The sequence below is a fragment of the Dyella koreensis genome (genome assembly GCF_044904565.1).
Taxonomy (GTDB): domain Bacteria; phylum Pseudomonadota; class Gammaproteobacteria; order Xanthomonadales; family Rhodanobacteraceae; genus Dyella_D; species Dyella_D koreensis.
On record NZ_JADIKD010000011.1, the window covers coordinates 576,715 to 633,555 of the forward strand.

Genomic DNA, 56,841 nt, shown 5'->3' on the forward strand with positions numbered 1-56,841 from the left:
CTGGATCGCATACAGCAGATCGCGGTCGGCCATCGCGGTCGGGCAGGCGGCCACATAGTCGCGCGGATCCTTCAGGGCGACATGCGGCAGCTCGCACGGTTTGACCACCGCTCCCACCACCCGCACCGTCGCCGGACGCGCGGGATAAGCCAGCGCATCGCCATCGTCGATCGGCAGATTGTCGGCATCGCTTGCCGCCAACGCCGCAGGATCCAGCGTATGCACAATGCGCCGGCCAGTCACCGGCATGGCCTTCAGCCAATCGCGCAAGTTGCCGCTGAGCGTCGCCAGTGCCGGGTTGCCTGCGCGCAAGGCCTGATCGCGCACCGCACCGAGTTCGTACAACAGGCCAGCCTGCAATCGTCGCTGCGGCAATACCAAGGTCTGCTGCGACCAGAGCGCGCCGAGCATGTAGGCATCCGGATTCACCTGCGCTGAAGTAGCGGCATCCACCAGGCGCGGCGATGCACCCAGTACCTGCACACCTGGATGACCGACTTCGCCACTGACCCGGATGGAGGTCGCTGCCTGCGCAACACTGCACGACACGAGCAGCCCGGCACACAGCATAAGCATGCGTACCGGCCTCATGTTTGCGGCCCTCGATAAGGACGCAACTGAATCATCTCCAGCGCCTGTCCGGGCGCCGCATACTGCCGGCTCTTCCAGATAAAGCCATCGGCCGGATCGACCCAATATCGGTTCACCACATCGAAGCCGATCTCCGCCGCATGCAGATGCTCATCGAAGCGGCGCAGATGATGTACGGTGCCGAGAATATCGACGTCTTCCATGGCCATCGGCTGCAACTTCGCCTGCACATGGATGCCGTAGTGATAGTCCGGCGACCAATCCATCACACGCTGATAGGCGACCGGTGCCTGCACATGCTGCAAGCCGCTCGCAAACGGATCGCCTTCCTCCAACAACGCATCCAGGTTCCGCGTCAGACCCAGCGTCTTCACCAGCACGCCGTGCTTGAGGAACACTGCTTGCCCATCCGGTCCGTACCAACCGAGCAGATCGCCCTGCGCACTGGCCAGCAGCAGAATCGCTTCGCCACCCGGCGCGGAAACCTGCAACTGGTAGTACGGCTCAGCCGCGACCGACTCCGCCGTGGGACGCACGCTGGTGCCGCCATGCACCGCCTGCTTCACCGTCTCCAGACTGCCCATGGATACGTCGGTGCACGCGCTCATCAGGCACAGCACACCCGTCACGACCGCGAGGCGGTACAGGCCCCGCCGCGGCGTCAGCATCATGCACATAGGCATCAATTATTGAGGTTGCTCTTAGCCGAGGCCGCGTTGCTGATCAGCCCCGACAAAGGCAACAGCTGCGAGAGGAAACGGTTCCAGCGCGTCACACCGGCCGGCCCGACAAAGACCACGTCACCGGGATGCACCGGGAATTGCGAAGCCAGCGCGAACGCTGTCGGCGATTGCGCGCTCAGCTGATAGATCGTCGCCGGCGTCTTCTCCATATCTTCCACGCCGCGGATCACGTATACCGCATTGCCCTTCGCCGTCACCTCGTTGAGTCCGCCAACGCGACCCAAGGCTTGCGACAGCATCATGTCGCCCGTCTTGAACGGCACTGCCGCCGGGCGCGTGACTTCGCCCAGTACATAGACTTCCTTGCGATCGCCGTAGGGCAGATAGATCTGATCGCCTGCCTTGAGCCAGATCTCGCCAAGACCATGCGCACGACTCAGCGCTTCGAGATCGAGGTGATAGTCATGACCGTCGCGTGTCAGCACCAGGCCGGAGAGATCCGCCTGATCCGCATTGACCTGTGCCGCGCCGATCGCCTGCTCCAGGCTCATCGGTGTCACCGTCACCGGCAGCGGATCGGTTTTCACAAACGCGCCGCGCAACGTGATGCGCTGATTGCCGTAGCTGATCACGCTCATATCCACCTGCGGCTGCTCCACGTAGGTGGCCAGCCTTCGCGTCAACTCAGCGCGCAGTTCTTCCACCGTCATGCCAGCGGCCTTGAGCAGCCCCACGTAGGGATAGAACAGCGTGCCGTCCGCACGCACCAGACGTCCATTCGCGCTCGGCTGCTGCTGCGAGCCAGCGGGCGAGGTCAGTTCGGGATGCTCCCACACTGTGATGTAGAGCGAGTCACCCACACCGATGCGATACGGCTCGGGCTTGAAGGTGGCCAGCTCAGTCGGCACTGTCGCCGGCGTGGTGGTGCTCTTGTCCATCGCCAGCAACTTCGGCGTGATCGGCACCAGTTGATAGCGTGCGCCGTCCAGCGAGCCCTGGCGCGTCAGATCCATGGAACTCAGATGCTGCCCGGGCGCCCATATGCAGGCATGCAATGCCAGCGCAGCACATGCGATTACCAACGCCTGCCGTTTGTTCATCAGTCGAGCCCTTCGAGATGCGCTAACGCCGCTACGCGGCGATTGGATCGTCGGCCCCCTACCGATGACATAAGTGTTACCAAGCCTGCGCGCCAAACTGCGGCAAGCCCATTCGCGTCCACCGGAACACGGTGGACGCTATCTACCGATCAAACCCTTGATCGAACGATCAGTGCGTCCCGGTCGTACCGCCGGTGCCACCTGTACCACCGGTGCCGCCCGTACCGCCGGTACCGGCCACGGCTGCCGCTGCGGCGGCGCCAGGACCCGGATGCGAGGCCTTCATGCTGCCGTGCGCAGCGGCCTTGGCACGGGCAGGCGTAGTGATCTGCGCAGGCGCCGCCGGCTTAGCCTGCTGCTTTTCGATAAGTTGATTCACTGTGGTCGGCTGTTGCGGAGCAGTCTGTGCGAATGCCGAACCCGTGATAGCCAATGCAAGTGTGGTGGCGATAAAAATCTTCATGAGCTTCCTCTTGATCATCGCGTGGAAGTGAGAGACGCCAAACGAGAAACGCCCCGGACTGTAGCGTCACTTGAGAGCGCATGACTGAACCAATACCAACCTGAGTGCGGAGGATTCCACAAGACATTCACTCAGATCGCTTAGAGTTCTCCTTCGCTGTGGAAAGACTTCCATACGCAGTAGTTCATTCGACGCATCAGGACTGTGATGTTGCGCAACCTTTTCAGGTCAGCGCCATCTCCTCCGATCCAACCGGGCACTGTCACACCCTCTTCGCAGAAGTCGGCGACGATGCGTGTCTCGCGCCCGGTTTATTCGATGCCCGCCATCGTCAGGATTGACTCGAGGAAGCGACGAAATGCACGACACAAGAACGATGATTGCCTGCGCCGCGGCACTCTTCACAACGGCCGTCGCGATCGTCGTCCTGCGCCGCCTGGCGGCGCCTCTGGGCCTGCTCGACCGCCCCGACGCACGCAAGCAGCACATCGGCAGCGTGCCGCTTGTAGGCGGCCTGGCGATCTTCTGCGGCGTGGTGATCGGCGCCTGGTGGTATGGCGACTCCACCCCGTTCAACCGCATCCTGCTGACCACTACCGCCGCACTCACCATCATGGGTGCGCTGGACGATCGGCAAGGTCTGAGCGTGCGCGCACGCCTGCTGATACAGACCGCCGCCATACTGGTGATGATTGGCAGTACAGACGTCTATATCCGTACGCTCGGCATCATCAACGGCGTTCAGATTCAGCTGGGTCCCATCGGGATCCCGCTCACCCTGATCGCCGTGATCGGACTGCTCAACGCATTCAACATGATGGACGGCATCGACGGCCTCGCCGGCAGCATGGGCCTGGTCAGCATCGGCACCATCTTCATGTTTCATCATCAGGAGATCTCGCCGGGCGTGACCATACTCATCGCCATGCTCGCGGCCGGCATGTTGCCCTATCTCGCTGCCAACCTCGGCTTCTTTGGCAGAAAAATTTTCATGGGCGATGCCGGCAGCATGGCGCTGGGCTACTTGCTGGGATGGACGCTGATCCAGCTCAGCCAGAGCGGAAGCTCTGACCTGCAACCAGTCGACGTGCTGTGGTGCGTGGCTTTGCCCGCGCTCGACACGCTCGCCGTGATGTATCGCCGCATGCGCAATCGCCAGTCGCCATTCAAGCCTGATCGCGGGCACATCCATCACATGCTGCTGCAGCTCGGCTTGAGCCCACGCATCACCTTGCTGGTACTGGTGATCGCCGCGATATGCCTGGCCTTCGTCGGCAACATCGTGCACCAGTACGGCCAGGGCGTAAGCCTGGCGATGTTCTGCTTCGTACTGGTTACCTACATCCTGTTCGCCACCCGGCGCTGGCCGATCATCACCGGCCAGGCAGTACAGCAACGCGGCCAATAGATCGGGAGACATGCCGAGCTATTTCTTCAACCTCAGCCATCCTGTCGCGCAGGCACTGCTGCTCGCAGGTGCGGGGTTGCTATGCGTCATGGCCCGCCGTTACCGCACGGGCCTGTGTGTGATCGCACTGGTACCGGTATGGCTCACACTTTGCGCCACGCCGGCGTTCGCCACTGCGCTGCAGCGGACGCTGACGAACCAGTATCCGGCACAGACCGCGTCGACCTATCCTTCGGCCGATGCCATCGTCATCCTCGGTGGCGAACGCGATCCACCGCAGACGCGCTGGGACGACGAAGATGCCGACATCGCCGCCAGCCGCGTCGGTTTCGGCTACCTCCTGTTCAAGGCGAAACGCGCGCCCCTTGTTTTGCTATCCGGTGGCGAAGGCGACGCCCTTCGCATGGCGGGCATGCTCGAACAGCAGGGCGTGTCTGCGGATGCACTTCACGTCGAAAGTGAAAGCCGCACGACCTACGAGAACGCGCGCAACTCGGCCACCATCCTGCAGCAGCGTGGGATGCATCGCATTCTATTGGTAACCTCGGCGGCGCACATGCCACGCGCTGTCGCCAGTTTTGAAAAGCAGGGGCTTGATGTGATTCCTGCGCCCGCCATGACGCCGCTTTCGAAGCATCCTGTGCGCGATCTGTGGGCGCCGCGGCGTGCCGTGTTGTGGAATGCGTCGCAGGCGATGCATGAGTACATCGGGCTTTGGGTGTATCGCTTGCGCGGCTGGGCCTGAGGCTTCTGCTCCCCGCGAGGGAGGGCTAGAGTGAGGGATCCGCCCTTGCAACACTCCCTCCTACTTCGTCATTTCGGCGCAGGCCGGAATCCAGTAGTGGTGCGCTTCGATTGTCGCGTCTGCGTGCCCGGGCTCGCCTGCCGCGGGCTTCCGAACCGCTGCCGCGGTCCGGGTCACTTTCTCTTTGTTGGCCCAAAGAGAAAGTAACCAAAGAGAAATGGCCTAAGAGCAGGCGGTGGGCTTTTAGCTGCGCATCTTCCAGTGCCAGACATCCGGATGGCTTCGTTTCTTGCTCTGCTCTTCTCTGGAACTGATTGGCGTCGTCAGAGCCATGCGCACCTTTCTCCTCCCCCTGCTCGCAGGGGGAGGCTGGGAGGGGTAAGCCCTTGGAACAACCTCTCCCGAAACGCTTTCTCAAGTACTCACCCCTCCCCAACCCTCCCCTGCGAGCAGGGGAGGGGGCAGGAGCAAACCCGACGTCTGACACTGGAAGATGCGTGGCTACGAAGCACACCGCGCTCTTCTAGACCATTTCTCTTTGGTTACTTTCTCTTTGGTCAGCAAAGAGAAAGTAACTCGTGCGCCGGCAGGCGTCCGACATGCCCGCTGCATAAGCGGCCAGAGCGCGATAACCCAGCGATTGTCGCGACCACAAACAACAACCCTCAGGACGCCCCCACCTTCCCCTGAAACTCAATCGTCGCCCCATTCGCAACTCTCGGAATGCCAGCATCGACCTGGTTGTTGTACTCGAACGAGCGCTCATCGAGCATCATCTGCCCTTTGCTGATGCGCAGATTCTTGCCTGTGCTGAGGAAGGCCATGGGTATTGCCTTGCCGGATGCCAGACGGCTGCTTCGCCGCACGGTGTTGCCGGAGATGACCACGGTATCGATGTGCCGCGCGCTATCCGCCGACTCATCCTCGGAGAAGTTGATGCAGGTTCCAAAGATGTCGAGGAAGGTGTTGCCCGCACAGACCAGGCCGCTGACACCCAGCACGCCGATCGCGCCCATCTGCGGCCGTATCCCGATAAAGGTATTGCCGGTGATTACCGCATTCACCGCATTGCGACTGGTTGCCGAAGCAATCGCGCCAAGGCGAATCGCATCGCCACCAGGCCCCGCCCCGGGCGGTGAGCGCTCGAACGTGCAGCCCATCACCCGCGCACCACTCAGGCCCTTCAGCCCAACATCCACCCGCACCGAATTCAGGAAATGGCAATTCACCACCGTCAGGTTGTCCGCCATATCCGTCGCGGTCTTCTGCCGGGTCGAACTGTCGATGCCCCAGAAGCAGTTCTTGAACTGACAGTTCGCCACCAGCCAGTCATGAATGTTCGATCCGGTCTGATGACCGTTGAAGAAGGTGATGCCGGCGGTATTCACCGTGTCGATATCGATAAAGCTGCAGCCGCGTATCACCACATTGCGGTACACGCTCCAGTTGTGGTCCGGCTCGAAATCGATACCGCCCACCGAGCGCGACAGCTTGGCGTTACCGATATTACGGAACACACAGCTCTCGACCGTCAGCCCATCGCAATCGATCACCGACAATCCATTGCGGTTGTCCTTCACCGCGCCGTCGAACAGGCAGTTGCGCACCGTGACCCGCTCGTTATGCCGTTCCGTCTGCGACAGCGTTCCAGACCCCACATACATACCGTCGCCACGAAACCCGTAAAACGTCACTTTCTCCACGGTGAGATCGGACGTGGCATTCACCGCCAGCAGGTAGAAGTACTGCGAGTACGCAAACTCCCCCACCCGCCCATTGAGCTTGAAATCATGCAGATGGATGCCGCGCATATTGTCGGCCACATTCTTGCTGCCGCCATCCTTCACATACGTCGCCAGCATGAATTCACACGCCAGCGAGTCATCGAAGGCACGCAACTCACTCCCCTGCCCCTCCCCATACAACTCCAGACCCGACTTCAAATTAATCTGCTTGACCGGATAAACCCCAGCCGGAATAAACACCCGGCTCGACGTATCGATCGCCTTCTGAATCCCCGCCGTGCAGTCATAACGACTCTTGCCGGCACGAATCGCCGCACGCTCAGTCTCCGGAAGGAAATCGAGCACATTCGCCTGCTTGCTGGAACCTGGCATGAGAGAACCTCGGACAGTGGACGGAACACGCCTATGCAATGACACACATCAAACCGATCCCCTGAACCATCGAGTCTATCCATGCCCGAAGCGAGCGCTTTAATCGCGAGTGAATCAAGAACCTGCGCGCAAGAAACAACGCATATCGACGAGACGTGCAGCAGCGCAGTCGAGCGATCGGTCCGCAACAAAACATCTCGACGTCTGGCACTGGAAGATGCGCAGCTACAAAGCACACCGCCGGCTCTCAGGCCATTTCTCTTTGGTTACTTTCTCTCTAGGCCCCCTCGGGGGGTTGGGCCAGCAAAGAGAAAGTAACTCGGGCGCCGGCAGGCGTCCGAAATGCCCGCTGCATAAGCGGCCAGAGCACGCAGACGCAACAATCGAAGCGCGCCACTACTGGATTCCGGCCTACGCCGGAATGACGCAGTAGGTGAACGAATCGCAAGAGCCGGGCCTTCAGCCCAGCCCCCTCCCCGAAGGCGACGAAGAAACAACACCCCCCACACGCACCCCATCAACCTTCAAAACAGGCACCGCCACCGGCCCACACAACTCCCGATATGCATCCACCGTCCTCCGCACTACGATCCGCTCATCGAACTCCGCATGCGCCTTCACCCGCGCCGCTTCGCCAAGCCGTCGCGCCAGCGCCGGATCATCCTGCAAGCGCCGGATCGCTCCCGCCAGCGCATCCCCGTCACGCACCGGCACCAGCAAACCATCCACCCCATCCGTCACTACTTCACGACAGCCCGGCACATCCGCCGTAATCAACGGCAGTCCGCACGCCGCGGCTTCGATCAGCGTCTTCGGCAAGCCTTCCCGATAGCTCGGCAACACCACCACATCGACTGAGCTCAGGAGCCCGACCATATCGTCGACATGCCCGAGCCACGTCACCACACCCTCATTCACCCACGCTTGCACCGTCGCCTCGGGCACGGCCGCCGGATTGCCAGGATCGGGCTCGCCCGCGAGCAGGAAATGGATCGGACGGCCCTCCGCCAATAGCTGCCGCGCCGCCTTCACGTATTCATCCAACCCTTTGTCCCACAACAGACGAGCCGCCAGCAGCACGCGCAACGGACCGTCAGCACGCGCACCACTGCGCTGCGTAAAGCGTGAGCAATCCACCCCGGAACCACGGATCAATCGAATGCGCGAAGGATCGATCAGGCCCGCCTTCTCGAACAACGCGATGTCATCCGAGTTCTGCAAGATCAGGCGTGCACCCTCGCCATCCAGCGCCAGACGCAACAGGCTGCGCACCACCGGCCGCAGCAAACGCGCCTTCAGATCCGAACTGGTGAATACATAGCCCATGCCGGCGACGGCATTGACGCGCGCCGGCACGCCAGCCATGCGCGCAGCCAGCGAACCGTACACCGCGCATTTGATGGTGAAGCCGTGCACCAGCGCCGGCCGCTCGCGCCGAAGTACGCGCACCAGATGCCGCAGCAGCCCGATTTCACGAAGCGGATTGAGGCTTCGCCGCTCCATCGGCAAAGGCTCCCAGCGCAGGCCAAGCGCCTGCAACTTTTCGCCATAAGGCCCGGGCGGCGACAGCAGCAGAAGTTGATGTCCGGCGTCGCGCAAGGCCAGCGCGAGAGAACGCCGGAAGTTGTAGAGATACCAATCGGTATTGGCGAACAGGACGATTTTCATAGGTCCACATGGGCTGGGGATAGAGACAGTTCTTCATGCGAGTTCCCCCTGCTGTGATCGCTCATACCGGCATCCAGCCACGCCTGGAACATCAGCACGCTCCATAACCGGTGCTGCCAGTTGCGCTTGCCGCTCAAGTGTTCGTTCCACACGCGCCGGATCGGCTCGGGCCGCAGATAGCCTTCACGCCGCAGCCTTCCCTCGTCGAGCAAGGCCTCCGCCCAGTCGCGCAACGGTCCGCGCAGCCAACTGTCGAGCGGAATGCCGAAACCCATCTTGGGCCGCTCGATCATTTGCTTCGGCACATGCCGATACAGCACCTGGCGCAGCAGCCACTTGCCCTGGCCGTGGCGGATCTTCAGATGCAGCGGCATGCGCCAGGCCAGCTCCACCACACGCGGGTCGAGCAGTGGCACGCGCGTCTCCAGGCTGTTGGCCATCGCGGCGCGGTCGATCTTCACCAGGATGTCGTCCGTCATATAGGCCTGCGCATCCATTGCCATCATCCAGTGCTCGAACCCGTCGGTCTCGGGCCAGGCGTGCGGATCGGTCAGCAAGGTGGCCGGCTCCGTTGCGCCGATCACCAGACTTGCCGGGTCGCTCCACTGACTGGTGAGCTGATGGAAGAACGCTTCGCCACTCGACAGTGTCAGCACATCGGCCAGCTTCTGCGCCTTGTCGCCGGGCGTGGCGAGATGAAGCCGCCGCGGCAACACCCGGCTGGCGCGCGCGAACCAGCGATCCCACGTTGCCGGTGGCAGCGCGCGTAGCGCACCGGCCGCGGCGTTACGCGCGAAGGGCGGCAGGCGCTGCATGCGCGTCCATACCTTGCGTGCCGACAGATAACGGTTGTAGCCACCGAACAGTTCATCGCCGGCATCGCCACTCAGGGCGACGGTGACATGCTGGCGCGCGAGCTGGCTGACCAGGAAGGTGGGAATCTGCGAGCTGTCGGCAAACGGTTCGCAATAGATCGACGGCAGCCTGGGGATCACCGACAGCGCATCTTCGGGCCGCACATAGAGCTCGGTGTGTTCGGTGCCGAGATGCTTCGCCACCTCCTTGGCATGCACCGCCTCGTCGTAGCCGCCCTCGTCGAAACCGATGGTGAAGGTCTTTACTGCGCGATGGCTGTGCTTCTGCATCAGCGCGACGATGGTGCTGCTGTCCACACCACCGCTGAGGAAGGCGCCCAACGGCACATCGGCCACCATCTGCGATTGCACGCTCGCGCCGAGTTGCGTTTCCAGTGCATCGATCGCCTCGGCGTCGCTGCCGACAAACGGTTCCGCCAAACCGGCATGCACCGCGTCGTTGTACTCCCAGTAGGGTACCGGCCGCGCGATGCGTGGTGCGGCACCAACGATCTGCAACAGATGCCCCGGCCGCAACTTGTAGATGCCGCGATAGATGCTGTGCGGTGCCGGAATGCAGTTGTGCCGGAGGAACAGGGCCAGCGCATCGCGATCGATATCGGCGCGAAAAGCACTGTGCGCGGTCAGCGCCTTGAGCTCGGAACCGAACAACAAGGTGTCACCCTGCCAGCCGTAGTACAGCGGCTTCTCACCAAGCCGGTCGCGCGCCAGCGACAACGTGCGCTGCTGACGGTCCCATAGGGCGATGGCGAACATGCCAATGCTGGCTTGCAACGTCCTGGGCACACCCCAGGCGGTGAAGCAGGCCATCAGCGTTTCGGTGTCGGAATGCCCGCGCCACTCGGGTGCCTTGCCTTCCGCGGTGAGCCTGCCGCGCAGTTCAAGGTGGTTGTAGATCTCGCCATTGAACACCGCCACGTAGCGGCCACAGACGGAATGCATGGGCTGATGCCCGGCCGGCGACAGATCGAGAATCGACAGGCGCCGCTGCGCCAACGCCACGCCAGTGTTGTCGTCGCACCACTGGCCGCCATCGTCGGGCCCGCGATGCAGCAGCCGTGCGGACATCGCCGCTACTTGCCGCTCCAATGATTCGCGCGGCGCGCCGCCCAGTCGCCACCAGCCTGCTATGCCGCACATCAGCAGCGCTCCGCCAGCCACAGCACATCGGCGAGCCGAGGCACTTGCGAGGCCAGACTGTAATCGCGCTCGACCCGCTCGCGTCCGGCCTGCCCCATACGCGCGCGCAGGCCAGGGTCGTCGATCAGTTGTTGCAGGCTGCTCAGCCAGTCGGGCGCCTCGGCTGCGAGAAAGCCGTTATCGCCCTGTCTCACGATGTCCGGATTCACGCCTACTGGCGACACCACCACTGGCAGCGCGCAGGCCATGTACTGGATGATCTTGTAGCCGCACTTGCCGCGCTCCCAAGGACCGTCGCGCAGCGGCATCACGCCGATATCCATGCGCGCGATCTGGTCAGCCTCGCTGTCCTCGGACCACGGCACCACTTCTACATCGATGCCGGCGAGTTGCTCCGCCACCTCCGGACGCGCGCCGACCAACAGCAGCTTCGCCTTGCCGCCTGCACAGGCTTGCAGCAGTACATCGCCGATATCCAGCAGATAGTGCTCGGTGGCGGGCGAACCGATCCAGCCAATCACCGGCTGCTCGCGTCCGTCATGATTCACGGTGGCGTAGCGCTGCTCATCCACCACGGTGGGGATGACTTCGACGCGATCCGCCCGCGCCTGTTCCGCCCGCGCGGCAAGATACGGGTTGCCGGCAATCACGCAGGCGGCATGTTCCATGACGCGATCGATCTTGCGGCCGAGCACGCTGCGGATCACCGGGCTCGGCGACAGATCGTACTTATGGAACAGCGCGTCGTCGTAGTCCACCACATAGGGTCGCGCACTCCGGCCCAGCATCGACTCCAGCCAGTAAGGCAGATACGGAAACAGCTCACCTTCGATCCAGGCCAGGTCGTGGCCATCGCCGCGCCACAGCTCGACGATGCGTTGGCCGTAGTGACGCCACGCGCTGACTTTGGCGACCTGCGGATTGCCGCCGTACAGCGCTTCCAGATACGCATCGGGAAATAGTGCTCGTACTTCCACGTCAATCCCTCGCTTCTCCAGTTCGGACAGGTATTGCAGGCTGCGCAGCCGTGTACTCGGACCCAGACGCGAATAACGGGAAAACAAAGTCACCTTGAGTCGCTTCATGCGTTGCCACGCTCCATCCCCATCGGGTATTCGACAAACAGCGCCAGTACCGGAATCGTGTACATCCACTGGAACGCAAACGCTTCGATATACGGATTGGTGTTCGAGGCGATGAACGCCGCGACAAAGGCGCAGAACAGGAACTTGTGCTGCGGCGGCAGCTTTCGCACCGCCGCCATGCGCAATACGCGCGCGATGTAGAGCAGGAACGGCAGCGCATAGACCAGTGCGCCAACCAGGCCGACGCGATATACGGTCGCCAGCCACACCAGTTCGTAGCGCCACGGATACTCCTGGCTGCTGACGAAGCTGACGCCGATGCCATGACCGGCGCCGATACCACCATTGTCGAGAATGCCTTCGAACAGCGAACCGGCCATACCCACACGCGAGGTGCCACCACCCGAGGTGAGCTTGTCCATAAAGCTGTCGTAGATCACCGACAGGCGGATCGAGGTGTAGCTCTCCAGCAGCACCACGACCAACGCGATGGCGAACACCGTGGGAAGGCCGACCTTGACCAGGCGGGTCAGCGGCGTGCGGATGCTGCGCTGATAGCCGAGCGTGCGCGGCGTCAACCACTGGCCGAGTACCCAGCCCACCGGAATCGCCAGGATCAGCGCCGAGCGGCCGGAAGTGAGCGCGCAGACCAGAAGCATGGCCAGCACAGTGAGGCGCAGCAGGCGGCTCTTGATCAACTCGGGCGAACTGAAGAAACCGCCGGCGAGAAAAATCAGCGAGCCATACACATGCATGATCGCGCCGGAGAAGCCCTCGTTGAGGTTGACGTTGGCCTGCCCCTTGAAGAAGAACGACACCGCCGCCGCGCCGTAGGTCAGGTACAGGTAGAAGTACAGACCCACGCTGATACAAGCCAGCACGCTGAGCCACGCGAACCAGTCCATCAGTCGCGACGAACCCGGCCAGCGCAACAGGCCATCGCTGATCACCATCCACAGCAGCGGCGACAGGATGTAGATCACCAACACCTGCGCCGCCGCGACCGGCGGCGCGTCGTTGAGATAGCCCACCGCGATGTAGATCACCGTGACCATCGACGAGCACATCAGCAGCGCCAGCAGCTTCTTGAAGCCGCGCCCCAGGCGCAGGCCGGGCAATGCCATCAGCGTTGTGATACCCATCATGGCCGCCGTCGGCACCGGCAACGAGTTGGGCACCACCACGGTCAGGAAGAGCAGCAACATCGCGCTGCCGAGAAAGACATGGCGCAGGGTCAGCCGCCGCTCGTTCACCGGCATCGCGGACATCGGCGCCGACGGCGGCAGCGGCGCGGGTGCGGCGCTCGCGCTCATGCGGTCACCATATCGGTCAGCCAGCGATCGAGCACACCGGCCTGGTGTGTCTTGCTGTACGCCGCAATGTCGCGCCGCGCATCGGCCGTGGGCGTGCTCGACAACGCGCGCCCCAGGGCTTCGGCCGCCACGCCTTCCGCGAGCAAGGTATGGCCACTCCCTGTTTCCGCCAGGATGGCTGAAGCTTCGTTCTCCACGCCGGAAACGCACACGACCTGCGCGCCGGCGGCAAGGTATTCAAACAGCTTGCCCGTGGCACAGCACACGCGATTGCCGGTAAGCAAAAGCAACTTGTCACAGCGCTTCATCAACTGCAGCGCCAGCGCTCGCCGCACCGGCTTGATCACACTCACCCCGAAACGCGCCTTGCGGATCGAGGCCAATTCGCCCGGCGTCAGTTCACCCACGAACAGCACGTGCTTGGGTCCGGTCTTGTCATCAAGTGCGTTCATCTGCTCGATGAAAGCGTCCAGGCTTTTCGAGGCCGACCCGTCGCTGGCGCCGATGCGCCCGAAATGGCCGATCAACAGCGCGCCTTCCGGTACCTGCTGAGAGAGGATGGCCGCCGCCTGCTCGCTATCGTCGGCGGCGGATGTGACGAAGTCCGCGGGGTCATAGCCGTTCGGCAGCAGACCGGTACGCTTGCCCGGATAGCGTTGCGCGAAATCGTCGACCAACGCGCGGCTTACCGATGTCACCAGCGTCGCCGCCGCGACCACACGCGCCTCGATCAGCGTACGCAGGAACTCCCGCGCACGGCCCGGATGCCCCAAGGGCTCAAAGACCAGCCCGTCGCGGAAATCCTGCAGGCAAGGCAGCCGGTGCCGCGTCGCCAGGCTGGCCGCGGCGATCAAGGCATCGATCGGCGAGTAGGTGCCGATCACTACGCAGCGCTCGCCTTCCGCCATATGCCGGCGGCACAGACGCTCTGCTTCGCCCAGCGCATTCACCAGCCAGGGGCGCGATGCCGAGGCGGCACCGCCGGCGAACAGGAATGGCAACGGCCGCACAAAGGCCGACAGCAGGGTGAACGCCGAAGCGGTGGGAGTGGATTCGCTACCCACGCAATGCCCCGGCAACGCGATCACATGGATGTCCTGCGAATCGGTTGCCGCACGCTCGGCGACCTCCCCGCGCGCAAACACGTACACCCGATACTTGCTGCCATCGAGGTATTTCAGCAGGCCCTTGAAGCGCTGCGCCGCGACATTGCCGGACGCATGATGGGCCGCGAACAGGAACACATTGATCTTCTTCATCACCATCCGTTCCGGGGCTCCCCGCTCAGCTCGACCATTTCAGGCGGCGGCCATGCCATAGCTGCGCGCACGACTGCACCGCCAGGGAAAGCGATGGACGGAACAAGATGATCGACATCAGGCCAATCGCCATCCACAAAGCCATGAACAGTGCCCGGTGCTGTTCACCGAACAGCACAAAGCCCACCGCCGCCGCGGTGACGGCACTGGTCGCGCCGTACAGCCGCGCGCGTGGCACCACATGCCAGACCCGGCAGGAGAACTCGGTCCTTACGATCAGGAACAGCAGGAATGACACTGCCGTCGAGATCGCCGCACCACCTGCACCCAGGCGCGGCACCAACAGGTAGTTGCCCACCACGTTGAAGGCTGCCGCCATGAACGAAGCCAGCATCGAATACATACTCTTGCGCGCCAGGCCGATACCCACCGCCGCGCATTCCGACAACGCATACAGCAGCGGCGGCGCGAGACTGGCGGCGACGATGTACTGCACGCGGTCATAAGTGGCCGGCAGCACATAGGCGATGACCCAGGACAGCATGCCGGTCAGTACGAAGATCAGCACCACCGCCGCCAGCAGATGCTCGGTGACCGCGTCGATCTTTCCCTGCGCATCACCCTCGGCCGCCCAGCGATACACCGTGGGAGCCCACACCGTCGTGAAGATGCCGGACACGATGCCCGCCGCCGCCGCGATGCTCGCGGCCACCGAGAAAATGCCAAGCTCGGTCAGGCTGGAGAGTTGACGCAGGAACAGCCGGTCCATCGCCATCAGCGCCCACGAGGCGACACCGCCGAAGATCAGTGGGAAACCGAACTTCAACAACAGGCCAAGATGGCCGCGCGCGACCGATGCCGACAGCGCCGGCAGCCACGCATGCCGCGTATTCCACGCATACACCAGCATCACGGCGACGATCGACGCGGTATACGCGTCGAGCAGCATGTCGAAACGGAACTGGGTCGCGCGCAACGCGTAGATGCCGACCACCGCGAGGAACAGCGCTTTCGGCAACACCTGGCTCATTGAGAAGGCAAAGCCTTTCTCCTCCATGCGCAGAATCACCGAGAGGAAGCGCGATACCAGGCTGGCCAGGATCGACAGCGCCGCGACGATGCTCAGCGTGGTGTCATCCAGCTCGAACAGTGCGCGCGACAACAGGCCCGGCGACACCACCAGCAACACGATCAACAACAGACTCAGCGCCAACAGACCGGGTGCGGCGGCGGCTTTCAGCAATGCCGGCTTGTCGTGGGTTTCGTGGTACTCGCGTGCATAGCTCTGATCGAGGCCGAAGGTGAACAGCACCACGGCAAAGTTGCTCGCCACCTGCAGCATCGAGATGCGGCCGATGTCTTCGGCGCTGAAGAACCAGGCCAACATCGGCAAGGTGACAAAGCCGATCAGGGCAGAACCGAGCGGGCCCAGGGCGAAGCCGAGAATCTGGCGCTTGTTCATGAGCGCGCACCTCCCGGCAGCGGCATCGTCGCCCGGCCGTTGGCGCTCTCGGCTATGACGCCGGCATAAACCTCGGTCAGGCGCTCGACTACCGCACGCTCACCGAAGCGCGCGAGGCAGGCGCGACGGATGCCCGCAGCGTCGTAATCGCCGATGCGCTCGCACATGGTCCGCATGGCCTCGGCCAGCGCCTGCTTGTCACCCACCGGCACCAGCATGCCGTCATGCGGCGTCACGATGGCGTCCGGGCCACCGCAGCGCGTTGCAATCACCGGCTTGCCCAGGGTCAGCGCTTCGATGATCGCCACGCCGAAGGTTTCGTACAGGCTGGGATGCACCAGCGCCTGCGCGCGCGACACCTGCTCGGCCACCTGCTCCCGCGTCAGCGCACCAAGGAACTCAACGCTGCCAGTGATGCCGAGCGTTTCCGCAAGCCGCTCCAGACGCTGCCGCTCTGGCCCGTCTCCACCAATGCGCAACACCACATCGGGATTCGCTTCGCGCACGCGCGCAAAGGCGGCGAGCAGGTGGTGAATGCCTTTGTTCTCGGTCAGCACACTGATGCTGATGAAGGCGAAGTAGCCGTCGCCGGCTGGCGCTTGCAGCGGCCGCTCGGCAAAGGCGTTGTCGACGATGTTGGGCATCGCGTCCCAGCCGGCGGCACGGCCACCGAAGTAGCCATCGAGGAAATGAGCGAAAGCCTTGCTCACCGCAAACTTCCGGCGGGCATCCTCCGCCACCCGGCGCGCGATTCTGATCTGCGCGCGGCTCACCCGGCCGCGCGGGTACATCGAGCTGTGTTCGGTCAGTACATACGGTAGCCCTTCGCGCTGCCACAGTTCCCGCGCCAGCGCGCCGCCATACAGCGCCGAATGCGCATGCACCAGTTCCGGCCGGCCGAACTCGTCGACGTGACGCGCGTACAGCGTCAGCCCGTGATGCACCCACCAGCGGCAGGCCGCGCTGTGCAGCAGCGGAAACGTATTGGTGCCATGCAAGCGCAGCACCGACATACCCTCGTCGGTTTCGCGCACCACGCCGCGCTTGCCGCCGGACAGTCCGCGCCAGCTCCGCAGCGTACTCAACTGCGGATAGATCACACCCACCTCGCATCCGTGCCGGTGCAGGGCCAGCGCCTGCTCACGGAAAAAGCTGCCGTTGATGTCGCCCGGCGCGCTCGGATACCAAGAAGGAATGATCAGTACGTGCACGTCAGCGCTCTCTGATGACTCTAGCCGGAATGCCAGCGATCACCTGATTGCCCGGAAAGGATTGGGTCACCACGGAATTGGCGCCGACGATGGTGTTGTCGCCCAGCACCACGCCTTCGCGGATAAACACGTTGTCGCCGATCCAGCAGTCGTCGCCGATCACGATGTCGCGCTCCACGTGCCACATGGGGCCGGCCGCATTGCGGGTGGGCTTGTCCATGTGATGAGTGATCGCCTTGATCGAAACGTTGTAACCAATCGCACAGCCGTTGCCGATTACCACGCGCGAGCCCGGCCCGCAGGACAGATGTGCCTGATTGAGGTAACTGTGCGCACCGATGTGGAAGTTTTCCTTGGGCCCGATCAGCTTGGAACCCACGCCCACGCTGGCACCGGCCGCGATGCCCGGGTAGCCGCGCAACCGGCGGGCGTGACTGCGGCGCTGGGCCCAGTCGACCGAACCGCTGATGCATCGGGCGAGCAGATCGAGCATGGGCGCCTACTTCACCGGTACCGCGGCGAGGTTGTGCACGATCCGCCCCACCTGCGCCGTGGCCAGGTAGGGATGCATCGGCAGACTCAGTACTTCCTCCGCCGCCGCATCGCCCACCGGGAGCTTCGCGGCCGGATCCGCCACCGCTGGCTGCCGATTGAGCGGTAGCGGGTAATGGACCACGCTGGGCACGCCGGCTTCTTTCAGGCGCGCCTGCAAGGCTTCGCGGTCTTCCACGCGGATGGTGTATTGCGCGTACACGCTGACGTTGTGCGGCTCGATGTAAGGCGGCGTATCGATGCCCACGCGGGCCAGCAGCCGTGCATAGTCCGCGGCCACCTGCTGACGGCGCTGGATCTCCTCCTCGAAGATCTGCAGCTTGGGCAGCAACACGGCTGCCTGCAGCGTATCGAGACGGCTGTTCACGCCGACACGCACATGGTGATAGCGGCGGTCCTGACCATGCCGCGCGATCTGGCGCATGACCGTGGCCAGCTCGTCGTCGTTGGTGAAGATCGCGCCGCCGTCGCCGTAGCATCCGAGCGGCTTGCTCGGGAAGAAGCTGGTGCAGGCTACCGTGCTGAGATTGCAGGAGCGCCGCCCTTTGTAGCTGGCCCCGAAGCTCTGCGCGGCATCTTCGATCACCGGGATGCCGTGCCGTTCGGCGATCGCGTTGATCGCGTCGAAATCGGCGCACTGCCCGTACAGCGACACCGGCACGATAGCGCGGGTGCGCGGCGTGATGGCCGCTTCAAGCAGGTTCGGATCAAGGTTGTAGGTGCGTGGATCGATATCCACATACACCGGCTTGGCGCCGAGCAACACGGCCGTTTCGGCGGTGGCGATGTAGGTGAAGCCCGGCATGATCACTTCGTCGCCGGGACCGATGCCCAGTGCCATCTGCGCGATCTGCAGCGCATCGGTGCCATTGGCGCAGGTGATGCAGTGCGCGGCCCCGGCGAAGGCGGCGAGCTGCCGCTCCAGTTCCGCCACTTCCGGGCCAAGGATGTACTGGCCATGCGCCAGCACGCGCTGGATACCGGCCTCGATCTGCGGCTTGATCCTTGCCTGCTGGGCTTTGAGGTCGACGAAATCGATCATGCGGCGGCCTCCGTCTTTTTCTCCACGCGGTCGCCATGCAGCACATAACGCGCGCCCGTATGCGCGCAGACCGCGATACCGTCACCGCTCAGCGGCAACTCCAGCTGTTCGCCGAACTCGCTCATCCAGCCGATCTGCCGCGCCGGCACGCCGACCATCAGCGCATAGGCCGGCACATCCTTGTTGACTACCGCGCCAGCTCCAACAAAGGCGAACTCGCCAATGGTGACGCCGCAGACGATGGTGCAGTTGGCGCCGAGCGTGACGCCGCGCTTGACCAGGGTGTCGCGGTATTCGTCCTTGCGCTCGATCAGCGAGCGCGGGTTGTAGACATTGGTGAAGACCATGCTGGGGCCGCAGAACACGCCCTCTTCCAGCGTCACGTTGTCGTACACCGACACGTTGTTCTGGATCTTGCAATGGTCGCCGATCACCACGCGGTTGCCGACGAATACGTTCTGACCGAGTGACACGCCCTTGCCGATGCGCGCACCGCCGCAGACATGGACGAAGTGCCACACGCGCGAGCCTTCGCCGATCTGGGCGCCGTCATCGACGATGGCACTAGGATGCTGGTAGTAGCTCATGGCGGCTCGCTCAGTGGGGAGTGCGGAGAAGAAAGGGGTGGTAGTCGCCCTGCAGGCCGACCGGCTGCGCCTGGCGGATCTCGGACACCGTGGTAATCGCGCAGCGGTTCTCTTCCAGGCCATAGCCGCGGCCGGCGAGGATTTCCTGATAGCTGCGCGTGTGCAGGTCGGTGAAGCCGCCGGAGAACTCGATCTCTTCGCCATCTACGGTGATCGAGCGGAAGGTACGCTGGCCCGCCGCACGCTGCGCATCCGGCACGTCTTCCACATCGACCGAGAGGAACCAGCGTGCGCGGGCATGCTCGTATTCCAGGAAGCCGGCAGCCTTGGTGTCCGAGGCATGGTGCACCACGTTCTGCTGCAAGTCGCCGAAGATGAAATGCAGCATGTCGAAGAAATGCACGCCGATATTGGTGGCGATGCCGCCGGACTTCTTGGCGTCACCCTTCCACGATTGCAGATACCAGTGGCCGCGCGAGGTGATGTAGGCCAGATCCACCTCGTGCTTGGTCTTGTGTTTGCCGCTGCGTACTTTGTCGCGCAGCGCGATGATCGCCGGATGCACGCGCAGCTGCAGGATGGTATTGACCTTGCGCCCGGTGTCCTGCTCGATTTCCTTGAGGCCGTCGATGTTCCAAGGATTGAGCACCAGCGGCTTCTCGCAGATCGCATCCGCGCCCGAGCGCAGGGCAAAGCGCATGTGCGAATCGTGCAGGTAGTTCGGCGAGCAGATCGACACGTAGTCGATGCGGTGGTTGTGATTGGCCCGGCGCATCTTGTCGACATGCCGGTCGAAGCGCTCGAACTCGGTAAAGAAATCGGCTTCGGGGAAATGGCTGTCGATCACGCCCACCGAATCGTTTGGATCATAGGCTGCAACCAAACGGTGGCCGGTGTCCTTGATCGCCTGCATATGACGGGGTGCGATGTAGCCAGCGGCGCCGATCAGCGCGAAATTCTTCATGACTGCGGTCTTCATGACAGCGCTCCATTCGCCACGGCCGCAACCGGCACCTGATAGGAGCGATACCACTCCACGAAGCGGTGTACGCCTTCTTCCACCGAGACCTTCGGCCGATAACCCACAGCCTCGACCAGGCTGGAAACGTCGGCCTCGGTGTCCGGCACATCGCCGGCCTGCAGCGGAAGCATGTCCATGATGGCTTTGCGATCAAGGCATTGCTCCAGCACCTCGATGTACTTCAGCAATTCCACTGGCCGTTCGTTGCCGATGTTGTAGAGCTGGTACGGCGCAACGCCACTGCAGGCGGGATCGGGCACCAGGCTGTCCCAGTGCGCAGCCTTGCCCGGCACCGCATCGAGCGTGCGCAGCACGCCTTCCACGATGTCGTCGATATAGGTGAAGCTGCGCTTGTGCCGCCCATGGTTGAATACCTTGATCGGTTCGCCCGCCAGGATCGCCTGGGTAAACAGGAACAGCGCCATATCCGGCCGGCCCCAAGGACCGTAGACCGTGAAGAAGCGCAGCCCCGTGCATGGAATGCCGTACAGATGCGCATAGCTGTGCGCCATCTGCTCGTTGGCTTTCTTGGTCGCCGCGTACAAGGTCAGTGGATGTTCGGCGGAGCGATGCTCCGAGAACGGCATATCGGTGTTGGCGCCGTAGACCGAGCTGGTAGAAGCGAACACCAGATGCTCCACACCCGCGTGACGACAACCCTCCAGTACGTGCAGGAAGCCGGTGACATTGCTACTCACGTAGACGTGCGGATTCTGTGCCGCATAACGCACACCCGCCTGCGCCGCCAGATGCACCACACGCTGTGGTCGATAGCGAATGAACACCGCGTCCATCGCATTGCGGTCGGCGAGGTCGCCGTAGACGTGGGTATAGGCAGGATGCCCGCTGAAGCGGGCGAGACGCGCGCGCTTCAGTTCGACGTCGTAGTAATCGTTGAGGTTGTCGAAGCCGATCACTTCATGGCCACGCTTGAGCAGCTCAAGGGCGACATGCGAACCGATGAAGCCGGCGGTTCCGGTAACCAGTACGCGCATGCTCACAGCCTCCCGTCCACCGCTTCACGCGGCAGCACATACTTCACGTCGTACACGATCGACTCGGGCTTTCCGTAGGCACGAATGCCATGACCGCCCAGTGCCTCGAACTCGCGATGGCCCACCGCGACGACGATGGCGTCGTAGTCGCCATGCTTCGGCTCGACCAGGGTGGACAGGCCGTACTCATGCTCGGCTTCGGCCGCATCGACCCAGGGATCATGGATATCGATATCCGCGTTGTAGCCACGAAGCGCATGCACGATATCGACCACGCGCGTATTGCGCAGGTCCGGGCAGTTCTCCTTGAACGCGAGGCCCAGCAGCAGCACTCGGGCACGCACGGGGTTGATGCCCTTGCGCACCATCAAGCGCACCACTTCACTGGCGATGTACGGACCCATGCCATCGTTGGTGCGGCGGCCGGCCAGGATCACATCGGGGTGATGGCCGACTTCCTGCGCCTTGTGTGTCAGGTAGTACGGATCGACGCTGATGCAATGGCCACCGACCAGACCGGGACGGAACGGAAGGAAGTTCCACTTGGTACCCGCTGCTTGCAAGACCTCCAGCGTGTCGATGCCCAGCTTGTTGAACAGCATGGCGAGGTCGTTGACCAGTGCAATGTTGAGATCGCGCTGGGTGTTTTCGATCACCTTGGCGGCCTCCGCCACCTTGATGCTGCTGGCCTTGTGCGTGCCGGCGGTGATGATGCTGCTGTACAAGGCATCCACATAGCTCGCCGCCTCGGGCGTGGAGCCGGAGGTGACCTTGAGGATGCTGGTTACCCGATGCTCCTTATCACCCGGGTTGATGCGCTCCGGACTGTAGCCAGCGAAGAAATCCTTGTTGAAGCGCAGGCCCGATACGCGCTCCAGGATCGGCACACAGATTTCCTCGGTGCAGCCGGGATAGACCGTGGATTCGTACACCACGATGTCGCCGCGCTTGAGCACGGAACCCAAGCTCTCGCTGGCCTTGATCAACGGGGTGAGATCCGGCCGCTTGGCCGTGTCGATCGGGGTGGGCACGGTGACGATGTAGACCGTGCTGGAGCGGATATCTTCGAGATCCGCGCTGTAGCGCAGGCGGGTGGCCGCCGCGAGTTCTTCCGGCTCGACTTCGAGTGTGCTGTCGCGGCCCTGGCGTAGCTGCTCCACGCGCGAGGCGCGGATGTCGAAACCTACCGTGTCGTACTTCTTGCCGAACTCTACCGCTAACGGCAGGCCGACATATCCGAGGCCGATGACGGCAATCTTGGCATTGATCACTTGCTGCATCCGATCTTCCAGTGATGGCGGGTCGATGCCATGCCGCCGGGGCACGCATCGGACCATGAGTGGTAAGCGTCGCGACTCCGCGATGCATTCGGGCGATCTAATCTGGCGATCGCTTCTTTACTGCCCGCTGAAGCCTGACAGCTTGATTCATTTACCTCGCCTTTTTGGAGAAGCGCATCATGGTTTCAACATCATCATTTGGACATTTAGACGTCCAAATGATCTCACCATAACTTGACAACATCATGAATAGCATCGCCATAAAAAAGGCGCAAAGAACCATACAGCGACGCTATCGAGTCGCTCTTCACACAACGTATGCACGGCTCAGTGTGCTGTCTTGTATTCGTAATAGCCGTACGAGTAGTAGCCGCTGCTACGCCGCTCGACAGCATTGAAAATGGCGCCCTTGATCTCCACGCCGTTCTGCGCGAAACGTTGCCGCGCCAGTGCAATCTCGCGCGCCTGATTGAGACCGAAGCGAATCACCAGCAGGCTGGTGCCGGCCATGTGGCCGATGATCGACGCGTCCGTCACGGCGAGAATCGGCGGTGTGTCGACCAGCACCAGGTCGTAAAGCGGGAGCAGTTGTTGAATCACCTCGTTGAAACGCGGATTCATCAGCAACTCGGATGGATTAGGCGGTACCTTGCCGCGCGCGATGTAGTGCAGGTTTTCCAGCGCCGGCAGCGGACGGATCGCCTGCGACAGGTCGATCTGCCCGGAGATCAACTCGGACAAGCCGTCCGTGGGCTTGCCGCCCATGACCTTGTGCAGCGAACCCTTGCGCATATCGCCATCGATCACCAACACGCGCTGGCCGGCCTGCGCCATCACCGCCGCGAGATTGGCGGAGACGAAGGTCTTGCCGGCCTCGGGGCTGGAGCCCGAGATCATCAGCAAATTGTTCTTCGCTTCCATCCGGGCGAAATGCAGGCTGGTGCGCAGGCTGCGCATGGCTTCGGTAGCGAGATCCGCCGGCGCACTGATCGCCAGCAAGTGATGCCTGCCGTCGCCGCGCACACGTTCGGTGAGCGCGATCTGGTTTTCCGTGGGACTGACCGGCACCGAGGCATACACCGGCAAGCCGAGCTGCTCGATCACCGATGGCTCTTCCACACCGCGGTTGAGCATCTGTCGTACGAACACGATGCCGAAAGCGAGGAAGGCGCCGAGAAAAGTACCGCCGAACACCACCAGAACCTTCTTCGGCTTGACCGGACTGGTGATGTCCACCTGCGCGCTATCCACCACATGGACATTGCCGACCTTGCCTGCGCGCGCGATATCCAGCTGCTGCGCCTGATTGAGCAGGCCGGTATAGGTCTGGTTGCTCACTTCGACATCGCGGGTGAGCTTGAGCAACTCCTGCTGCGTATCCGGCAGGTCGTCGACCTGCTTGTCCATCTGCGACTTCTGGCCTTCGAGCTGACCAATCTGCTGCATCAGCGCCTTGTAGGCGGGGTGCTGTGGCGTAAAGCGGCGCGCGATGTCCGCCTGCTGCATGCGCAGCTGCTGGATGTTGGCTTCAACGGCCACGCTCTGATCCAGCAGCGCCTTGGTCTGCATGGTGATGTCGACCGAACGGGCCTGGATCTGGAACGCGTTCAACGCCGCCTGCGCCTTGTCGAGATCGACGCGCACCTTGGGCAGCTGCTCCTGCACGAACTTCAGGCTGTTGGCCGCTTCGGCCGCATTCCAGTCCACGTTCTGATGCACATACCACTCGCTGACCCGATCCAGCAGCGCCGCAGCCAGTCGTGGATTCGCGTTCTGGTAGGACAGCGCGATGATGCCGGAGTCCTTGCCCTTCTCGGTAGCCTGGATCGCCTGCTGCAGACTGTTGATGGTGGTGAGCGCGCGCTCGCGCCGCACATCGAAATGCGTGCCGGGATTGGCCTTCAGCGCTGTGACCAGCAAGGTCACACCATGGCCGCTGGACGCCTGCCCTACCGTACCTTGCAGCAGCAGATCGTCATGATTGTCCAGCAAGGTGTAGTTGCCGTTGTCGCCAGCGATCAGGGTGAGCGTCTTACCGAGCAGATCGTCGCGCACATCGATCTGCTTGAGATCGATCTTCGCGCCACCCCAGTCGTAGCGATCGAGGCCAAGCACGGGGCTCGCTAACTCACCTGGATGGGAGAGACCGTAACGGCGCGAGATACCTGCGCCGATCATCGGAAAGCGGCGCGGCGCAACCGAGATATCCAGTTTGAGATCGTCCACCGCTTTGCCGATCACCGTACGCGAGGTGATCAGCGCAATCTCGGTGGTCGCCTGCGAATTGGATGCGCCCAACGTCTGGCTCAGCGCGCTGATGCCCGGCAATTCGGGCACTTTCTGCTCCACCTGCACCATCGCGTCGGCCTGATAGATCGGCGTCGCCAACAGCGCGTAGGCCAGACTGCAGGCCAGGAACAAACCGGTGATGGCGATGATCAGCCAGCGGTTGTCGACCAACGTGCCGAGCATGGCACCCAGGTCGAGTTCTTCTTCATTGTTGCGCGCGACGTTGACGTTGGTGAGTTGGGTCATGCAGCCGATACTCCGGACGGTGAGGCATACAGATACGGCAACCAGTGCGACACGCTCTGGTCGATCAACGCGTAGACATGCTCGAAAGCCTGTCGCGATTGGCCGTATGGATCTGGAATCTCCCGTTCACCCTGCCACTTGCCCAGCAGGAATACCTTGCCGCTGGCTTCGGGCGCGACGCGCGCGATGCGTGCGGCATGCGCCTTCTCCATCACCAACACGAGGTCGGCCTGGCGCAGCATGTCGGGTATGAGTTGGCGGCCGCGATGCGCGCCGCCGTCGATGCCGTGTTCGCGCAGCAACGCGGCCGCGGTGGCATCCATGGGACTGTCCTCGACGGCGCCGAGGCCGGCGCTCGATACGGTCGCCCGGGCAGCGGGAAGGCGCTGCCTCAAGAGGTATTCGGCTGTGGGGCTACGGCAAATGTTGCCCACACAGACAAGCAAGATGCTTTGAAACACAGCGCTGCCTGATTGCAAAGATGTGGAGGCTGCGAACAGCCTAAACCCGACATCCCCCTGTTTCGTCGAACTGCCTTGCCGGACGAAAGCCCGGGCATGGTAGACGAAGAATCGGACGCTGTGGCGAGATTTCCATCTCGATTTGTCTTAACCGCGTCGCCGTACAGCCCGCGTTAGGGATTGCGTACAGGTTTGCGACGCGGCGTAAAAAAACGATTCACATCGTGATGACGCACAGGTTTACCGGCGCAATGACTCAATTTCCTGCTCGATCGCACCGAAGATCGACACGTTGCGTGCATCGGTGATGTCGATGCGCACGGTATCACCGTACTTGAGAAACGGCGTGCTCGGCTTGCCATCGCGCAACGTTTCCACCGTGCGTTGCTCGGCGAGACAAGAAGCACCCTTGCTGGTGTCTTCGTTCGCGATGGTGCCCGAACCGACGATGGTGCCCGCGGTGAGCGGACGCGTCTTGGCAGCATGCGCAACGAGCTGCGCAAAATTGAACTGCATGTCGACGCCGCATTCGGCTTCGCCGAACCACTGGCCGTTGATCCAGGTGCGCATCGGCAGATGCAGCTTGTCGTCCTGCCATGCATCGCCGAGTTCGTCCGGCGTCACCAGCACCGGCGACAGCGCGGAACGCGGCTTCGATTGCAGGAAGCCGAAACCCTTGGCGAGTTCGCCCGGAATCAATCCGCGCAGCGAGACGTCGTTGACCAGACCCACCAATTGAATATGTGTGGAAGCCTGCGCGGGGGTCGCCGCCATCGGCACATCGTCGGTGACCACCACCACTTCGGCTTCAAGGTCGATGCCGTAGTCTTCGCTCGGGACCACCACCGGATCGCGCGGACCAAGGAAGCCGGCGCTGGTCGCCTGGTACATCAGCGGATCGACGTAGAACGACTCCGGCACTTCCGCGCCGCGCGCGCGACGCACGCGTTCCACATGCGGCAGATAGGCGCTGCCGTCGACGAATTCGTAAGCACGCGGCAGCGGCGAGGCGAGCGCGGTCATGTCGAGCGCGAACGCGCCACTCGCCTTGCCGGCATTGAGTTCGTCGTAGAGCGCGTTGAGGCGCGGCGCAACGTTGGACCAATCGTCGAGCGCGGCCTGCATGGTCGCTGCGATACCCGTTGCCTTCACGGCGTGCTGCAGATCGCGGCTGACCACGATCAGGGTACCGTCGCGACCGCCTTCCTTAAGACTGCCCAGCTTCATCTATCTGCTCCGTGTGCTGCGCTCAGCCGCAGCCTTCGACGTAATCGACCTGCGGGGGAACACCCACCCGCCACTTGGTTACCTTGCCATCGGCGCCGAGCTCGAACAGCACGACACCGTGATCATTACCCTCGACGCGCAACGTGCTCGCGCCGGGTACATATTTATCGGGCTGCTCCTGCGCCTTGCCGCCATACAGCGCCAGCAGCCGCGCCTTGTCCATGCCTATCTTGCCGCCGCCCGGCGCGGTTTCCCTGGCGGTGGTCACGTCGTAGCGCACAAAATGGCCGCTCTCGAGCATGAAACCGATCTCGGCCGGGGTCTTCACCCACTTCGGATAGAGATAGGTGCAGCTCGATCCCGCGGCAGGCGGCTGGCCTTTCAACTCGCCGCCCCAGGCTTTGCGGAATGCCGCCTCGTCCATGCCGAAACGCATGTCGCCATAGCCGGCGAAGCTGGCCATGGCCAGTGCATCGGCGGCGGGCGCTGCTGGCGATGCGGCGCTCGCCGTCGTGGCAGCGGACACCGGCGGCGGAGCCTGCGTGTCGGACCCGCCATTGCTGCAAGCCGCCAGCAACGACACGAGCAGCCCCGCGACAACGATGCGATCAGGTTTCATGCGAGTCACTCCTTGTGAAAGTGCTTCTGAATCCCCTGCCAGCATTCATAGTAGTTGCCTTGCAGCTGCGGCGCTTCCAGCGCCTGCCGGGTCGGGCGGATCACCTTGCGCGTCTCGAACATGAAGGCCATGGTGCCGGTGAGGTGATCCGGCTTGTCCACCGTGGCGTTGGTCGCCTTCTCGAAACTCGCCGCGTCCGGGCCGTGGCCGCTCATGCAGTTGTGCAGGCTCGCGCCACCCGGCACGAAACCGCCGGCCTTTGCATCGTAGGCGCCCTCGATCAGCCCCATGAACTCGCTCGCCACGTTGCGATGGAAATACGGCGGGCGGAAGGTGTGCTCGGCCACCAGCCAGCGCGGCGGGAAGATCACGAAGTCCACATTGGCCGTGCCCGGCGTATCGCTGGGCGACGTCAGCACGGTGAAGATCGAGGGATCGGGATGGTCGACGCTGATCGAACCCACCGTGTTGTACAGCGTGAGGTCGTACTTGTAAGGCGCGTAGTTGCCGTGCCAGGCGACGACGTCCAGCGGCGAGTGATCGATCTTCGCCGTCCACAGCGCGCCCTGGAATTTGGCGATCAGCACGAAGTCGCCTTCGACGTCTTCGTACGCCGCATGCGGCGTGAGGAAATCGCGCGGCAGCGCCATCGAGTTGGCGCCGACCGGACCGAGATCAGACAGGCGCAGTAGCGCGCCGAAGTTCTCGCACACGTAGCCGCGCGCCTCGCCGTCGAGCAACTCGACGCGGAAACGCACGCCGCGCGGAATCACCGCGATTTCCAGAGGCTTCACCTCCAGCACGCCGAACTCGGTCGCCAGCTTCAGACGGCCTTGCTGCGGCACGATCAGCAGCTCGCCGTCCGCGTCATAGAAGAAGCGTCCCTGCATGGAGCGGTTGGCCGCATAGATATGTATGCCGCAACCCGCCTGCTCGCCCGCGCCGCCATTGCCCGCCAGCGTGACCAGGCCATCGACAAAGTCGGTGGGCTGCGACGGCAGCGGCCACGGATCCCAGCGCAACTGGTTCGGCGTGGCCGGCGCTTCATCGAAGCGGTTGTGGAAATGCGCGTGCGCCTTCGGCTCGAACGGCTTGTGCACGGCGGCCGGGCGGATGCGATACAGCCAGCTGCGCCGGTTGCTATGGCGCGGTGCGGTGAACGCCGTACCGGACAGTTGTTCTGCATACAAGCCATGAGCTACCCGCTGCGGCGAGTTCTGCCCCGCCGGCAGCACGCCGGGAATCGCCTCGCTGGCGAACTCGTTGCCGAAACCGGATTGGTACTGCTGTTTGCTTGCTGACATGGAAGCTCCACGATCTGCCGGGTTGGCGGCATCGCACACGGCGACACGCGATCCTATTACTCTTGGCCCCGCCTCGCTCAAGGACTGAGGCCACATCCAATTACTGCAACGATTGCATAGGGGAAAACATGTCCGATCAATTCGCCTCGCTCGGCCAGGCCGGCGCCAACCAGTCTGTCCGCGAACTCAGCCAACCGCTCGCCATGGGCAGCGGCTGGATGAAGTTCGTGGGCATCATGTTCATCGTCCAGGGCGCCCTCACCGCCATTACCATCGTCGGCATCCTCATCGCCTGGCTGCCGATCTGGATCGGCGTGCTGGTGATGCAGTCCGCCGGCTCCATCGAGCGGGCCCAGGCCAGCGGCGACGCCAATGCCCTGAAGGACGCGCTGGCCAAGCTGAGAACCTACTTCGTGATCCAGGGCGTGCTGTACCTGGTCGGCATTGTGCTGATGGTGCTGTACTTCATCTTCTTTGGCGCCATGCTCGCCGCAATGATGAAGAGCGGCGGCCTCCCACACTGACCGGACTTGAAAGGCGGCCGTTCGCAACGAACGGCCGCCCCTTATCGCTCAAAGCACGCCGCGCTTCATCTGGTCGCGCTCGATCGACTCGAACAGCGCCTGGAAGTTGCCTTCGCCAAAGCCCTCGTTGCCCTTGCGCTGGATGATCTCGAAGAAGATCGGGCCGATGTTGTTCTGGGTGAAAATCTGCAGCAGTTTGCGCTGCTTGGTCTCCGGGTCGGCGTCGATCAGGATCTTGTTCTTGGCCAGGCGCGGCACGTCTTCGCCGTTGTTCGGAATACGCAGGTCGATCACTTCGAAGTACGAATCCGGCGTGTCGAGGAAATCCACACCCTTCGCGCGCATCGCTTCCACCGTGTCGTAAATATTGTCGGTGAAGCAGGCGATGTGCTGGATGCCCTCGCCGTGATAGGCGTCGAGGTATTCGTTGATCTGGCTCTTCGGGTCGCTCGACTCGTTGAGCGGAATGCGCACGATGCCGTCCGGCGCGGTCATGGCTTTGGACACCAGGCCGGTCTTGGCGCCCTTGATGTCGAAGTAGCGGATCTCGCGGAAGTTGAACAGCCGCTCGTAGTAGTCCGACCACTTCTGCATGTTGCCGAAGTAGAGGTTGTGCGTGAGGTGGTCGATGAAGGTCAGGCCGAATCCGGCCGGATGCCGGTCGGCACCCGGGATCGGCGCGTAGTCGCCGTCATAGATGCTGCCCTTGTCGCCGTAGCGGTCGACCAGATAGAGCATGCAGTCGCCGATACCCTTCACCACCGGCGCGTTCACGGCCTTGGTGGCTTCCTTGCCGGTCACCGCTTCGCCGCCGTTGCCGAGCACGGTCTTGAGAACGTCGGCAGCCGGCTTCTTGAAGCGGATGGCGAAACCGGCGGCGCAGGGACCGTGCTTGGCGGCGAAGTCGGCGGCGAAGGAATCCGGGTCTTCATTGACCAGGAAGTTCACCCCGCCCTGGCGGTAGACCGTGATCGGGCGGCTGTTGTGCTTGAGCACCGCAGTGAAACCCATGCGCTGAAACAGGGCATGGAGCTCTCCGCTGCGGCCCGCTGGTGCGGCGAATTCGACAAATTCGAAGCCATCGATACCCATCGGGTTCTCGAAAGTGGTCACCTGCATGCCAAGATTGGGCTGCGCGCTCATGGGAGTCTCCTGAGGTCGATGCACGATGCCGGTCATACCCTCAAGGGTGCGACCAGCCGGATAAGCCCAGCGTTATAGTTACATATGAAACCATTTGCAAGGAGCGACGCAGCAGTGTCTGCCGACCACAAGCCCGACCACGCACCCATCGAGCTGGAACACTTCCTGCCCTACCGGCTGTCGATCCTTTCCAACACGGTCAGCCAGGCCATTGCCGACGACTACCAGCAACGCTACGACCTGAGTGTGACCGAATGGCGCGTGATGGCGGTGCTGGCCCGTTTCGATGGCTTATCGGCCCGCGAGGTGGCCGAACGCACGGCGATGGACAAGGTGGCGGTAAGCCGCGCACTGGCCCGGCTGGTGGAAGCGGGACGCGTGAACCGCGGTACCCACGACGGCGACAAGCGCCGCTCGGTGCTCAGCCTGAGCGAAGCCGGCTGGCAGGTTCACGATGAAGTGGCGCCGATGGCGCGGGCCCGCGAGCGCGAAGTGCTGGCGAAGCTGGATCACGAAGAGCGCGCGTGGCTGACGCGGATTCTGGACAAGCTGCAGCCGGTCCGACAGAAGTGAGCGAAGCGGAGTGAGAAACGAGTGTCGAAGTCGACCGCTCGTTTCTCACTCCTGACTTCTCGTTTCCCGCTTACTTCACGCCGTGCATCAACTTGCTGATGAGCGGCGCGATCAGGAACAGCAGCACACCGCCGCCCAGCAGCAGCCAGAAGCCGAAGGTATAGCCCGACAGCGCCGAGGTCACGGTCATGCCACCCTTGCCGCTGATGAGGCCCGCGAAGATGCCGGACAGGTTGTTGCCTATGCCGGTGGAGAGGAACCAGCCGCCCATGCCGAAGCCGACCAGGCGCACCGGCGCCAGCTTGGTCACCATCGACAGGCCGATCGGCGACAGGCACAGCTCGCCGACCGACTGGATCACGTAGACCATGAACAAGGTCCAGAAGGGGATCTTGCCGAGCTCGTTGACCAGGCTGGACAGGGCAAACATCAGCAGCGCGAAGGCCAGGCCGTTGAAGATCAGGCCCAGGCCGAACTTGCGCGGAATGGACGGGTTGGCCCGCCCCATCTTGATCCAAAGCCAGGCCAGCACTGGCGCGACGACGATGATCGCCAGCGAGTTGACCGACTGGAACCAGGCCACCGGGAAGGTCCAGCCACCAAACTCGCGGTTGACGATCTTCTCGGCGAGGAAGTTGAACGAACTGCCCGCCTGCTCGAAGAACATCCAGAACAGCACGTTGAACACAAAGATCAGCAGCATCGCCAGCGCACGGTCGCGCTGCACCGCGCCCTCGCGCACACCCTCGGCGATGATCAAGCCGCACAGGACCACGAACATCGGCGTCAGCACCCACCAGTTGAGGGTGTGCGCATCGATGGTCAGCAGGAAGTAGATCGCCGGGATCGCCACCAGCGCGCCGACCAGCGTGAGCAGCACACGGCCGCGATGCTCGCCGCCAACCGGCGGACGGCCGATACCGCTGAGCTGGCGGCGGCCGAACCAGAACCACACCAGGCTCAGCAGCATGCCGATACCGGAGGTGATGAACACCACCTTGTACGCCGGCATGCCATCGACGCCGAATACCTTGTCCGACAGCCAGCCCGTCAGGATCGGCGAGATCATCGCGCCGAGGTTGATGCCCATGTAGAAAATGGTGAAGCCCGAATCGCGGCGCTCGTCGCCTACTTTGTAGAGCTTGCCGACCATGGTCGAGATATTGGGCTTGAACAGGCCGTTGCCGGCGATCACTGTCGCCAGACCCAGCTTGAACACCTCCGGGTTCGGCACTGCGATCAAGAAGAGACCGCCCGCCATGATCGCTGCGCCCAGCAGGATGGAGCGCTGATAGCCAATCACCCGGTCGGCGACATAGCCGCCGAAGATCGCCGCCGCATAGACCAACGCCAGGTAGGCGCCGTAGAGCTGGTTGGCCGGCTGCTCGCCGGTGCCGCTGCCCTGGTAGAACTGGGCGACGATGTAGAGCACCAGTGCCCAGCGAATACCGTAGAACGCAAAGCGCTCCCAGAACTCGGTCATGAACAGCATCCACAGAGGACGCGGGTGGCCCATCGTCTGCCGGAATTCCGGCACCGCGGGCGCGGTGGTCGTGGTGGTGTCGGTCATGCGTTCCCCTTGTGTACTGACTGGGTGCCGATCGGCACGTCGCGTGCGGATCATGGATTCAAACGGCCGACATGTAACCGGCAGCGGCCATGCCCGTCAAATGCGGCGCAGCATCTTACGAAGGCGCTCAACTGCCCAGCACCGTCCGCACGTCCAGGAGTTCAGGGAAAAATTCCAGCTCCAGCGCCTTCTTCAGGAACGATACGCCCGACGAACCGCCGGTGCCGCGGCGATGGCCGATGATCCGCTCCACCGTCTTCATATGGCGGAAACGCCATAGCTGGAAACTCCCCTCCACATCCACCAGCTGCTCACACATGTGGTATTCGGGCCAGAACTCCGCACGGTTTTCGTAGATGCGCTTGAGTACCGGCAGCAGCGCCTCGTTGCGCTGGTAGGGCTGGCTCCAGTCGCGCTCGAGCAGTTCGGCCGGCACGGCATGGCCGCGGCGCGCCAGGTAGCGCAGGAATTCGTCGTACAGGCTCGGCGCTTCCAGCACGGCGCGCAGTGCTTCCTGCGCCGCTGGATCGTGCGCGAACACCGCCAGCATCTGCGCGTTCTTGTTGCCCAGCAGGAACTCGATCTGCCGGTACTGCAAGGACTGGAAGCCGGAGGAAGGCCCCAGGATGTCGCGGAATTCCAGGTACTCCGACGGCGTCAGCGTCTCCAGCACGCCCCACTGCTCGAACAGCTGGCGCTGCACCTGTTTTACCCGGGCGAGGATCTTCAGGCAGGGGTCGAGATCATCCTGCCGGAGATGGTCGATGGCCGCCTTCAGCTCGTGGATGATCAGCTTCATCCAGAGCTCCGCCACATGGTGCTGCACGATGAACAGCATCTCGTCGTGGTGCGGCGGCTGGCTCAGCGGCTGCTGGGCGGAGAGCAGCACGTCCAGGCGCAGGTAGCCACCGTAGGTCAGTCGTCCGTTCAGATCCAGCTCGATGCCGGCCTCGAGGTCGCGCCGATTGTCCATCATGGGGGTCCGTTGGAGCGGGGAAAAGCCCATGTTACCTGCGTTTAACGCCCGTCCCGTACCCTTCCGCATGCTGCAGCGTACCTTGCAGCGCAACATCCCCCCCTGTTATCAAATGCGGTCTTGTCAGGGACTTTTGCGCGCGCTTGACCTCACTGGATGGGTCGCCGCCTTCCCGCTATCCCAATACCCATCCCTCACTCACTCCGGGAGCGAGTCGTGTCTATCGCCGCCAAGTTCGAAATCGAATATCTGCAGTACCTCGATGCCGAGGGCAAACAGGTCCGTGACGACCTGCCTGCCTTCGCCAACGATCTGCCGCACATGGTCGAGCTGTACAAGCTCATGTTGTCCACCCGCGTGTTCGACGCCAAGTCGGTCGCCTTGCAGCGCACCGGCAAGCTCGGCACCTACGCCAGCTGTCTTGGCCACGAGGCCGCACACGTCGGCATCGGCAGCGCGATGAAGCCGGAAGACGTGCTGGCCCCGAGCTATCGCGAATACGGCGCGCAGCTGTATCGCGGCGTGCAGCCGCGCGAGGTGTACATGTACTGGGGCGGCGACGAGCGCGGCAACGACTACCAAAAAGAGCCGGCGCGCCACGACTTCGCCTGGTCGGTGCCGATCGCTACGCAGTGCCTGCATGCCGCCGGCTCCGCGCTGGCGTTCAAGATCCGCAACGAGCCGCGCGTGGCCGTGTGCACCATCGGCGACGGTGGTTCGTCCAAGGGCGACTTCTACGGCGCCATCAACATCGCCGGCGCGCAGAACCTGCCGATGGTGGCGGTGATCGTCAACAACCAGTGGGCCATCTCGGTGCCGCGCAAGATCCAGTCCGGCGCGCCCACGCTCGCACAGAAGGGCATCGCCGCCGGCCTGTTCTCGATCCAGGTGGACGGCAACGACATCATCGCCGTGCGCAAGGCGATGGAAGACGCGCTCGAGCGCGCCCGCACCGGCAAGGGCGGCAGCGTGATCGAGGCGGTGACCTATCGCCTCGCCGACCACACCACCGCCGACGACGCCCGCCGCTACCGCGGCGAGCAGGAAGTGAAGGACGCCTGGGCTCGCGAGCCGATGAAGCGCCTGCGCAATTGGCTCGTTGCCAAGGGCGTGTGGGACGACGCGAAGGAAGAGGCCTGGAAGGCCGAGTGCGACGAGTGGATGGACAACGAGGTGAACGCTTACCTCGAAACCAAGACGCAGCCGGTATCGGCGATGTTCGACTACACCTTCGCCGAAGTCCCCGCCGATCTCGCCAAGCAGCGCGATTACGTCCTCTCGCTCGAAACCAAGGGTCACTGAGCCATGGCACAAATCACTCTTATCGAAGCCGTCACCCAGGCGCTCGCGTATGAAATGAAGCACGACGACAGCGTCGTGGTGCTGGGCGAGGACGTGGGCGTCAACGGCGGCGTGTTCCGCGCCACCCAGGGCCTGCAGGAAAAGTTCGGCGAGCTGCGCGTGCTCGACACGCCGCTGGACGAAACCACCATCGCCGGCGTCACCGTGGGCATGGCCGCGCAGGGCATGAAGCCGGTCGCCGAAGCGCAGTTCGAAGGCTTCATCTATCCGATGATGGAGCAGATCGCCTGCCATGCCGCGCGCCTGCGCAACCGCACCCGCGGCCGCATCACCGTGCCGGCCGTGTTCCGCGCACCGTGGGGCGGCGGCATTCGCGCGCCGGAGCATCATTCGGAAGCGAACGAGCATCTGTTCACCAACATCCCGGGCCTGCGCGTGGTGATGCCGTCGTCGCCGGCGCGTGCTTACGGCCTGCTGCTCGCCGCCATCCGCGATCCGGATCCGGTGATGTTCTTCGAGCCCAAGCGCATCTACCGCCAGTACAAGGAAGAAGTGCCGGATGACGGCGAGGCCTTGCCGCTGGACGTGTGCTTCGTGCTGCGCGACGGCACCGACGTGACCCTGGTGACCTGGGGCGCACAGGTGAAGGAATGCCTCGAGGCCGCCGACGAACTGGCCACCCAGGGCATCAGCGCCGAAGTGATCGACGTTGCCACGCTGACTCCGCTCGATTTCGACACCATCGCCGAGTCGGTGCAGAAGACCGGCCGCTGCGTGATCGTGCACGAAGCCCCCAAGACCGCCGGCTTCGGCGCCGAAATCGCCGCCCGCCTGGCCGAGGAGTGCATGTACGACCTGCTCGCTCCGGTCGAGCGCGTCACCGGCTTCGACACGCACATCCCGCTGTTCCGCCTGGAAATGAAATACCTGCCGAGCGTCGAGCGCGTCGTGGACGCCGCCAAGCGCACCCTTGCAGCTTCGTAAACACACAACCTACGGAACGTCATTCCGGCGAAAGCCGGAATCCAGTGAAATACGCAGTGCGAAGCACGCGAACTCTGTCGCAGTAACCGACCACTGCACTACTGGATCCCGGCCTACGCCGGGATGATGCCAAAGAACCGAACACTCCAGCCTGATTACCGGAAACCGACTCATGGCCGATATCAAGACATTCCACCTGCCCGACCTCGGCGAAGGCCTGCCCGACGCCACCATCGTCGAGTGGCACGTGAAAGAAGGCGACTACATCAAGCTCGACGCACCGCTGTGCTCGATGGAAACCGCCAAGGCGGTGGTCGATGTGCCGTCGCCGTACACCGGCACGGTGAAGAAGCTCTACGGCGCGCCCGGCGACATCATCGAGACCGGCTCCGCGCTGGCCGACTTCGAACCCGATCCGAACGCCAAGCAGCGCGCCGAAGCCGAAGCTACCGGCCATCACCACGGCCCGAAGAAGAGTGTCGGCAGCCCTGCTCCCGACAACGCCAACAAGGTGGTCGCTTCCGACGAAGGCGGCGAAGTCGAAGCCAAGGCTGATCGCGAAGACGAAGGCACCGTGGTTGGTGCGATGGTCAGCGGCAGCCACGTGCATGTCGAACAGGCCGCCAGCATCGGCGGCGTGAAGGCCGTGCCGGCCGTGCGCGCACTGGCCAAGAAGCTCAAGGTCGACCTCGCCCGCGTGCGCCCGAGCGGCGCCGATGGCGTGGTGACCATGCAGGACGTCAAGAACGCCGCCGCCAATGGTTCGGCCGCACTCGGCGCGGCTCCGGCACGCGCGGTTCCTGCTTCCGCCGGTCGCCACCTCGCGCCCGAACTGCCGCAGCCCGAGCCGGCTCGCACTCCCGTCTCGCTCGCCGGCAAGCCGGTGCGCACCGCGCCGCCGAGCGTGCAGGCCAGTGGCCAGCCGGAGCAGCTCAAGGGCGTTCGCCGCAACATGGCGCGCGTGATGGCCGAAGCCCACGCCAACGTGGTGCCGACCACCCTGGTGGATGACGCTGATCTGCACGCCTGGATCGGCAAGCAGGACATCACCGCTCGTCTGATCCGCGCCATCGTGGCCGCCTGCAAGGCGGTGCCCGCGCTCAATGCGTGGTTCGACGGCAAGAACCTCACCCGCACTCTGCATCCGCACGTGGACATCGGCATCGCCGTGGACACCGAAGACGGCCTGTTCGTGCCGGCACTGCGCAATGCCGACGTGCTCGACGGCGCCGGCGTGCGTGCGGCGATCAAGCGTCTGCGTTCGCAGGTGGAAGACCGCTCGATTCCGGCCTCGGAGCTGTCGGGCTACACCATCAGCCTGTCCAACTTCGGCATGTTCGCCGGCCGCTACGCCACGCCGGTGGTGGTGCCGCCGACCGTCGCCATCATCGGCGCCGGCAAGCTGTGCCACGACGTGGTCGCCGTGATGGGCGGTATCGAAGTGCATCGCCGCATGCCGATCTCGCTGACCTTCGACCACCGCGCAGCTACGGGTGGTGAGGCGGCGCGATTCCTCAAGGCACTGCTGGATGATCTGGGTTTGCCGAACTGAGTTAGCGAATACCGGAAACAAAAAAGGCGCCCTTGGGCGCCTTTTTTGTTTCCGGTATTCCCGCTCCTGGGTGCAAGCCGGAGTGGGGAGCACTTACAAATCCACACCAAAACCGGCACCGACGGAAGCCTCTGAGCCGCTGAAAGCACCGCCCAAGCTGAAGCGCGTGCGTTCTCCCAGCGTATTGGCATAACCCACCGCCAACGCGCTCTTGTTGCTCTGCAGGCCTACGCCCACGGCCACACGGCCCCTGCCGCCGGTGACACCAGCCGCATTGATCGCCATCTGCGTGTTGGCCGCACTCATTGCTCCAATCTTGCTGATCTTGGCGTCCTGACGCTCGAAGCGATCATTGACCTCGCCCTTGAACGTATCCAGTGACTGACTGATCGAATTGAACTGTGAGTCCGTGTAGGTCTTGGCCGTCTGGATGGCCTCATTCACCTGTGTGTTCATCTGACCCACAGTCGCCGCATCCGAATCGGCCGTGCCTGCGCCAACATTGCTGATGGGAGCACCGCCGTTGTCTGTGATCGGGCCACCACCACTGCCGCCACCACCAATGGACCCATCGGCGATACCGCTCTCGATGCCGTCGACGCGACCACTCAAATCACCGATCTGATTCTGCAGCTGATCCCGGATATCCGACAACTGGCCGCCATTGACGGCATCCTTGCTCCCAGCGCCGATGCGGCCGTCGGCAATATTGGTTAGCAATGTGCCGGCCGGGCCACCGAATGTCACCACATTGCGACTGGCATCATCATAGGCAATACCGTTGGTGGTGCCACCTGCCTGCAGATCGTCGATCACCGACTTGATGTTAGTAATGTCGCCCTCCGCCGCCGTCATGCGCCCATCAAGCGCTTGCACGTTCTGATTGGTGTTGAACAACTGCGAGCCGTTCACCGCATCAGTACTGGTCGCGTTGAGTGCGCCACCGGCGACATTGGTCAACGTCACTTCCGTGGAGGCGCCGGTGCCTCCCAGTGTCACCTGAGTCTTGGTGGTGGCATCGTCGTACTGCACGCCGCTAGCACTGACGTCACCAATCTGACCCTGCAACGCACTGATATTGTTTGTATTGGCCGTCACTCGACCATCCAGTGCGGTGATGGCGTTGGTATTGCTGGTCACATTCTGGTTGGTGGTGAACAACTGCGAACCGTTCACCGCCTCGGTACTGGTCGCCTCGAGCGTACCAGCGGCCACGCTTTTGAGCGTACGCGCACTACCGACAGAATCGGCAAAACTCACTGCCGCGCCGTTCTTCCCCGCGGCCACGGTGATGTCCGCGCCGTCAGCGCTTTGCTGCACAAGGCCCACCGTTCCGTTATTGAGATTGTTGGTCAGGTTGGTGATGTTGGTTGCGTTGTTGGTCACTGCAGTATCGAGCGCCGACACAGCGCCAGCCACTGTGGTTTCCGGAGTTCCCTGCACCGTGAAGGTTGGGCCGGTGATCGCACCGGTGAGCGGATCGAACGTGCCACCCAGGCTATCGACCACCGAGCGGATCTGACCGACGTTCACTGCATCCGCATTGGCGGTGCCTGCTTTGACATGAATGATCTGACGCTCCGCGCCGAGCGCGCCTACTGCCACGCTATCTGTGCGATCCGCCACCGAACGCGTTCCCAAGGCAACGCTATTGTTCGCAGTGACGCTGGCGCCGTAACCAACGGCTGTGCCATTGGAAACCGTGGCGGCGATGCTGCTGGCGGAACCCAGCGCCACAGCGTTGCCTCCGTTCGCGATGGAGTCGACGCCCAGCGACATCGCATCCTGACCGGCGGCATTGGCACGCGGGCCAACGGCGATGCTATTGCGACCAGTCGCTTTCGCAGCACCGCCCACGGCGACGGCGCCCGAGCCGGAGGCGATTGTATCAACGCCATAGGCAACGGAGGCATTGCCGCTTGCGGCAGCCCTCTGGCCGATGGCCACAGATGAGAACGTGTTCGAGCTGAGTGCGGCCGACGAGACCGCACCGGCACCAATCGCGATATTCCCCGGTTCGCCAGTAGCCACACCACCGCCCGCCTCATAACTCGGCGGAGTAGCGAATACCGAATAGGCCTTGTTGCCCAGGCAGATATTCGGATCAGAGGGGTCGGGCTTGGTGCAGCTGGCCGTTGCCGCAACATCGGTAGCCGCCACTGCCGAAGGCATCAGCGCAGCGCCGCCGACCAGCAACGCGAATGCCGGCGCACATAGTGTCGAAACGATGTGAGTCGCCTTCTTGCGGCCCTTGGCCATTTCGGAAGCCACTGTCCATTGGCTGATAGCGGTGTTCCACACAATACGATAGATGGTGTTCATGCCGATGCTCTCTAGATGCCCGTTGAGTGGACCGATCACGCGCCCGCACGGCATGCGGAAGAGCGGCTCACTCAACGGACTGATGGGATATCCACAGGCTCAATTGACCCTGCGCGCCACAGGTTGGTCGCCATGTTCCTTCAGCCGTGGCGACACGAAGCACTCATGAAGGGATGCATGCAAAACGGCGAACGCATGCTTGAGTGCGACACATCGTATGAAGGCAAAACAGACTGAGCCATGGGAGTATTCCGAAAGTAAAAGGGAATATTCACCGCCAATCACTCTTATCGAGCGTTGCCATCGACTCACTTGACCTTGCGAAGGCGTGGGGACTTCTATCGCATACGTACCACCGCAGTGCATCAGACATACCCGGCCACCATCAACGCCGAAGCAGGTGGCCGGGAGCCGATACGCACGCCATTGCAGATCACTGAGCGCACCCATCTGCCGGATACTCCAAAATGAGTAATGCACCACAGGTAAGCCAAGCGCACGCGAATGACGTCATCTCCACTTCACAGGCCCTACCCTGCAGCCACTCGCTTATCCGCCGGAGACCGCCATGCATCACAGCCGACTGAGCACTTTGGTTCTCGATTGCCATACCGACGACCTCAAGCAGGCCACTGATTTCTGGAGCCATGCGCTTGGTAAACCCGTCGTCAGCTATGACCAGGACGGCGATGGAAAATACGCCGAGCTGGCCACGCTAGCGGATGAACCGATCATTCTGTTGCAGCGGGTGAATCACGACAGCCGCGTGCACCTGGATATCGAAACCGATGATCTCGAAGCGGAGGCGAAGCGGCTCGAAGCACTGGGTGCGAAGCGCGTGGAATTCGCACATGGGCGCTGGTGGGTGATGGAAGCGCCGAGCGGACACCGATTCTGCGTTGTGCAGAAACAGCGCGAAGCCTTTGGCCCCCACCTCAATCGCTGGGATTGAACGGTTTGGATCAAGTGGCATCACGACCAGCTTGCGGCAGCCATGATGTCTAGTCCTCAGAGCGGCACCATCAATATCAGCCGTGCCGACTGATCGATGACGCATGGATACTCAACGGGCGCGCCAAATTGCCTGGCGCAACAGCATCGCGATCAACAACACCGCTACACAGGCACCATACCCATACAGCGCCGGCAATACCTGTTGCCAGATCGCGCCACTGGACGGACCGAACTGCCCTACGGCGGGAACGGTGGCCGCCTCAAAACCGATCACGGCAGACTGCACCGCAGCAAGCGCGGCCAGCAGCAAGGCGACAAGATCGAAAAACTTTCGTGCGCCGGTGCGCGGCAAGCTCTTCGGAAAGGCCCAATACGCCCAACCGAGAATCAACAGCCATGGAGCAAGTAGCAGGATGGCGAGGTAACGCATCGTCGGGCACTCCTAAGTACCCACCGCGCAGTTACTCCTGCGCGGCGAGCTGATCCAGTGCCTCGCGCAAGCGCACGAGGGCTTCATCGCGAGCCTGTTCGTCGCGGTACTCGGGCGTGGTCGCTACATATTCGCCATCCAGCTCCAGCATCAGTGCGTTCGGCTGCACTTGCAGCACGGCCGCCATGGCACCTGGGCCCTTGAGTCGCTTCTGGTACATGCCAGCGGCCTTGGGATCGGCAAACGATTTCGACAGCAGCAACTCCTCGCCGTCCGCGGAGAACAGGCGGAAACGGAAGCTACCATCGGCGTCGCGGAAACTGGCGAAGCGCGGCAATTTGCCCGCCTTCGACTCGGTCTTCGCGACCGCTGCCGAAACAACGGTGGAAACGCCCGAACGCAGGCCGATGGCGTCGCGCAGCTCGGCGATTTTTGGCGCGGCGATGGCGCGAGCCTTCCGTGCGCCTTCGTGCAGGATCTCTTCGATCTGCGCCGGACGCGCGATCAGTGCGTCATAGCTTTCGCGCATCGGCGCTACATCGGCTTCGATACGCTCGAACAACACCTGCTTGGCCTCGCCCCAGCCAATGCCATCGATCAGCGCCTGGCGGAATGCGCTGGATTCCGCATCGGTGGCGAAGGCGCGGAAGATGGTGAACAGCGACGAGCTTTCCGGCTCCTTCGGTTCACCTGGCGCGCGCGAGTCGGTGACGATGCGCATGATCGAATCGCGCAAATGCTTCTGTCCGCCGGAGAACAGCGGAATGGTGTTGTCGTAGCTCTTGGACATTTTGCGGCCGTCCAAACCCGGCAAGGTGGCCACCTGTTCCTCGATCACCACTTCCGGCAACACGAAGAATTCGCGGCCATAGATGTGGTTGAAACGCTGCGCGATGTCGCGCGCCATTTCGATGTGCTGGATCTGGTCGCGTCCCACCGGCACCTTGTTGGCATTGAAGGCCAGGATGTCGGCGGCCATCAGCACCGGATACATATAGAGACCGGCGGTGACGCCGGCATCGGCGTCCTCGCCCACTTCGGTGTTCTTGTCCACCGCGGCCTTGTAGGCATGCGCGCGATTGAGAAGGCCCTTGGCGGTGACGCAGGTGAGGAACCAGGTCAGCTCCGGAATCTCCGGAATATCGGACTGGCGATAGAACGTGACGCGTTGCGGATCGAGGCCGGCTGCCAGCCAGGTGGCTGCGATCTCCAGGCGCGAACGCTCGATGCGCGCCGGATCGTCGCTCTTGATCAGCGCGTGGTAGTCGGCCATGAAGTAGAACGCATCCACCTCGGCGCGGCGGCTCGCCGCCACCGCCGGACGGATCGCGCCGACGTAATTGCCCAGATGGGGGGTGCCGGTGGTGGTGATGCCGGTCAATACGCGAGTCTGCATGTTTTTCGCTTTGTAGTATTCGTGCCGTGGTGCTCAGCGCATCAGCGTGGATTTGCCGAACAGCGATTCGACCAGATCCACCGCCAACCTGGCGGTCTGATTGCGCTTGTCGAAGGCCGGGTTCAATTCAACGATGTCGAGCGAGGCCATGCGGCCGGTGTCGGCGATCATCTCCATGCACAGCTGCGCTTCGCGGTAGTTCGGGCCACCACGCACGGTGGTGCCGACGCCAGGAGCGATGGCCGGGTCGAGGAAGTCGACGTCGAAGCTCACGTGAAGATGAGTGTTGTCGTCCATGTCGGCGAGGGCTTCTTCCATCGCGCGCTTCATGCCGACTTCGTCGATGTGGCGCATGTCGTAGATGCCCACTTTCGCTTCGCGCACCAGCCGCTTCTCGCCCTCGTCCACCGAGCGAATACCGATCTGGCGAAACACTTCCGGCGCGGTTGCCGGCGCGCTGCCGCCGAGCTTGGTCAGTTCTTCCGGCCCCATGCCGCACAGGCACGCCACTGGCATGCCGTGGATGTTGCCGGAAGGTGTGATCTGCGCCGTGTTGAAATCCGCATGCGCATCCAGCCACAGCACGCGCAATTGTTTGCCCTGCTCGCGGCAGTGGCGAGCGACGGCGGTGATCGAACCGATCGCCAGGCAGTGATCGCCGCCCAGCATCACCGGCAAACGGCCAGCGGTGAGTTCAGTATAGATGGCCGTGTATACGGCGCGGTTCCACGCCACTACGCCGGGCAAGTGGCGATAGCCATCCTGCGGCGGCTGCCATGGATTGACCGGGCCCTGCAGATTGCCGCGATCGATCACGTCGAGTCCACGTGCTTCGAGGCGGCCCATCAGATTCGCCACGCGCAGGGCTTCCGGCCCCATCGAGGCGCCGCGATGTCCGGCGCCGATATCGGTGGGGACGCCGATCAGCGATACAGCCTGCTTGCCCATGTTTCCTCGATCACTTTGCATGTCAGGGGGTGGCGCCTTCGCGCACCAGTGGCAGTTTCTGCTGGCGCCAGGCGTTGATGCTTCCATCGAGCAGGCGCACATGGCTATAGCCTTGTGCCTGCAACATCTCCTGCGCGCGCGCAGCGCGGCGACCGGAGACGCAATACACAACAATTTCCTGATCGCGCGGCACGCCCAGCGCGGTATAGCGCACGGCGAGTTGTTCCACGGGGATGTTCAAGGCGCCAGCGATGTGGCCATCGCGGTATTCGTCCACGCGGCGCACGTCGAGCAATACGGGTGCCTGGCCGGCCTGCTGGCGCTGGATCAATTGCGCGGCGGCCAGTGGTTCGTTGGCGGCGGATGCGACGCCTGAGAACATCAAGGCTGCGAGCATGAGGCTCAGCGCGCATGCCTTGCCACCCGTGCGGGTGACTGATGCGGACCCAGCGGATCGTCGGAGTTTCATGCAAATCGCCAAGATGACTCACGGAATCGTGTGATGCGATCCGACAAGTCTACAAGAACCCGCCAGGGCGATGGCCTGACGGGTTTTCGTCCCTCACGTATCGAGCGGGCGATCGAACGAGTCCAGCCATTCGGCCAGCGGAAAGCTGCCATGCTGGCCAAGTGCCTCGCCGTGTTCGGCCAACCAGTGTTCGGCAGTGGCGTAACCCTGGTCATGCAGGGTCTGCAGCTGGTGGGGACGCGTATCGGTGGCCGAGTGGCCCAGCGTCGCCAGGCTCTCTTCCGGCGCCATGATGTGCAGATGCAGGCGCCGCAACTGGCGTTCGGTGGCACTGGGCCATAGGCGCTGGGTCGCGTGTTCGCGCGCGATGGCGATGTCCCGTAATTCGCGGATGAAAGCGCCGCCGAACGCCAACTCGGCAGAGAGCGTCACCGCATCCTTGGTGCTGCGCGGCAGCAACGAACGGCGCAACGGCTGCAGCATCACGCAAAGCACGTCGTCGCAACCGCCCTCGAGCAATGGCTCCAGTGCGGGGTTGCCGGCAAAACCGCCGTCCCAGTAGGCCTCGCCGTCGATCTCCACCGCGGGAAACCACGGCGGCAGGCTGGCCGAGGCGATCAGTGCGTCGGCGCTCAGGCGCGAACCACTGAAGATCGCCAGGCCGCTGTCGCGAATCCGCGTAGCAACCAGATGCAGTGCGACCGGGCCGCTGCGCAGCACATCGAAGTCGAAGAATTCTTCCACCAGCGGGCGCAGGGGATGTACCGCCGACGCCATCGTCATCGGCCAGCCGAAGCTGTCGCTCAGGCTGCGCGAACTAGCCATCCACCAATCCACCGCCGAGTTGCGCTTGCCCATGTCGAGCCAAAAGGTGTCCAGCGTCTCGCGCGCACCGGCAGCGCCGTTGCGTGCCCAGCCTTGCGCCAGTGCCGAAGCATTCATGGCGCCGCTACTGGTACCGCAGACGGATTCGACGATAAGACCCGGAACCTGCAGTAACCGATCCAGCGCGCCCCAGGTAAAAGCGCCGTGCGCGCCGCCGCCCTGCAGGGCCAGCTTCACCGGGATCGAGCCGGAAGGGCGATTGGTGCGATGCACCATGCGATCTTCGGCCTACCGCACGCAAGCGTCAAGGCCGAAAGCAAAAACCCGCCGGAAGGCGGGTTTCAATAGGAACCTGGTGCCGACAGTCTGACTCGAACAGACGACCTACCGCTTACAAGGCGGTTGCTCTACCAACTGAGCTATGCCGGCGAAGTCGCACAGTTTAGCAGGCGTCGGCCCGTGGCTGTAGAACGCTGGTGCCGCTTTCAGAAACAACCGGTGCTGTGCGAGCCCACGCTGTTGTTGTGCAGACGGCTGCGCCAGTCGAAACGCGCACTGTCGACGACGGCGAGGTCCAGCCAGTACTCGGGTACCGTTTCGGTGCGCTCGGTCATCTGTGCGGGGAAACCGGCCGCGGCGACTTCGTCGCGGCGCTTGCGCGCGTTGGCGGGATCCTTGAACAAGCCCAGCGAAATCGTGTTCGGCTGGCCGCCCAAGCCGACTACGAAGTAGTCATTGATGCTGGCAGCGGTGAGTTTGCGCGCTTGCTCCAGCGCCTGCTCACGGCTGGCGCTGGCCGGCAGGTAGACCCACCAGCCGCGCGTCTGCGTGGTCTGCTCCTGACGCGAGCGCATGCGTGCCGCCTGCGCGCTGAGAGCGCCGCGCGCATTGCGCATATCGATCGGCGTCGCAAACGGACCGATCGAGATGCAGGTGTAGCTGTTGGGGCGTGTGGTTGGCGTTGTCTTGACCGTTGACGCCGATACCGGCGCAGTCACCGGCGCGGGTGGTGCAACGGGTTCGGGATTCGCCACCACTGCGGTACTGGCCGGTGCGACCGGGCGTTCCGACAGCAGATGCAGGGTTGGTACGCCGGGATCGGTGGCGCTGCGGCCGTGCGTGTCGTCCTGTCCAAGCAACAGCCATGCGCCTACCGCGATATTGAAGGCAATCAGCAAGACGAACAGCAGGCGCAGGAACATTCAACGATCCGGAAGAGCACAGGCGAAGAGCGACATTCTAGGAAGCCCGGGCCGATAGCGAATGCGTATTCGCCCACACCGCGAGGCCATGTAGTACACCATCCTCGGCCAGTTGCGCGGGCTGATCCAGCAGCGGCAACAACGCAGCAGCGTCACCGCCACCGATGCGCAGTAACGGCGCGCCGCCGAGCGCGGGCGTCATGCGGGCAGTGAAGCGTTCGATCAAAGCGGCAGCGGCCTGCCAGCAACCGGAAGCCACCGCGTCGGCGGTGTTGTCAGCTACGTCCAGCACCTGCCCCGGCCGCTCGGGGCGCACGCGCGACGTGGCGCTGACCAGCGACTGCTGCATCAACTGCGGGCCTGGCGCAATCAAGCCGCCGAGATGACGACCATCCGCCGCCAGCGCGTCCAGGGTCAGCGCCGTGCCGACGCCCGCCAGCACGCAGGGCGAGTGACCCGAAGCCTGCGCGGCGACCATCGCCAGAAAACGGTCCACACCTAGACGTTGCGGCTCGGCATAGGCATTGCGTACCCCGCAGGCCTCGGCCGGCGTGCGCAGCCAATAGGTATCTAGTGACCACAACGCTTTGGCGACAGCCGCAACTTGCGCTTCGCGAGCGCTGTCCACGACCGAGGCACCGAGTACTTCGCGAGGTGTGGGCAGGTCGCGCCAGGCGTGATGGAGCGCGTCGCCAACATCCTCATCCCAGCCCACCGCGCCGCGCGTGCGCCATACAGCGCCTTGCTGCAGCGCCCATTTCAGGCGGGTGTTGCCGAGGTCCAGCAGCAGCCTCATATGCGGCGCACCGTGACATCGGCGCTGTCGATGCTATGCAGGCCATCGGCGGCCCGCACCTGCAGCGCACCACGCACATCCACGCCCGCGCCGACACCATCTAATACGCCTTGCGCACCGTGCACGCGCAGCGGTGCATCTTTCAGCAGATCGTGTCGGGCGTATTCGTCGACGAAGCCGGCGAAACCTTCGCGCTCGAATTGCCCCAAGCCTTCGGCCAGAGCAGCGATCAACGCAGCCGCGACCTGATTGCGATCCGGCGGCGTGCCGCCAGCCAGCGCGGCCAGGTCGCAACTGGGCTGGCCAGCCTGCTCGCGCAGTGTGTCGGTAAGGCGCAGGTTGAGGCCTACGCCGATCACGGCGGCGCAAGGCCCCTGGTACTCGCCGCTAAGCTCGACCAGGATGCCGGCCAGCTTGCCGCCTTGTGCCAGCACATCGTTCGGCCACTTCAGGCCGGCGTCGGCGATGCCCAGCGACTCAAGCGCACGCAACAGGATCACGCCTATCGCCAGCGACAAGCCGGACAGCGAGGCAAAGCCCGCGTCGAAGCGCTTCAGGCAGGACAGATACAGATTCAGACCCGGCGGCGACAGCCATGTGCGGCCGCGCCGGCCGCGGCCGGCGCTCTGCGTCTCGGCCAGCACCATGCTCAGGTCGGCCAATGCCGCCGCGCGCCGCTGCAATTCACTGGAGGTGGAATCGAGTTCCCAGTGCACTTCCAGCGTACCCAGCCGCTTGCGCATGGGTACCGGCACCCCGGCCCGGATACGTTTGAGATCCAGCATCTGCACCGGCCATGGCAACCGGTAGCCCGCCGCGCCGCGCGCCTCGATCGGCACGCCGCGCGAGCGCAGGGCCTCGACCTGTTTCCAGATGGCGGCGCGCGTCACCCCGGCCCGTTCGGCCAGCCATTCGCCGGAAACGGCCTCTCCCCCGGCCAGCAGGGCAAGCAACTGCGGGGCCTGCATCAGCGGAGGCCGCCCATTGAAAGAACCCGGTACGCGGACGAGGCCGCCGGGAAACAAGGGATTGCGTGCATCGCGCCATCTTAGAGCCTGTCCCGCGCGGCGAGTAGCCGACAAAGGCCGTCGCGGACCAGTACTTGTGGGACTGGTACCGCCATCCGGGCGGCGGCAGCGGCACTGGTATCCGCCCAGGGATTCTGCGACGATCCGGACCTTGGTTTGCGGATCAAGGGGTTGAGCCGCCATGGGCATCAGGCAGTTCCTGTTCGCGTGTGTTCTGGGCGTCGGCGGCATCAGTGCTGCATCGGCCATGGACGCCGATACCCAGGAATTGGGCTCTATCTCCATGCAGCGCGTCAGCTCCGATAGTGCGGTCAGCCATGAAGTAAGTGGCAATGGCAGCGACGCCCTCGGCGTACCCCACGACACCACCCCGCAGACCAGCCCGGCCTCCAGCTCGAGCAGCGAGAACTGCCCCACCGGCAGCGGCTCCTCGGGTGCTCAGCGCAGCCGGCGCATCAGCCTGGGCTGGCAGTCGCTGCTGCCTGGCTCGATTCAGTAAGCCGTTCCGTGCCGCGGGCTTGGTGGCGACAGCTGCTGTCGCGCTTCGACCCGACGCCAATTCCCGACCCACTTTGGCGCCGCGCGCTGGTTTCGTGCCCGCTGGCGCGACGTCTCGATGACGAGCGCCAGCATGCATTGCGCGGGTTGAGCGCCGCGTTTCTCGCCCGCAAGCGCTTCCACCCGCTCGCTGGCGCAGTACTGGACGAAAGGATCCGCTTGCTGATCGCCATGCAGGCTTGCTTGCCGGCGCTCGAGCAAGGTGTGCGCTGTCTGCGCGGCTGGCGCGAGTTGCTGGTGTATCCGGGCGAATTCAAAGTGCGCCGCAGCCATCATGACGAACACAGCGGCGTGGTCAGCGAAGCCGAGGATGTGTTGATCGGCGAAGCCTGGGAACGCGGCCCGCTGATTCTTTCACTCGCCGATGTACAGCTCGACCTGGAACAGCCGTGGGACGGCTACAACGTAGTCGTGCACGAGATGGCGCACAAATTCGACATGCTGGACGGCCCGCCGGACGGCGTGCCGCCCCTGCCCGACGGGATCAACCGCCGCGACTGGATTGTGGCGTTCCAGCGCGCCTACGATCATCTCTCCAACGATGTGGCGCGCGGCCGCGAAACCCTGATCGATCCCTACGCCGCCGAAAGCGCCGACGAATTTTTCGCGGTGGTCAGCGAGATGCACTGGTCGCAACCAGGTTTGATGCAGCGTGCGGAACCCAGTGTTGCCGCGCTGCTGACGGCGTACTACGGACCATCGCCGGCACCCACTTGAGCGCAGCTCAGCTCGGCGGCAATTTCACACTGAAACGCGCACCGCCGAATTCGGGCGAACGATCCACCGTCAGCTCGCCGCGATACGCCTTGATGATGTCCTGCACGATCGACAGGCCAATGCCATGGCCCTGCACGCGCTCGTCGCCGCGCACGCCGCGCTGCAAGACTTTTTCGATCTTGTCGTCATCGATGCCGGGGCCGTCGTCTTCCACACTCATCCACAGCCCGGGCCGCTGACGACTACCGGCGGGCTCGGTTTTCACTACCAGCAACACGCGGTGGCTGGTCCACTTGAAGGCGTTTTCCAGCAGGTTACCCATCAGTTCCAGCAAGTCGCCTTGCTCACCGTAGAAAGCGGCGCCGTCATCGATATCGAATTCGCACAACACGTTCTTGGCGGCGTAAACCTTCTCCAGACTTTGCACCAGATCTTCGGCATGACCGGCGATGGGAATCGCCGTAGCGAAGGTCTGACGGCCGGTAGTGGCCGCGCGTGCCAACTGGTAGGCCACCAGTTCGTCCATGCGACGCACCTGGTCAAGCACGTCGCCACGCAAGGGCACCGTACCGCCATCCACAGACTCGAGTCGCGAGCGAATTACAGCCAGTGGCGTCTTCAGACTATGTGCGAGATCGGCGAGGGTGTTGCGATAACGCGTGCGCTGTTCGCGCTCGCTGTCGATGAAAGCGTTGATGCGCTCGGTTAGGCCAGTGAGTTCCAGCGGGTATTGGCTGTCCAGGTGCTCTGCGTCGCCGCGTTCGACGCGACTCATGTCGCTCGCCACCTTGCGCAGCGGGGTCAGGCTCCAGCGCAGCAGCAATAGCTGCAGCAGGATCAACATCACACCCAGCGAAGCCAGCCAGAAAATCATGCTGCGCCGGAACACGGCGTTCTGGCCTTCGAGCTGATCCTCGGCCTGCGCCACCATGAAAGTCAGCTTCACCGACTTTTTCTCGGACGTATCCAGCGCCACGCCGTAGGCGTAGTAGTACAGCCGCCCCATGCGCGTATCGATAGGGCCGACGAACTGGCTCTGCCCAGGCTCGAGCCGGCTGAGAAAGCTGAAGTCGCGACCGATGGCCGAAGGCGACTCCAGCTTTACGCCGTTGTCGCCCAGCGCCAGCGCATACAGCCCGGAACCCGGTTGCGAAAAGCGCGGGTCAGGCGGCGTGTCGGGCAGCAGCACCTTGCCCGAGCGCCCGACTTCGGTGCCGGCCAGGTAAGCCACGACATTGTTCTGCAGACGATCCTGCAGTTCTTTCACTGCAGTTTCCGCGCTGGTGCGCGAAAGGGTCAGCCCGACGACACCAAGGAAGGCCGCCAGCACAAAGCCGGTGGCCAGCGCCGCACGCGCCGCCAGTGAAAACGGGCGGCGCGGCGGGTTGGGATCACTCGTCTTCGGCTTCGCTGCGAGGGATGGCAAAGCGGTATCCGCGTCCACGTACCGTCTCGATGGGCTTGAGGGTGCCTTCCGGGTCGAGCTTCCTGCGCAGACGGCCGATGAAGACCTCCAGCACATTGGAGTCGCGGTCGAAATCCTGCTGGTAGATGTGCTCGGTGAGGTCGGCCTTGGAGACCAGCTCACCCGCGTGCAGCATCAGATATTCCAGCACCTTGTATTCATAGCTGGTGAGGTCGACCAGCTTGCCTTCCACCGACACGGTCTGCGCCGTGGTGTCCAGCTTGATCGGGCCGCAGGCCAGCACCGGCTTGGACCAGCCACTGGCGCGACGCACCAGCGCGTTGATGCGCGCCAGCAGTTCCTCGACGTGGAACGGCTTGACCAGGTAGTCGTCGGCACCGTGCTTGAGGCCTTCGACCTTGTCCTGCCAGCTGCCGCGCGCGGTGAGGATCAGGATGGGGTAACGCTGGCCTGCTTCACGCAGCGCCTTGACCAGATCCATACCGGACATCTTGGGCAGGCCCAGGTCGATGATGGCCAGATCGAACGGCACTTCGCGGCCGAGATAGATGCCCTCTTCGCCGTCCTGCGCCGCATCGACGGCAAAACCGTCGCGCTTCAGGCGTGCGGCGAGCGTTTCGCGCAGCGGCGCCTCGTCCTCTACCAAAAGGATGCGCATCAGTGTTTCTCCTTGTTGCCCTCGCCGTCGCCGGCCGGGTTCTTGGTGGAATCCGAGGAAGCCGGGCCCTTGCCCGCTTCCGTGTTCAACGTAACCACACGTACATGCCCGTCAGGCGTAAGCACCTTGATACGGTGCTCGAACGCATTGCGCCCGCGTCGCACCGTGCTGGCCGACAGCACTTTGCCGCCGGTGTCGTGCTGCACCTGGTTCACCGCCTCTTCCAGCGTCATGGACGGCTCCAGCGCCTGTGCGGCCACCGAAACGGTCGCCAGGAGCAACAAAAGGGCCGACATGCGTAGGATTGTCTTCATTTCGACAACAAAACCTCGTGGAAACGCCTTAAGGGTGGCTATGCTCGTTCAGCCTATGAAACCGGGCCTGAATACTGACCCGCCAGCCGCGCGCTGTCACGCAGCGACGCGCCGCGGCGCCATGGCCTGTTCGATCAGGTCCCAGCCTGCGCCCGGCAGGTGCGCCCCTTCGCTGATCAGGCGCCGGAAACCGCGAGCGCCCGGCTCGCCCTGATAAAGCCCCAGCAGATGGCGGCTGATGTGCTTGAGCGAAGTACCGCGCGCCAGCTCGGCCTCGATGTAAGGACGCATGTGCCGCAGCACCTCATCGCGTTCCGGTAGCGGCTCGCCGTAGAGCGCCGCCTCCACCCGCGCCAGCAGATAAGGATCGTGATAGGCCGCGCGGCCCAGCATCACGCCATCGACCTGGGCGATGTGTGCCTGCACCTGCTCCACCGTGGTGATGCCGCCGTTGATGATGACCATGAGTTGCGGAAACTCGCGCTTGAGCCGATAGACGCGCTCGTAATCCAACGGCGGAATCTCGCGGTTCTCTTTCGGACTCAGGCCCTGCAGCCAGGCCTTGCGCGCGTGCACCACTAGGATCTCGACACCAGCCGCGATCATGGTCTCGGTGAAATGCTGCAGGCCGGCGTAGTCATCCTGATCGTCCACGCCGATGCGGCACTTCACCGTTACCGGCACGTCCACCGCATCGCGCATCGCTTTCACGCAATCGCCGACCAGAGCCGGCTCGCGCATCAGGCAGGCACCGAATTTGCCCGACTGCACCCGATCCGAAGGACAACCCACGTTGAGGTTGATCTCGTCGTAGCCGGCCTCGGCACCGTAGCGCGCCGCTTCCGCCAACTCCTTTGGCTCGCTGCCGCCCAACTGCAACGCCACTGGGTGTTCCTGCTGACTGTGTTCGAGCAGGCGCAATTGTTTGCCGCGCACCAGAGCGGCGCTGGTCACCATCTCGGTGTACAGACGCGCACGCGGGGACAACAGACGATGGAAGTACCGGCAGTGCCGGTCCGTCCAGTCCATCATGGGGGCGACCGAAAACCGGAAGGCTAAGGAGTCATTGGGTTGCATGGTGATATTTTAGCCGGTTCGGGGGCATGAGCATTCCAGAGCCGGAACCTTGGACCGTTGTAGGCATCTGCAACGATGCCTATAAAAACTTGACGCGGCTGGGCATAGCGATAGCATGGCTATGCGTACGCACGGGGCCGGCGCAGAGGTGCCTTTGCCCATCGGTTTCAACCTTGCGCCAGTAGTACGCGTTGATATTCAAAACGGCACCATCATAAGCGGAACAGGTCAAAGCGCCGGCATGCGCGCACTAGGGGATGTTCCGCATTTCAGCCTTCGTCTGAAGGAACGCCGGATACTGAAAAGTATCGTCTAACGACTTGAATGCCGTCGCAGCGAAATAGCTTCACGGCGGGCGTGGTCGCGCCTATGATCTTCTCTAATGAGGTATTCCATGACGACAGAACAACAGGCGTTGAAAATGCACTCGACGACGCGCCACTGGCTCATTCGCACGATTCGCTGCACTCTTCCTTTGTTATTGGCGTGGGTTGCACTACCTGCATCAGCTCACAACAACAACGTTTATGTAGCCAATCAATTTGGCAACACGGTCTCCGTTATCGATATGGCTACCAATACCGTGACCGCCACGGTGCCGGTAGGAACCACCCCTGTGGGTATCGCGGTCAGCCCCAATGGAAACAGTGTGTATGTGACCAATGCTACTGCCGGCACAGTCTCTGTAATCGACGCAGTCACTAACACCGTGACCGCCACAGTACCAGCAGGAAACACACCTGCGGCGGTAGCGGTCAGTCCCAATGGCGCCGATGTGTATGTGGTCAATGCCAATGCCGGTACCGTTTCTATTATTGAGACGGCCACCAATGCCATCATTGCTACGGTGCCTGTTGGGAGCGTTCCTCTGTCTATTGCGGTCAACCCCAATGGCGCCGATGTATATGTGGCCAACGCTGGTGACAATACCGTGTCTGTGATCGACACGATTACCCACTCAGTAACTGCCACGGTACCGGTGGGAAATTCTCCTTATGGGATAGTGGCTGGACCTTTGGGCGCTCGTGTGTATACAGCCAATGTTGACTCCAACGACGTCTCCGTCATTGATACGTTCACCAACACATTGACTGCCACAGTGCCCGCTGGCAACGGCGCCGATGCCATAGCGATTAGTCCCATCGGCATCCCTGTGTACGTAGCCAATTTCGCTGACAACACCGTTTCCGTAATCAACCCATTCAACAAGACCACCATCGCCACGGTGCCGGTGGGAAACTCTCCTGGGTCCATAGCCATCAGCCGTACTGCTCGCGTCTATGTAGCCAATGCCGGCTCCAATTCTGTTTCCGTGATCAATCCGTTCACCAACAAGGTGGTAGCCACGGTAAGTGTCGGCAGGGTTCCATCAGCCGTAGCGACTCAGCCACAGTCACCATGGTGATGTAGCAACCCGTCTCGGCAACACTGGCCACAAAGAAAACGGATATAGACGGCCACCTCATCTCAAGGTGGCCGTTTTACGAGGGGGCACTTCGGCGCAGCAAGCGAGCCACAAAGTAGTAACTTCAGCACAGGCAACCAAGCGCCAGACTTGGATTAGTTTGCTTAATCCGCCTAATCCATCATGGACACTACGCTGATACGGAAGTCATGTGCTGTTTTAATGACTGCCGGCATGCCTACCTATAACGGGGCATATCTCAGGCACTGAGACCGCCGCAGTGGTATCTTGATTACTGTCCCGACAATCAAGATGACGGCCATGTCCCCTCCTGCCCATGGCGGCGCCCGACCCGGTGCCGGCCGTCCCACCAGCGAGCCAACCCAGCGCCTGCGCGTGCCGGAAAGCCAGGTGCCGGCTGTGCTGGCCTATCTGGAGGCGTACCGGCAGACCACCACCTTGGATGTACCTCGCCCGCTTTCGTTGATGCCCTCGACAGTGGCGCTGACCGCGTTCACCAGCCGGGTGCCGGCGGGCCTGCCCAGCCCGGCCGATGACGCGGTGGAAGATGTCGTCGATCTCAACCAGTACTTGGTCATTCCCGGGCATGAGCCCAGTACTTACATCATCCGTGTCTCGGGCTGGTCGATGGTGGGCGCGGGCATCTTCGATGGCGACGAAGTATTGGTCGACCGTGCACTGAAGCCGAAACAGGGCGATATTGTGGTGGCGCTGGTCAATGGCGAGCTGTCGATCAAGCGGCTGGGCAAGGTGGACGGCAAGGTCGCGCTGTTACCGGAAAACGCGCACTTCAAACCCATCGTATTCAAGGAAGGCGAAACGCTGGAACTGTGGGGCGTGGTCACACGCTGCCTGCGCAATCTGCGCTGAGCACTATGGGTCAGATCGTCGCCCTCCAATCGCTGATCGAAGGCCGCCAGGTCTGGCAAGGGCGCGCGGTTCCGCTGCCCTCCGGCGGCGAGACGACGGGCTGGCCCGCGCTGGATGCCGCGCTTCCGGCTGGTGGTTGGCCGGAAGCATCGCTGAGCGAGATCCTGTTGCCGGCTGACGGCGTAGGTGAATTGCAGTTGGTGCTGCCCACACTCGCGCGCCTGAGCAAGCAGCAACGCGCGATTGCCGTCATCGCACCGCCCTATGTGCCTTGCGTCGCGGGCTGGGAAAACGGCGGCGTGACCATGGCGCACATCGACATGGTGTACACCGACCATCCACGTGATGCCTTATGGGTCAGCGAGCAGTGTCTGCGCGCAGGCAGTTATGCCGCCGTCCTGAGCTGGCCATTGCACGCCGACGACCGCGCACTGCGTCGCCTGCAGGTCGCGGCCGACAACGGCCGCGCGCTTGGCTTCGTGTTCCGCGATCGCCGCCATGCCGTGCAGGCCTCGCCCGCGGCACTGCGGCTGGAGCTGGAGACCGAACCCGTACGGCAGATCCGCGTGCGCAAATGCCGCGGCAGTCAACCGCCGGCGCTGCCCATTCCTTTTCCCGCCGATGGCTGGTGAGGCATACCACGATGCTCTGGGCCTGTGTTCTGCTTCCTCATCTGGCATTGGACGGTGTCCTGCGCCGGCGTCCGCCGTCGGACAAGCCGCTGGTGCTGGTGACCGGCAGTGCGCAGTCGCGCAGCATCCTGGCCGCTAACCAGCCTGCACGAGCCGCCGGCTTGCGCCCCGGTCAGCGCCTTGCTGTCGCGCAAGCCCTGCTCTCCCGCTTCGAAACTGTGGAGCACGATCCGGCCACCACCGAACGCTGGCACAGCCTGCTCGCTGCATGGGCTTACCGTTATAGCGCCGAGGTAGTGCTGTGGCCGCACGCCATCGTGCTGGAGGTGAGCCGTAGCCTGAGCCTGTTCGGTCCCTGGCCGCGTTTCGAAGCCCTGTTGCGTGACGATCTGCGGCAGCTCGGTTTTCGCCATCGCATCGCGCTCGCGCCCACTGCGCGTGCGGCCTATGTGCTGGCCGGCACTCATGACGGCATGGCAGTGATGTCACCCGAACCGTTGCGCGGCGCGCTGTCGCCCATACCCGTCAGTAGGGCGCGGCTTCCCGATCAGGCTGCCGACAGCTTGGCGGCGATGGGTTTGCGCACGCTCGGACAGCTGCTGCATGCGCCGCGCGACGGTTTGCGTCGCCGTTTTGGCGAAGCACTGACCGAGCACCTCGACTACCTCACCGGCACCGCGCAGGAGGTGCTTAGTTATTACCGCCCGCCGGACCGTCTCGAACTGGCGATGGAGTGGACGCACGAGATCGAGCAGGTTGAAGCGCTGGTGTTTCCGCTGCGCCGGCTCACTGGCGATCTCGCCACCTGCCTCGCCGGCCGCGACGGCGGCGTGCAGCGCTTCATGATCCGGCTAGTGCATCGCGATGGCACATCCACCGATGTCTCCATCGGCCTGCTCGCACCCGAGCGCGATCCCGCCATGCTGTTCGAACACACGCGCAGCCGCATGGAACGCACCGAACTGCCGCAGCCGGTGGTAGCCATGCGACTGGTCGCACACGAGCTGCCGCCATTCGTGCCGGCCGGGCGCGATCTGTTCGATACGCGCCCGGCGAACGCCTTGCCTCTTGGTCAGTTACGCGAACGCCTGCGTGCGCGCCTGGGCGATCACGCCATCCAGACCTTGCATGCCACCACCGATCCGCGCCCGGAGCATGCGCAGAGCACCGCCAGCGACGATATCGTGATCGGTCGGCCAGCCCACCTGCCCCGCCCCACCTGGCTGCTCGACACACCGATGCCCTTGCGCGGGCCCGTGCCACGCATCCTTGCCGGGCCCGAGCGACTGGAAACCGGCTGGTGGGACGGCGGCGATATACGTCGTGATTACTACGTCGTGGAAACCGCGCAAGGCCAGCGTGCCTGGGTGTACTGCGCACCGGGCGAATGCGGCCCTTGGATGCTGCACGGGTGGTTTGCATGAGT

The 56,841-nt window shown here is 63.3% G+C and carries 54 protein-coding genes and 1 tRNA gene (2 of these 55 cut by a window edge); 15 read left to right on the forward strand and 40 right to left on the reverse strand.

The features are described 5' to 3' along the window. The 4 genes from ISS97_RS14570 to ISS97_RS14585 form a co-directional block, all read right to left on the reverse strand. Positions 1-576 carry the 5' portion of a capsule biosynthesis GfcC family protein gene (locus tag ISS97_RS14570; protein WP_379985698.1) on the reverse strand. Its footprint begins 195 nt before the window's first position, so the window shows 576 of its 771 coding nt (coding positions 1-576); the start codon lies at positions 574-576; the stop codon falls past the left edge of the window. Between the two features lie 11 nt (positions 577-587). Next, a complete protein-coding gene (locus ISS97_RS14575; protein WP_379985697.1) occupies positions 588-1,262 on the reverse strand; it encodes a YjbF family lipoprotein in 675 nt (224 codons plus the stop codon). A gap of 11 nt (positions 1,263-1,273) precedes the next feature. Then, a complete protein-coding gene (locus ISS97_RS14580; RefSeq protein ID WP_379985696.1) occupies positions 1,274-2,287 on the reverse strand; it encodes a polysaccharide biosynthesis/export family protein in 1,014 nt (337 codons plus the stop codon). A gap of 256 nt (positions 2,288-2,543) precedes the next feature. Beyond that, positions 2,544-2,837 (reverse strand): hypothetical protein, encoded by a 294-nt coding sequence (locus tag ISS97_RS14585; protein ID WP_379985695.1) that lies wholly within the window; start codon positions 2,835-2,837, stop codon positions 2,544-2,546. A gap of 358 nt (positions 2,838-3,195) precedes the next feature. Between ISS97_RS14585 and ISS97_RS14590 the strand changes: the two genes are divergently transcribed. Together ISS97_RS14590 and ISS97_RS14595 are read left to right on the forward strand one after the other, a co-directional pair. Continuing rightward, positions 3,196-4,245: an undecaprenyl/decaprenyl-phosphate alpha-N-acetylglucosaminyl 1-phosphate transferase gene (locus ISS97_RS14590; protein WP_379985694.1), complete on the forward strand. Its 1,050-nt coding sequence runs from the start codon at positions 3,196-3,198 to the stop codon at positions 4,243-4,245. A 10-nt stretch (positions 4,246-4,255) separates the two neighbouring features. Next, on the forward strand, positions 4,256-4,990 hold the full coding sequence (locus ISS97_RS14595) for a YdcF family protein (RefSeq protein ID WP_379985693.1): 735 nt from the start codon (positions 4,256-4,258) through the stop codon (positions 4,988-4,990). A 665-nt stretch (positions 4,991-5,655) separates the two neighbouring features. On the opposite strand, the gene ISS97_RS14600 is transcribed toward ISS97_RS14595, so the two are convergent. The 19 genes from ISS97_RS14600 to hmgA all read right to left on the reverse strand — a co-directional run bounded on the left by ISS97_RS14600 (position 5,656) and on the right by hmgA (position 28,743). Then, positions 5,656-7,107: a right-handed parallel beta-helix repeat-containing protein gene (locus tag ISS97_RS14600; protein WP_379985692.1), complete on the reverse strand. Its 1,452-nt coding sequence runs from the start codon at positions 7,105-7,107 to the stop codon at positions 5,656-5,658. 459 nt (positions 7,108-7,566) lie between these two features. Then, positions 7,567-8,775: a glycosyltransferase family 4 protein gene (locus ISS97_RS14605; RefSeq protein WP_379985691.1), complete on the reverse strand. Its 1,209-nt coding sequence runs from the start codon at positions 8,773-8,775 to the stop codon at positions 7,567-7,569. Further along, a complete protein-coding gene (gene asnB, locus ISS97_RS14610) occupies positions 8,772-10,790 on the reverse strand; it encodes an asparagine synthase (glutamine-hydrolyzing) (protein WP_379985690.1) in 2,019 nt (672 codons plus the stop codon). Before asnB ends, ISS97_RS14605 begins: the two co-directional genes overlap by 4 nt. After that, positions 10,790-11,875, reverse strand: a complete 1,086-nt coding sequence (locus tag ISS97_RS14615) for a glycosyltransferase family 4 protein (RefSeq protein WP_379985689.1) — start codon at positions 11,873-11,875, stop codon at positions 10,790-10,792. Before ISS97_RS14615 ends, asnB begins: the two co-directional genes overlap by 1 nt. Then, complete coding sequence (locus ISS97_RS14620; protein WP_379985688.1) at positions 11,872-13,188, reverse strand: hypothetical protein; 1,317 nt, start codon at positions 13,186-13,188, stop codon at positions 11,872-11,874. The genes ISS97_RS14615 and ISS97_RS14620 overlap by 4 nt, the downstream gene beginning before the upstream one ends. Further along, positions 13,185-14,447: a glycosyltransferase gene (locus ISS97_RS14625; RefSeq protein WP_379985687.1), complete on the reverse strand. Its 1,263-nt coding sequence runs from the start codon at positions 14,445-14,447 to the stop codon at positions 13,185-13,187. Before ISS97_RS14625 ends, ISS97_RS14620 begins: the two co-directional genes overlap by 4 nt. Positions 14,448-14,472: 25 nt before the next feature. Next, positions 14,473-15,909 (reverse strand): lipopolysaccharide biosynthesis protein, encoded by a 1,437-nt coding sequence (locus ISS97_RS14630; protein ID WP_379985686.1) that lies wholly within the window; start codon positions 15,907-15,909, stop codon positions 14,473-14,475. Further along, a complete protein-coding gene (locus ISS97_RS14635; RefSeq protein ID WP_379985685.1) occupies positions 15,906-17,120 on the reverse strand; it encodes a glycosyltransferase in 1,215 nt (404 codons plus the stop codon). The genes ISS97_RS14630 and ISS97_RS14635 overlap by 4 nt, the downstream gene beginning before the upstream one ends. 1 nt (position 17,121) lies before the next feature. Then, positions 17,122-17,613, reverse strand: a complete 492-nt coding sequence (locus ISS97_RS14640) for an acyltransferase (RefSeq protein WP_379985684.1) — start codon at positions 17,611-17,613, stop codon at positions 17,122-17,124. A 6-nt stretch (positions 17,614-17,619) separates the two neighbouring features. After that, positions 17,620-18,714, reverse strand: coding sequence for a DegT/DnrJ/EryC1/StrS family aminotransferase (locus ISS97_RS14645; RefSeq protein WP_379985683.1), 1,095 nt, complete (start codon positions 18,712-18,714; stop codon positions 17,620-17,622). After that, complete coding sequence (gene wbpD, locus ISS97_RS14650) at positions 18,711-19,301, reverse strand: UDP-2-acetamido-3-amino-2,3-dideoxy-D-glucuronate N-acetyltransferase (RefSeq protein ID WP_379985682.1); 591 nt, start codon at positions 19,299-19,301, stop codon at positions 18,711-18,713. Before wbpD ends, ISS97_RS14645 begins: the two co-directional genes overlap by 4 nt. Before the next feature lie 10 nt (positions 19,302-19,311). Beyond that, on the reverse strand, positions 19,312-20,280 hold the full coding sequence (locus ISS97_RS14655) for a Gfo/Idh/MocA family protein (protein WP_379985681.1): 969 nt from the start codon (positions 20,278-20,280) through the stop codon (positions 19,312-19,314). Beyond that, positions 20,277-21,317 (reverse strand): NAD-dependent epimerase, encoded by a 1,041-nt coding sequence (locus tag ISS97_RS14660; RefSeq protein ID WP_379985680.1) that lies wholly within the window; start codon positions 21,315-21,317, stop codon positions 20,277-20,279. Before ISS97_RS14660 ends, ISS97_RS14655 begins: the two co-directional genes overlap by 4 nt. Before the next feature lie 2 nt (positions 21,318-21,319). Beyond that, positions 21,320-22,597, reverse strand: a complete 1,278-nt coding sequence (tviB, locus tag ISS97_RS14665) for a Vi polysaccharide biosynthesis UDP-N-acetylglucosamine C-6 dehydrogenase TviB (RefSeq protein ID WP_379985679.1) — start codon at positions 22,595-22,597, stop codon at positions 21,320-21,322. A 327-nt stretch (positions 22,598-22,924) separates the two neighbouring features. Continuing rightward, on the reverse strand, positions 22,925-25,132 hold the full coding sequence (locus tag ISS97_RS14670) for a polysaccharide biosynthesis tyrosine autokinase (RefSeq protein WP_379985678.1): 2,208 nt from the start codon (positions 25,130-25,132) through the stop codon (positions 22,925-22,927). Next, on the reverse strand, positions 25,129-25,593 hold the full coding sequence (locus ISS97_RS14675; protein ID WP_379985677.1) for a low molecular weight protein-tyrosine-phosphatase: 465 nt from the start codon (positions 25,591-25,593) through the stop codon (positions 25,129-25,131). The genes ISS97_RS14670 and ISS97_RS14675 overlap by 4 nt, the downstream gene beginning before the upstream one ends. A gap of 240 nt (positions 25,594-25,833) precedes the next feature. Next, entirely contained in the window at positions 25,834-26,820 is a 987-nt protein-coding gene (locus ISS97_RS14680; RefSeq protein WP_379985676.1) for a fumarylacetoacetate hydrolase family protein, read from the reverse strand. A 22-nt stretch (positions 26,821-26,842) separates the two neighbouring features. Beyond that, positions 26,843-27,439, reverse strand: coding sequence for a lectin (locus ISS97_RS14685; RefSeq protein WP_379985675.1), 597 nt, complete (start codon positions 27,437-27,439; stop codon positions 26,843-26,845). A gap of 5 nt (positions 27,440-27,444) precedes the next feature. Continuing rightward, a complete protein-coding gene (gene hmgA, locus ISS97_RS14690) occupies positions 27,445-28,743 on the reverse strand; it encodes a homogentisate 1,2-dioxygenase (protein ID WP_379985674.1) in 1,299 nt (432 codons plus the stop codon). 128 nt (positions 28,744-28,871) lie between these two features. Here hmgA and ISS97_RS14695 point away from each other — a divergent pair, with 128 nt between their 5' ends. Then, positions 28,872-29,267: a DUF5362 domain-containing protein gene (locus ISS97_RS14695; protein ID WP_379985673.1), complete on the forward strand. Its 396-nt coding sequence runs from the start codon at positions 28,872-28,874 to the stop codon at positions 29,265-29,267. Positions 29,268-29,315: 48 nt separating this feature from the next. Here ISS97_RS14695 and hppD read toward each other — a convergent pair whose 3' ends face one another. Next, on the reverse strand, positions 29,316-30,410 hold the full coding sequence (hppD, locus tag ISS97_RS14700) for a 4-hydroxyphenylpyruvate dioxygenase (RefSeq protein ID WP_379985672.1): 1,095 nt from the start codon (positions 30,408-30,410) through the stop codon (positions 29,316-29,318). A gap of 84 nt (positions 30,411-30,494) precedes the next feature. On the opposite strand from hppD, the gene ISS97_RS14705 reads away from it, so the two are divergent. Next, positions 30,495-30,983, forward strand: coding sequence for a MarR family winged helix-turn-helix transcriptional regulator (locus tag ISS97_RS14705; protein WP_379985671.1), 489 nt, complete (start codon positions 30,495-30,497; stop codon positions 30,981-30,983). A 70-nt stretch (positions 30,984-31,053) separates the two neighbouring features. Here the strand turns inward: ISS97_RS14705 and ISS97_RS14710 are convergent, their stop codons facing one another. Together ISS97_RS14710 and ISS97_RS14715 are read right to left on the reverse strand one after the other, a co-directional pair. Beyond that, positions 31,054-32,553: a peptide MFS transporter gene (locus tag ISS97_RS14710; RefSeq protein ID WP_379985670.1), complete on the reverse strand. Its 1,500-nt coding sequence runs from the start codon at positions 32,551-32,553 to the stop codon at positions 31,054-31,056. Between the two features lie 127 nt (positions 32,554-32,680). After that, positions 32,681-33,529 (reverse strand): tryptophan 2,3-dioxygenase, encoded by an 849-nt coding sequence (locus tag ISS97_RS14715; RefSeq protein ID WP_379985669.1) that lies wholly within the window; start codon positions 33,527-33,529, stop codon positions 32,681-32,683. A 216-nt stretch (positions 33,530-33,745) separates the two neighbouring features. Here ISS97_RS14715 and pdhA point away from each other — a divergent pair, with 216 nt between their 5' ends. From pdhA to ISS97_RS14730, 3 genes are all read left to right on the forward strand, one after another. Continuing rightward, positions 33,746-34,831, forward strand: coding sequence for a pyruvate dehydrogenase (acetyl-transferring) E1 component subunit alpha (gene pdhA, locus ISS97_RS14720; protein WP_379985668.1), 1,086 nt, complete (start codon positions 33,746-33,748; stop codon positions 34,829-34,831). A gap of 3 nt (positions 34,832-34,834) precedes the next feature. After that, positions 34,835-35,815: an alpha-ketoacid dehydrogenase subunit beta gene (locus tag ISS97_RS14725; protein ID WP_379985667.1), complete on the forward strand. Its 981-nt coding sequence runs from the start codon at positions 34,835-34,837 to the stop codon at positions 35,813-35,815. A gap of 172 nt (positions 35,816-35,987) precedes the next feature. Continuing rightward, a complete protein-coding gene (locus ISS97_RS14730; protein WP_379985666.1) occupies positions 35,988-37,367 on the forward strand; it encodes a dihydrolipoamide acetyltransferase family protein in 1,380 nt (459 codons plus the stop codon). Between the two features lie 93 nt (positions 37,368-37,460). On the opposite strand, the gene ISS97_RS14735 is transcribed toward ISS97_RS14730, so the two are convergent. Next, complete coding sequence (locus ISS97_RS14735; protein ID WP_379985665.1) at positions 37,461-39,689, reverse strand: ESPR-type extended signal peptide-containing protein; 2,229 nt, start codon at positions 39,687-39,689, stop codon at positions 37,461-37,463. A gap of 568 nt (positions 39,690-40,257) precedes the next feature. Between ISS97_RS14735 and ISS97_RS14740 the strand changes: the two genes are divergently transcribed. Beyond that, on the forward strand, positions 40,258-40,641 hold the full coding sequence (locus ISS97_RS14740) for a VOC family protein (RefSeq protein WP_379985664.1): 384 nt from the start codon (positions 40,258-40,260) through the stop codon (positions 40,639-40,641). 111 nt (positions 40,642-40,752) lie between these two features. Here the strand turns inward: ISS97_RS14740 and ISS97_RS14745 are convergent, their stop codons facing one another. The 9 genes from ISS97_RS14745 to ISS97_RS14785 form a co-directional block, all read right to left on the reverse strand. Beyond that, entirely contained in the window at positions 40,753-41,073 is a 321-nt protein-coding gene (locus tag ISS97_RS14745; protein ID WP_379985663.1) for a hypothetical protein, read from the reverse strand. A 31-nt stretch (positions 41,074-41,104) separates the two neighbouring features. Next, a complete protein-coding gene (locus tag ISS97_RS14750; protein ID WP_379985662.1) occupies positions 41,105-42,469 on the reverse strand; it encodes a tryptophan--tRNA ligase in 1,365 nt (454 codons plus the stop codon). A gap of 33 nt (positions 42,470-42,502) precedes the next feature. After that, positions 42,503-43,417 carry an arginase gene (gene rocF / locus ISS97_RS14755; RefSeq protein WP_379985661.1) on the reverse strand — a complete coding sequence of 305 codons (915 nt, stop codon included), beginning with the start codon at positions 43,415-43,417 and terminating at the stop codon, positions 42,503-42,505. A 22-nt stretch (positions 43,418-43,439) separates the two neighbouring features. Continuing rightward, positions 43,440-43,814 carry a rhodanese-like domain-containing protein gene (locus ISS97_RS14760; protein ID WP_379985660.1) on the reverse strand — a complete coding sequence of 125 codons (375 nt, stop codon included), beginning with the start codon at positions 43,812-43,814 and terminating at the stop codon, positions 43,440-43,442. Positions 43,815-43,979: 165 nt separating this feature from the next. Next, positions 43,980-44,987, reverse strand: coding sequence for a patatin-like phospholipase family protein (locus tag ISS97_RS14765; RefSeq protein WP_379985659.1), 1,008 nt, complete (start codon positions 44,985-44,987; stop codon positions 43,980-43,982). 77 nt (positions 44,988-45,064) lie between these two features. Beyond that, positions 45,065-45,140, reverse strand: a tRNA-Thr gene (locus ISS97_RS14770). 56 nt (positions 45,141-45,196) lie between these two features. Next, a complete protein-coding gene (locus ISS97_RS14775; RefSeq protein ID WP_379985658.1) occupies positions 45,197-45,913 on the reverse strand; it encodes an SPOR domain-containing protein in 717 nt (238 codons plus the stop codon). A gap of 37 nt (positions 45,914-45,950) precedes the next feature. After that, positions 45,951-46,709 (reverse strand): type III pantothenate kinase, encoded by a 759-nt coding sequence (locus ISS97_RS14780; RefSeq protein WP_379985657.1) that lies wholly within the window; start codon positions 46,707-46,709, stop codon positions 45,951-45,953. Next, a complete protein-coding gene (locus tag ISS97_RS14785; protein ID WP_379985656.1) occupies positions 46,706-47,677 on the reverse strand; it encodes a biotin--[acetyl-CoA-carboxylase] ligase in 972 nt (323 codons plus the stop codon). The genes ISS97_RS14780 and ISS97_RS14785 overlap by 4 nt, the downstream gene beginning before the upstream one ends. Positions 47,678-47,918: 241 nt before the next feature. Here ISS97_RS14785 and ISS97_RS14790 point away from each other — a divergent pair, with 241 nt between their 5' ends. Next, positions 47,919-48,236 (forward strand): hypothetical protein, encoded by a 318-nt coding sequence (locus tag ISS97_RS14790; RefSeq protein WP_379985655.1) that lies wholly within the window; start codon positions 47,919-47,921, stop codon positions 48,234-48,236. 8 nt (positions 48,237-48,244) lie between these two features. Next, complete coding sequence (locus ISS97_RS14795; RefSeq protein ID WP_379985654.1) at positions 48,245-49,012, forward strand: M90 family metallopeptidase; 768 nt, start codon at positions 48,245-48,247, stop codon at positions 49,010-49,012. Between the two features lie 7 nt (positions 49,013-49,019). On the opposite strand, the gene ISS97_RS14800 is transcribed toward ISS97_RS14795, so the two are convergent. The 4 genes from ISS97_RS14800 to dusA form a co-directional block, all read right to left on the reverse strand. Next, positions 49,020-50,438, reverse strand: a complete 1,419-nt coding sequence (locus ISS97_RS14800; RefSeq protein ID WP_379985653.1) for an ATP-binding protein — start codon at positions 50,436-50,438, stop codon at positions 49,020-49,022. Further along, positions 50,404-51,096: a response regulator transcription factor gene (locus ISS97_RS14805; protein ID WP_090451080.1), complete on the reverse strand. Its 693-nt coding sequence runs from the start codon at positions 51,094-51,096 to the stop codon at positions 50,404-50,406. The genes ISS97_RS14800 and ISS97_RS14805 overlap by 35 nt, the downstream gene beginning before the upstream one ends. After that, on the reverse strand, positions 51,096-51,392 hold the full coding sequence (locus tag ISS97_RS14810) for a PepSY domain-containing protein (RefSeq protein WP_379985652.1): 297 nt from the start codon (positions 51,390-51,392) through the stop codon (positions 51,096-51,098). Before ISS97_RS14810 ends, ISS97_RS14805 begins: the two co-directional genes overlap by 1 nt. 114 nt (positions 51,393-51,506) lie before the next feature. Further along, positions 51,507-52,487: a tRNA dihydrouridine(20/20a) synthase DusA gene (gene dusA / locus ISS97_RS14815; RefSeq protein ID WP_379985651.1), complete on the reverse strand. Its 981-nt coding sequence runs from the start codon at positions 52,485-52,487 to the stop codon at positions 51,507-51,509. A 394-nt stretch (positions 52,488-52,881) separates the two neighbouring features. On the opposite strand from dusA, the gene ISS97_RS14820 reads away from it, so the two are divergent. The 5 genes from ISS97_RS14820 to ISS97_RS14840 form a co-directional block, all read left to right on the forward strand. Next, positions 52,882-53,892, forward strand: a complete 1,011-nt coding sequence (locus ISS97_RS14820) for a YVTN family beta-propeller repeat protein (RefSeq protein WP_379985650.1) — start codon at positions 52,882-52,884, stop codon at positions 53,890-53,892. A 321-nt stretch (positions 53,893-54,213) separates the two neighbouring features. Further along, positions 54,214-54,783, forward strand: a complete 570-nt coding sequence (locus tag ISS97_RS14825) for a LexA family protein (protein WP_379985649.1) — start codon at positions 54,214-54,216, stop codon at positions 54,781-54,783. A gap of 5 nt (positions 54,784-54,788) precedes the next feature. After that, complete coding sequence (gene imuA / locus ISS97_RS14830; protein ID WP_379985648.1) at positions 54,789-55,415, forward strand: translesion DNA synthesis-associated protein ImuA; 627 nt, start codon at positions 54,789-54,791, stop codon at positions 55,413-55,415. A gap of 11 nt (positions 55,416-55,426) precedes the next feature. Next, positions 55,427-56,839 (forward strand): Y-family DNA polymerase, encoded by a 1,413-nt coding sequence (locus tag ISS97_RS14835; protein ID WP_379985874.1) that lies wholly within the window; start codon positions 55,427-55,429, stop codon positions 56,837-56,839. Further along, positions 56,836-56,841, forward strand: the beginning of a protein-coding gene (locus ISS97_RS14840; RefSeq protein ID WP_379985647.1) for an error-prone DNA polymerase. 3,087 nt of this gene lie beyond the right edge of the window; the window shows 6 of its 3,093 coding nt (coding positions 1-6); its start codon is at positions 56,836-56,838; its stop codon lies off the right edge, out of view. Before ISS97_RS14835 ends, ISS97_RS14840 begins: the two co-directional genes overlap by 4 nt.

What these genes read in the sequence shown, in the direction of transcription:
- ISS97_RS14750 (WP_379985662.1), bottom strand. Translation starts at nt 42,469, where the DNA reads ATGCAGACTCGCGTATTGACCGGCATCACCACCACCGGCACCCCCCAT.
- ISS97_RS14685 (WP_379985675.1), bottom strand. Translation starts at nt 27,439, where the DNA reads ATGAAACCTGATCGCATCGTTGTCGCGGGGCTGCTCGTGTCGTTGCTG.
- wbpD (WP_379985682.1), bottom strand. Translation starts at nt 19,301, where the DNA reads ATGAGCTACTACCAGCATCCTAGTGCCATCGTCGATGACGGCGCCCAG.
- ISS97_RS14705 (WP_379985671.1), top strand. Translation starts at nt 30,495, where the DNA reads ATGAAACCATTTGCAAGGAGCGACGCAGCAGTGTCTGCCGACCACAAG.
- ISS97_RS14765 (WP_379985659.1), bottom strand. Translation starts at nt 44,987, where the DNA reads ATGGTGCATCGCACCAATCGCCCTTCCGGCTCGATCCCGGTGAAGCTG.
- ISS97_RS14780 (WP_379985657.1), bottom strand. Translation starts at nt 46,709, where the DNA reads ATGAGGCTGCTGCTGGACCTCGGCAACACCCGCCTGAAATGGGCGCTG.
- ISS97_RS14790 (WP_379985655.1), top strand. Translation starts at nt 47,919, where the DNA reads ATGGGCATCAGGCAGTTCCTGTTCGCGTGTGTTCTGGGCGTCGGCGGC.
- ISS97_RS14810 (WP_379985652.1), bottom strand. Translation starts at nt 51,392, where the DNA reads ATGTCGGCCCTTTTGTTGCTCCTGGCGACCGTTTCGGTGGCCGCACAG.
- ISS97_RS14670 (WP_379985678.1), bottom strand. Translation starts at nt 25,132, where the DNA reads ATGACCCAACTCACCAACGTCAACGTCGCGCGCAACAATGAAGAAGAA.
- tviB (WP_379985679.1), bottom strand. Translation starts at nt 22,597, where the DNA reads ATGCAGCAAGTGATCAATGCCAAGATTGCCGTCATCGGCCTCGGATAT.
- ISS97_RS14625 (WP_379985687.1), bottom strand. Translation starts at nt 14,447, where the DNA reads ATGAAGAAGATCAATGTGTTCCTGTTCGCGGCCCATCATGCGTCCGGC.
- ISS97_RS14615 (WP_379985689.1), bottom strand. Translation starts at nt 11,875, where the DNA reads ATGAAGCGACTCAAGGTGACTTTGTTTTCCCGTTATTCGCGTCTGGGT.
- ISS97_RS14835 (WP_379985874.1), top strand. Translation starts at nt 55,427, where the DNA reads ATGCTCTGGGCCTGTGTTCTGCTTCCTCATCTGGCATTGGACGGTGTC.
- ISS97_RS14575 (WP_379985697.1), bottom strand. Translation starts at nt 1,262, where the DNA reads ATGATGCTGACGCCGCGGCGGGGCCTGTACCGCCTCGCGGTCGTGACG.
- ISS97_RS14585 (WP_379985695.1), bottom strand. Translation starts at nt 2,837, where the DNA reads ATGAAGATTTTTATCGCCACCACACTTGCATTGGCTATCACGGGTTCG.
- ISS97_RS14580 (WP_379985696.1), bottom strand. Translation starts at nt 2,287, where the DNA reads ATGGATCTGACGCGCCAGGGCTCGCTGGACGGCGCACGCTATCAACTG.
- ISS97_RS14775 (WP_379985658.1), bottom strand. Translation starts at nt 45,913, where the DNA reads ATGTTCCTGCGCCTGCTGTTCGTCTTGCTGATTGCCTTCAATATCGCG.
- ISS97_RS14710 (WP_379985670.1), bottom strand. Translation starts at nt 32,553, where the DNA reads ATGACCGACACCACCACGACCACCGCGCCCGCGGTGCCGGAATTCCGG.
- ISS97_RS14715 (WP_379985669.1), bottom strand. Translation starts at nt 33,529, where the DNA reads ATGATGGACAATCGGCGCGACCTCGAGGCCGGCATCGAGCTGGATCTG.
- ISS97_RS14735 (WP_379985665.1), bottom strand. Translation starts at nt 39,689, where the DNA reads ATGAACACCATCTATCGTATTGTGTGGAACACCGCTATCAGCCAATGG.
- ISS97_RS14760 (WP_379985660.1), bottom strand. Translation starts at nt 43,814, where the DNA reads ATGCTCGCAGCCTTGATGTTCTCAGGCGTCGCATCCGCCGCCAACGAA.
- ISS97_RS14730 (WP_379985666.1), top strand. Translation starts at nt 35,988, where the DNA reads ATGGCCGATATCAAGACATTCCACCTGCCCGACCTCGGCGAAGGCCTG.
- ISS97_RS14680 (WP_379985676.1), bottom strand. Translation starts at nt 26,820, where the DNA reads ATGAAGCTGGGCAGTCTTAAGGAAGGCGGTCGCGACGGTACCCTGATC.
- hppD (WP_379985672.1), bottom strand. Translation starts at nt 30,410, where the DNA reads ATGAGCGCGCAGCCCAATCTTGGCATGCAGGTGACCACTTTCGAGAAC.
- hmgA (WP_379985674.1), bottom strand. Translation starts at nt 28,743, where the DNA reads ATGTCAGCAAGCAAACAGCAGTACCAATCCGGTTTCGGCAACGAGTTC.
- ISS97_RS14805 (WP_090451080.1), bottom strand. Translation starts at nt 51,096, where the DNA reads ATGCGCATCCTTTTGGTAGAGGACGAGGCGCCGCTGCGCGAAACGCTC.
- ISS97_RS14620 (WP_379985688.1), bottom strand. Translation starts at nt 13,188, where the DNA reads ATGAGCGCGAGCGCCGCACCCGCGCCGCTGCCGCCGTCGGCGCCGATG.
- ISS97_RS14600 (WP_379985692.1), bottom strand. Translation starts at nt 7,107, where the DNA reads ATGCCAGGTTCCAGCAAGCAGGCGAATGTGCTCGATTTCCTTCCGGAG.
- ISS97_RS14695 (WP_379985673.1), top strand. Translation starts at nt 28,872, where the DNA reads ATGTCCGATCAATTCGCCTCGCTCGGCCAGGCCGGCGCCAACCAGTCT.
- ISS97_RS14645 (WP_379985683.1), bottom strand. Translation starts at nt 18,714, where the DNA reads ATGATCGATTTCGTCGACCTCAAAGCCCAGCAGGCAAGGATCAAGCCG.
- imuA (WP_379985648.1), top strand. Translation starts at nt 54,789, where the DNA reads ATGGGTCAGATCGTCGCCCTCCAATCGCTGATCGAAGGCCGCCAGGTC.
- ISS97_RS14605 (WP_379985691.1), bottom strand. Translation starts at nt 8,775, where the DNA reads ATGAAAATCGTCCTGTTCGCCAATACCGATTGGTATCTCTACAACTTC.
- ISS97_RS14785 (WP_379985656.1), bottom strand. Translation starts at nt 47,677, where the DNA reads ATGCAGGCCCCGCAGTTGCTTGCCCTGCTGGCCGGGGGAGAGGCCGTT.
- ISS97_RS14640 (WP_379985684.1), bottom strand. Translation starts at nt 17,613, where the DNA reads ATGCTCGATCTGCTCGCCCGATGCATCAGCGGTTCGGTCGACTGGGCC.
- asnB (WP_379985690.1), bottom strand. Translation starts at nt 10,790, where the DNA reads ATGTGCGGCATAGCAGGCTGGTGGCGACTGGGCGGCGCGCCGCGCGAA.
- ISS97_RS14825 (WP_379985649.1), top strand. Translation starts at nt 54,214, where the DNA reads ATGTCCCCTCCTGCCCATGGCGGCGCCCGACCCGGTGCCGGCCGTCCC.
- ISS97_RS14655 (WP_379985681.1), bottom strand. Translation starts at nt 20,280, where the DNA reads ATGAAGACCGCAGTCATGAAGAATTTCGCGCTGATCGGCGCCGCTGGC.
- ISS97_RS14740 (WP_379985664.1), top strand. Translation starts at nt 40,258, where the DNA reads ATGCATCACAGCCGACTGAGCACTTTGGTTCTCGATTGCCATACCGAC.
- ISS97_RS14660 (WP_379985680.1), bottom strand. Translation starts at nt 21,317, where the DNA reads ATGCGCGTACTGGTTACCGGAACCGCCGGCTTCATCGGTTCGCATGTC.
- ISS97_RS14590 (WP_379985694.1), top strand. Translation starts at nt 3,196, where the DNA reads ATGCACGACACAAGAACGATGATTGCCTGCGCCGCGGCACTCTTCACA.
- rocF (WP_379985661.1), bottom strand. Translation starts at nt 43,417, where the DNA reads ATGGGCAAGCAGGCTGTATCGCTGATCGGCGTCCCCACCGATATCGGC.
- ISS97_RS14630 (WP_379985686.1), bottom strand. Translation starts at nt 15,909, where the DNA reads ATGAACAAGCGCCAGATTCTCGGCTTCGCCCTGGGCCCGCTCGGTTCT.
- dusA (WP_379985651.1), bottom strand. Translation starts at nt 52,487, where the DNA reads ATGCAACCCAATGACTCCTTAGCCTTCCGGTTTTCGGTCGCCCCCATG.
- ISS97_RS14725 (WP_379985667.1), top strand. Translation starts at nt 34,835, where the DNA reads ATGGCACAAATCACTCTTATCGAAGCCGTCACCCAGGCGCTCGCGTAT.
- ISS97_RS14595 (WP_379985693.1), top strand. Translation starts at nt 4,256, where the DNA reads ATGCCGAGCTATTTCTTCAACCTCAGCCATCCTGTCGCGCAGGCACTG.
- ISS97_RS14745 (WP_379985663.1), bottom strand. Translation starts at nt 41,073, where the DNA reads ATGCGTTACCTCGCCATCCTGCTACTTGCTCCATGGCTGTTGATTCTC.
- ISS97_RS14820 (WP_379985650.1), top strand. Translation starts at nt 52,882, where the DNA reads ATGACGACAGAACAACAGGCGTTGAAAATGCACTCGACGACGCGCCAC.